At 67.4% G+C, this 56,101-nt stretch carries 53 protein-coding genes (2 of these 53 running past the window's edge); 30 read left to right on the top strand and 23 right to left on the bottom strand.

Features of this window, described 5'->3' with window-relative positions:
• The 4 genes from LE197_RS06860 to LE197_RS06845 all read right to left on the bottom strand — a co-directional run.
• Positions 1-38 carry the 5' end (the start) of a type II secretion system F family protein gene (locus tag LE197_RS06860; RefSeq protein ID WP_023132666.1) on the bottom strand. 1,150 nt of this gene lie to the left of the window's left edge, so the window shows 38 of its 1,188 coding nt (coding positions 1-38); the start codon lies at positions 36-38; its stop codon lies off the left edge, out of view.
• Between the two features lie 4 nt (positions 39-42).
• The gene (locus tag LE197_RS06855; RefSeq protein ID WP_023132665.1) at positions 43-1,770 is read right to left on the bottom strand and encodes a GspE/PulE family protein; all 1,728 of its coding nucleotides are present in this window, start codon (positions 1,768-1,770) and stop codon (positions 43-45) included.
• Complete coding sequence (locus tag LE197_RS06850; protein ID WP_003097732.1) at positions 1,760-2,563, bottom strand: ABC transporter permease; 804 nt, start codon at positions 2,561-2,563, stop codon at positions 1,760-1,762. The genes LE197_RS06855 and LE197_RS06850 overlap by 11 nt, the downstream gene beginning before the upstream one ends.
• A 588-nt stretch (positions 2,564-3,151) precedes the next feature.
• Positions 3,152-3,904, bottom strand: coding sequence for a class I SAM-dependent methyltransferase (locus tag LE197_RS06845; protein ID WP_023132664.1), 753 nt, complete (start codon positions 3,902-3,904; stop codon positions 3,152-3,154).
• Between the two features lie 225 nt (positions 3,905-4,129).
• Here LE197_RS06845 and LE197_RS06840 point away from each other — a divergent pair, with 225 nt between their 5' ends.
• The 3 genes from LE197_RS06840 (at position 4,130) to LE197_RS06830 (ending at position 7,480) form a co-directional block, all read left to right on the top strand.
• Entirely contained in the window at positions 4,130-5,104 is a 975-nt protein-coding gene (locus tag LE197_RS06840; protein ID WP_023132663.1) for a quinone oxidoreductase family protein, read from the top strand.
• A gap of 22 nt (positions 5,105-5,126) precedes the next feature.
• A complete protein-coding gene (locus LE197_RS06835; RefSeq protein WP_003116706.1) occupies positions 5,127-6,056 on the top strand; it encodes a LysR family transcriptional regulator in 930 nt (309 codons plus the stop codon).
• 182 nt (positions 6,057-6,238) lie between these two features.
• Positions 6,239-7,480: a dienelactone hydrolase family protein gene (locus LE197_RS06830; RefSeq protein WP_003113399.1), complete on the top strand. Its 1,242-nt coding sequence runs from the start codon at positions 6,239-6,241 to the stop codon at positions 7,478-7,480.
• A 7-nt stretch (positions 7,481-7,487) separates the two neighbouring features.
• Here LE197_RS06830 and LE197_RS06825 read toward each other — a convergent pair whose 3' ends face one another.
• The 4 genes from LE197_RS06825 to tssI all read right to left on the bottom strand — a co-directional run bounded on the left by LE197_RS06825 (position 7,488) and on the right by tssI (position 14,873).
• On the bottom strand, positions 7,488-8,450 hold the full coding sequence (locus tag LE197_RS06825; RefSeq protein ID WP_003090528.1) for a threo-3-hydroxy-L-aspartate ammonia-lyase: 963 nt from the start codon (positions 8,448-8,450) through the stop codon (positions 7,488-7,490).
• 162 nt (positions 8,451-8,612) lie between these two features.
• The gene (locus tag LE197_RS06820) at positions 8,613-8,804 is read right to left on the bottom strand and encodes a hypothetical protein (RefSeq protein ID WP_003090543.1); all 192 of its coding nucleotides are present in this window, start codon (positions 8,802-8,804) and stop codon (positions 8,613-8,615) included.
• Positions 8,801-12,754: a type VI secretion system effector Tse5 gene (gene tse5 / locus LE197_RS06815; RefSeq protein WP_047689237.1), complete on the bottom strand. Its 3,954-nt coding sequence runs from the start codon at positions 12,752-12,754 to the stop codon at positions 8,801-8,803. Before tse5 ends, LE197_RS06820 begins: the two co-directional genes overlap by 4 nt.
• Positions 12,755-12,803: 49 nt before the next feature.
• Positions 12,804-14,873, bottom strand: coding sequence for a type VI secretion system tip protein TssI/VgrG (gene tssI / locus LE197_RS06810; RefSeq protein WP_003158481.1), 2,070 nt, complete (start codon positions 14,871-14,873; stop codon positions 12,804-12,806).
• A gap of 265 nt (positions 14,874-15,138) precedes the next feature.
• Here tssI and LE197_RS06805 point away from each other — a divergent pair, with 265 nt between their 5' ends.
• The 4 genes from LE197_RS06805 (at position 15,139) to pfeE (ending at position 20,468) form a co-directional block, all read left to right on the top strand.
• The gene (locus LE197_RS06805) at positions 15,139-15,855 is read left to right on the top strand and encodes a response regulator transcription factor (protein ID WP_003101494.1); all 717 of its coding nucleotides are present in this window, start codon (positions 15,139-15,141) and stop codon (positions 15,853-15,855) included.
• The gene (pfeS, locus tag LE197_RS06800; protein ID WP_023089233.1) at positions 15,855-17,195 is read left to right on the top strand and encodes a two-component system sensor histidine kinase PfeS; all 1,341 of its coding nucleotides are present in this window, start codon (positions 15,855-15,857) and stop codon (positions 17,193-17,195) included. The genes LE197_RS06805 and pfeS overlap by 1 nt, the downstream gene beginning before the upstream one ends.
• 98 nt (positions 17,196-17,293) lie before the next feature.
• Positions 17,294-19,534 carry a siderophore enterobactin receptor PfeA gene (pfeA, locus tag LE197_RS06795; RefSeq protein WP_003090548.1) on the top strand — a complete coding sequence of 747 codons (2,241 nt, stop codon included), beginning with the start codon at positions 17,294-17,296 and terminating at the stop codon, positions 19,532-19,534.
• 19 nt (positions 19,535-19,553) lie between these two features.
• On the top strand, positions 19,554-20,468 hold the full coding sequence (gene pfeE, locus LE197_RS06790; RefSeq protein ID WP_003090549.1) for a ferric enterobactin esterase PfeE: 915 nt from the start codon (positions 19,554-19,556) through the stop codon (positions 20,466-20,468).
• A 158-nt stretch (positions 20,469-20,626) separates the two neighbouring features.
• Here the strand turns inward: pfeE and LE197_RS06785 are convergent, their stop codons facing one another.
• Positions 20,627-21,832: an NAD(P)/FAD-dependent oxidoreductase gene (locus LE197_RS06785; protein WP_023089234.1), complete on the bottom strand. Its 1,206-nt coding sequence runs from the start codon at positions 21,830-21,832 to the stop codon at positions 20,627-20,629.
• A 268-nt stretch (positions 21,833-22,100) separates the two neighbouring features.
• On the opposite strand from LE197_RS06785, the gene LE197_RS06780 reads away from it, so the two are divergent.
• Positions 22,101-22,625 carry an RrF2 family transcriptional regulator gene (locus LE197_RS06780; protein ID WP_003090553.1) on the top strand — a complete coding sequence of 175 codons (525 nt, stop codon included), beginning with the start codon at positions 22,101-22,103 and terminating at the stop codon, positions 22,623-22,625.
• Between the two features lie 170 nt (positions 22,626-22,795).
• Positions 22,796-23,296, top strand: coding sequence for an acyl-CoA thioesterase (locus tag LE197_RS06775; protein WP_003090555.1), 501 nt, complete (start codon positions 22,796-22,798; stop codon positions 23,294-23,296).
• A gap of 27 nt (positions 23,297-23,323) precedes the next feature.
• On the opposite strand, the gene LE197_RS06770 is transcribed toward LE197_RS06775, so the two are convergent.
• The 5 genes from LE197_RS06770 to LE197_RS06750 all read right to left on the bottom strand — a co-directional run bounded on the left by LE197_RS06770 (position 23,324) and on the right by LE197_RS06750 (position 27,029).
• Entirely contained in the window at positions 23,324-23,650 is a 327-nt protein-coding gene (locus LE197_RS06770; RefSeq protein WP_003101499.1) for a thioredoxin family protein, read from the bottom strand.
• 80 nt (positions 23,651-23,730) lie between these two features.
• Positions 23,731-24,834, bottom strand: coding sequence for a DUF1615 domain-containing protein (locus tag LE197_RS06765; protein ID WP_003119474.1), 1,104 nt, complete (start codon positions 24,832-24,834; stop codon positions 23,731-23,733).
• 113 nt (positions 24,835-24,947) lie between these two features.
• Positions 24,948-25,841 (bottom strand): helix-turn-helix domain-containing protein, encoded by an 894-nt coding sequence (locus LE197_RS06760; protein ID WP_003119473.1) that lies wholly within the window; start codon positions 25,839-25,841, stop codon positions 24,948-24,950.
• Positions 25,842-26,010: 169 nt separating this feature from the next.
• Complete coding sequence (locus tag LE197_RS06755; protein WP_003101509.1) at positions 26,011-26,292, bottom strand: XapX domain-containing protein; 282 nt, start codon at positions 26,290-26,292, stop codon at positions 26,011-26,013.
• A gap of 56 nt (positions 26,293-26,348) precedes the next feature.
• The gene (locus LE197_RS06750; RefSeq protein WP_003090561.1) at positions 26,349-27,029 is read right to left on the bottom strand and encodes a hydrolase; all 681 of its coding nucleotides are present in this window, start codon (positions 27,027-27,029) and stop codon (positions 26,349-26,351) included.
• Positions 27,030-27,636: 607 nt separating this feature from the next.
• On the opposite strand from LE197_RS06750, the gene LE197_RS06745 reads away from it, so the two are divergent.
• The 6 genes from LE197_RS06745 (at position 27,637) to LE197_RS37060 (ending at position 33,573) form a co-directional block, all read left to right on the top strand.
• Complete coding sequence (locus tag LE197_RS06745; protein WP_073666705.1) at positions 27,637-29,475, top strand: amidohydrolase; 1,839 nt, start codon at positions 27,637-27,639, stop codon at positions 29,473-29,475.
• A gap of 48 nt (positions 29,476-29,523) precedes the next feature.
• On the top strand, positions 29,524-30,831 hold the full coding sequence (locus LE197_RS06740) for an OprD family porin (protein ID WP_003160477.1): 1,308 nt from the start codon (positions 29,524-29,526) through the stop codon (positions 30,829-30,831).
• Between the two features lie 2 nt (positions 30,832-30,833).
• Positions 30,834-32,423, top strand: a complete 1,590-nt coding sequence (locus LE197_RS06735; RefSeq protein WP_003101515.1) for an MFS transporter — start codon at positions 30,834-30,836, stop codon at positions 32,421-32,423.
• A 146-nt stretch (positions 32,424-32,569) separates the two neighbouring features.
• Positions 32,570-33,046, top strand: coding sequence for a type VI secretion system effector Tse2 (gene tse2 / locus LE197_RS06730; RefSeq protein ID WP_003101516.1), 477 nt, complete (start codon positions 32,570-32,572; stop codon positions 33,044-33,046).
• Positions 33,047-33,055: 9 nt separating this feature from the next.
• Positions 33,056-33,289, top strand: coding sequence for a type IV secretion system immunity protein Tsi2 (gene tsi2, locus LE197_RS06725; RefSeq protein ID WP_003114383.1), 234 nt, complete (start codon positions 33,056-33,058; stop codon positions 33,287-33,289).
• 155 nt (positions 33,290-33,444) lie between these two features.
• Complete coding sequence (locus LE197_RS37060) at positions 33,445-33,573, top strand: DUF6434 domain-containing protein (protein WP_307736771.1); 129 nt, start codon at positions 33,445-33,447, stop codon at positions 33,571-33,573.
• 8 nt (positions 33,574-33,581) lie between these two features.
• Here the strand turns inward: LE197_RS37060 and LE197_RS06715 are convergent, their stop codons facing one another.
• From LE197_RS06715 to LE197_RS06695, 5 genes are all read right to left on the bottom strand, one after another.
• Positions 33,582-34,601 (bottom strand): AraC family transcriptional regulator, encoded by a 1,020-nt coding sequence (locus tag LE197_RS06715; protein ID WP_003101519.1) that lies wholly within the window; start codon positions 34,599-34,601, stop codon positions 33,582-33,584.
• 113 nt (positions 34,602-34,714) lie between these two features.
• The gene (locus tag LE197_RS06710) at positions 34,715-35,896 is read right to left on the bottom strand and encodes a vWA domain-containing protein (RefSeq protein WP_003101527.1); all 1,182 of its coding nucleotides are present in this window, start codon (positions 35,894-35,896) and stop codon (positions 34,715-34,717) included.
• 48 nt (positions 35,897-35,944) lie between these two features.
• Positions 35,945-36,340 (bottom strand): GFA family protein, encoded by a 396-nt coding sequence (locus LE197_RS06705; RefSeq protein ID WP_003101529.1) that lies wholly within the window; start codon positions 36,338-36,340, stop codon positions 35,945-35,947.
• Between the two features lie 64 nt (positions 36,341-36,404).
• Complete coding sequence (locus LE197_RS06700; RefSeq protein WP_003101531.1) at positions 36,405-37,250, bottom strand: AAA family ATPase; 846 nt, start codon at positions 37,248-37,250, stop codon at positions 36,405-36,407.
• Between the two features lie 162 nt (positions 37,251-37,412).
• Complete coding sequence (locus LE197_RS06695; RefSeq protein ID WP_003090572.1) at positions 37,413-38,498, bottom strand: DUF748 domain-containing protein; 1,086 nt, start codon at positions 38,496-38,498, stop codon at positions 37,413-37,415.
• A 120-nt stretch (positions 38,499-38,618) separates the two neighbouring features.
• Here LE197_RS06695 and cysK point away from each other — a divergent pair, with 120 nt between their 5' ends.
• From cysK to LE197_RS06675, 4 genes are all read left to right on the top strand, one after another.
• Positions 38,619-39,593, top strand: coding sequence for a cysteine synthase A (gene cysK / locus LE197_RS06690; protein ID WP_003090573.1), 975 nt, complete (start codon positions 38,619-38,621; stop codon positions 39,591-39,593).
• A gap of 58 nt (positions 39,594-39,651) precedes the next feature.
• Positions 39,652-40,266: a LysE family translocator gene (locus LE197_RS06685; protein WP_003143795.1), complete on the top strand. Its 615-nt coding sequence runs from the start codon at positions 39,652-39,654 to the stop codon at positions 40,264-40,266.
• 198 nt (positions 40,267-40,464) lie between these two features.
• On the top strand, positions 40,465-41,556 hold the full coding sequence (locus LE197_RS06680; protein ID WP_003090575.1) for a polyamine ABC transporter substrate-binding protein: 1,092 nt from the start codon (positions 40,465-40,467) through the stop codon (positions 41,554-41,556).
• A gap of 419 nt (positions 41,557-41,975) precedes the next feature.
• A complete protein-coding gene (locus LE197_RS06675; RefSeq protein WP_003119465.1) occupies positions 41,976-42,839 on the top strand; it encodes a DMT family transporter in 864 nt (287 codons plus the stop codon).
• Between the two features lie 47 nt (positions 42,840-42,886).
• Here the strand turns inward: LE197_RS06675 and LE197_RS06670 are convergent, their stop codons facing one another.
• Complete coding sequence (locus tag LE197_RS06670) at positions 42,887-43,366, bottom strand: winged helix-turn-helix transcriptional regulator (protein ID WP_003090577.1); 480 nt, start codon at positions 43,364-43,366, stop codon at positions 42,887-42,889.
• Between the two features lie 353 nt (positions 43,367-43,719).
• On the opposite strand from LE197_RS06670, the gene LE197_RS06665 reads away from it, so the two are divergent.
• Entirely contained in the window at positions 43,720-46,029 is a 2,310-nt protein-coding gene (locus LE197_RS06665; RefSeq protein WP_003116694.1) for a molybdopterin oxidoreductase family protein, read from the top strand.
• 16 nt (positions 46,030-46,045) lie between these two features.
• On the top strand, positions 46,046-46,384 hold the full coding sequence (fdxA, locus tag LE197_RS06660; RefSeq protein WP_003090580.1) for a ferredoxin FdxA: 339 nt from the start codon (positions 46,046-46,048) through the stop codon (positions 46,382-46,384).
• 14 nt (positions 46,385-46,398) lie between these two features.
• On the opposite strand, the gene LE197_RS06655 is transcribed toward fdxA, so the two are convergent.
• Together LE197_RS06655 and LE197_RS06650 are read right to left on the bottom strand one after the other, a co-directional pair.
• Positions 46,399-47,634 carry an NADH:flavin oxidoreductase/NADH oxidase family protein gene (locus tag LE197_RS06655; protein WP_003101540.1) on the bottom strand — a complete coding sequence of 412 codons (1,236 nt, stop codon included), beginning with the start codon at positions 47,632-47,634 and terminating at the stop codon, positions 46,399-46,401.
• A gap of 127 nt (positions 47,635-47,761) precedes the next feature.
• Entirely contained in the window at positions 47,762-48,592 is an 831-nt protein-coding gene (locus LE197_RS06650) for an alpha/beta fold hydrolase (protein WP_003101542.1), read from the bottom strand.
• A 232-nt stretch (positions 48,593-48,824) separates the two neighbouring features.
• On the opposite strand from LE197_RS06650, the gene LE197_RS06645 reads away from it, so the two are divergent.
• Together LE197_RS06645 and LE197_RS06640 are read left to right on the top strand one after the other, a co-directional pair.
• The gene (locus LE197_RS06645) at positions 48,825-49,313 is read left to right on the top strand and encodes a MerR family transcriptional regulator (protein ID WP_003090587.1); all 489 of its coding nucleotides are present in this window, start codon (positions 48,825-48,827) and stop codon (positions 49,311-49,313) included.
• A 99-nt stretch (positions 49,314-49,412) separates the two neighbouring features.
• Positions 49,413-50,099, top strand: coding sequence for a type 1 glutamine amidotransferase domain-containing protein (locus LE197_RS06640; RefSeq protein ID WP_070654168.1), 687 nt, complete (start codon positions 49,413-49,415; stop codon positions 50,097-50,099).
• Between the two features lie 212 nt (positions 50,100-50,311).
• Here LE197_RS06640 and LE197_RS06635 read toward each other — a convergent pair whose 3' ends face one another.
• Positions 50,312-50,950, bottom strand: coding sequence for a DUF6348 family protein (locus LE197_RS06635; protein ID WP_019486046.1), 639 nt, complete (start codon positions 50,948-50,950; stop codon positions 50,312-50,314).
• 192 nt (positions 50,951-51,142) lie between these two features.
• Here LE197_RS06635 and LE197_RS06630 point away from each other — a divergent pair, with 192 nt between their 5' ends.
• The 7 genes from LE197_RS06630 to LE197_RS06600 form a co-directional block, all read left to right on the top strand.
• Entirely contained in the window at positions 51,143-51,622 is a 480-nt protein-coding gene (locus tag LE197_RS06630; RefSeq protein WP_003090600.1) for a VOC family protein, read from the top strand.
• A 31-nt stretch (positions 51,623-51,653) separates the two neighbouring features.
• Positions 51,654-52,046 (top strand): GFA family protein, encoded by a 393-nt coding sequence (locus tag LE197_RS06625; RefSeq protein WP_196752256.1) that lies wholly within the window; start codon positions 51,654-51,656, stop codon positions 52,044-52,046.
• 29 nt (positions 52,047-52,075) lie between these two features.
• Positions 52,076-52,354: a hypothetical protein gene (locus LE197_RS06620; RefSeq protein WP_004344335.1), complete on the top strand. Its 279-nt coding sequence runs from the start codon at positions 52,076-52,078 to the stop codon at positions 52,352-52,354.
• A 74-nt stretch (positions 52,355-52,428) separates the two neighbouring features.
• On the top strand, positions 52,429-52,968 hold the full coding sequence (locus LE197_RS06615) for a hypothetical protein (RefSeq protein WP_016253328.1): 540 nt from the start codon (positions 52,429-52,431) through the stop codon (positions 52,966-52,968).
• A gap of 76 nt (positions 52,969-53,044) precedes the next feature.
• The gene (locus tag LE197_RS06610) at positions 53,045-54,928 is read left to right on the top strand and encodes an AAA family ATPase (RefSeq protein ID WP_030046111.1); all 1,884 of its coding nucleotides are present in this window, start codon (positions 53,045-53,047) and stop codon (positions 54,926-54,928) included.
• Position 54,929: 1 nt separating this feature from the next.
• Positions 54,930-55,568 (top strand): 4Fe-4S single cluster domain-containing protein, encoded by a 639-nt coding sequence (locus LE197_RS06605; protein ID WP_003090610.1) that lies wholly within the window; start codon positions 54,930-54,932, stop codon positions 55,566-55,568.
• Between the two features lie 14 nt (positions 55,569-55,582).
• On the top strand, positions 55,583-56,101 hold the start of the coding sequence (locus LE197_RS06600; protein ID WP_196752258.1) for an AAA domain-containing protein. It continues 5,778 nt past the right edge of the window; 519 of the gene's 6,297 nt are visible here — the first part of the coding sequence; it begins with the start codon at positions 55,583-55,585; its stop codon lies off the right edge, out of view.

Here is a 56,101-nt window from a genome sequence, read left to right as displayed (position 1 = left end):
CTGCCCTTGCGATCGACGGCTTGGTAGATGAAATTCATGGGCTTAGCCGCTGGTCACGCGATGCACCTCGTCAAGACTGGTCATACCCAACCAGGCCTTGATCAAGCCATCTTCACGCAGATTGCGCTGTCCCTGGCTGGCGGCAAGCCGATGCATCTGTTCGAGGGAAGCTCTCTGCACGATCAGGTCGCGCATCTCGGAAGACAGATCGACGAGTTCGTAGATGCCCACACGGCCGCTGTAGCCGGTACCTTCGCAGCGGCCGCAGCCTCGCGCCACGCGCCATTGCGCTGCCTGCCCCGGGAACAGCCGCGCGGTGGCCGCCTCGGTCGCTGCCAGATCGGCCGCAGCAAGGGTTGGCTCGCAAGGTTCCGCGCAGTGGGCGCACAACCTGCGCACCAGTCGCTGGGCCTGGACACCGCGCACCGGCGAAGCCACCAGGAAGGGTTCCACGCCCATGTCGATCAAGCGCGTGAAGGCGCTCACCGCATCGTTGGTATGCAGGGTCGAAAGCACCAGGTGACCGGTGAGCGAGGACTGTACGGCGATCTCCGCCGTCTCCAGGTCGCGTATCTCCCCGATCATGATCACATCGGGATCCTGCCGCAGGATCGAGCGCAAGGCGGCAGCGAAGGTCAGGCCGATGTCGGCATGGACCTGGACCTGGGTGATATTGGGCACCTGGTATTCCACGGGATCTTCCACGCTGATGAGCTTGCGCACGCCATCATTGATTTCCTCCAGCGCGCCATAGAGCGTGGTGGACTTGCCCGATCCGGTGGGGCCGGTCACCAGGATGATGCCGTGGGGTTCCGCTACCCATGCACGCATCCTCCGCAAGTGGTCCGGGAGCATCCCGAGCCGGTCCAGGCGCAACCCCTCGCGCTCCTTCGGCAACAGGCGCATGACCACCGATTCGCCATGCACCCCTGGCAAGGTGGAGACCCGCACGTCGAGCTCCGTACCGCTGACCCGGATGCTCATGCGTCCATCCTGCGGCAACCGTCGCTCCGCGATGTCGATGGCGGAGATCAGCTTGATCCGCGAGACAACCGCCGCGAATCGCTCGCGGGGAAGGCTCAGTTGGTCGTGCAGGACGCCGTCGACGCGGAAGCGGATACGGAAGTCGAACTCCCGGGGTTCGATGTGAATATCCGAAGAGCGCTTTTCCATGGCCTGGCTCATCACGTTGTTGACGAGTTCGACTACCGGCGCCTCCTCCGCCAACTCCCGCAGGTAGCGGATGTCTTCGCTGCCGTAGGCGTGCCGATCCGCACCTTGCCGGGCCAGGTCCAGGGAGTGCTCCAACCAGCCGTCCAGATCCTGGGAGCGGCACAGCACTGCTTGAATCGAGCGCTCCGGATAGAAATAGCCCAGGGTTTCGCGTATCGAAGGAGATAACGGATCACGCGCCGCGAACAGCAGTTGCTCGCCCTCCTCCCAGACCACCAGTTGCTCTTCGACGAACCAGTCGGTATTGATCGGGGTACTGAGCAGGAATGCGGCGATGGACTCTTCGCTCGGCTTCCGCAGGTCGTCCCCCAGCAGCGGCAACCGCAGTTGCTCCGCCAGCACCTGCATGAGGGTATTTTCCGAGATGGCTCCGGAACGCACGAGAATGCCTCCCAGACGGCCGCCAAGCCGGCGTTGCAGGTCGAGCGCCCGCTCGAGTTCCTGGCCGCTCACCAACCCGCGTTCGAGCAAACGCTGCCCCAGCGGTATCCACTCGGCCGTCATCTGCGGGCCCGGGGAAACGGCCTCAGAGGACATCTGCAAAACCTTCCTGAACCCGACGGAACCAGAGGAAGCCCGATGAACAGACCAGCAGAGACGCAACGCAATAAACGCTGAAGACCCCAAGGGTCGGATAGGGAGCATCGAAAAGGATCGCCCTGACCATTTCCACCGGGATCGTCAGCGGATTGAGGTACAGGTAGGGCTGCATTACCGGTGGCAAGGAAGACAGCGGATAGAACACCGGGCTGATGAATAGCAGAAGCACCAGGAGAAACTGGACGAACTGCCCTATGTCGCGAACATAGACCCCGAGCCCCGCGAGGAACCACGCCAGCCCCGTCACGCAGAGCAGGAAGGGGAGCAGGGCAAGCGGTAGCAGAACCAGTTGCCAGCCCGGCTCGACGCCGCTGAAGAGAAGAAAGATACAGAGCACCAGGTAGCCGAGCATGGCGTTGAAGAAAGCGGCCAGCAGCGGTGTGAGGGGAAGTATCTCCAGGGGAAAAACCAGCTTCTTCACGTAGTTGGCGTTGGCCTGGATGATAGTCGGGGCCCTGGACAGGCTTTCAGCGAGGATCCCGTTCAGCAGGAGTCCGGAAAACAGGGTCAAGGCGAAGGAGAGCGTGCTCTGGCTTCCGCCCCAGCGCGACTTCAGCACGAAGCCGAAGACAAACGTATAGATCAGCAAGAGCAGGAACGGCGAGACGATGATCCAGATGCGGCCCAACATGGCGTCGCGATAACGCAGTTCGACCTCGCGCCGGGTCATGACCAGCAGGAGCCTGATGCGACTGGCGAGACTGGCCGGTACCAAGAGGGAACCACTCACAGAAAACTCTCCACGGCGAAGAAGAACAGAACCCGCTAACCATGAAGGATCGAAACGAGCGGGGCCATCAGCCCCCACTACTTCTGGCGTAAGGTTTTTCTGATTCAAGAAGAGTCTTCAGAAGGCCGGAGCAAGCCGGCACTCTCGCCAACTCGATCTCCCATCGGCTCCGTACCTGCTGGAAAGCACGTGGGTAACCCCGACAATGGCAACGGCTCTCAAGGTGAGGGGCCGGACTGCGCGGAGTGCACCCTCGATTCAGCAGCCAGCGGCAGTGAAACCGGGACGAAAGCAAGACTCATCCTGCAATCGGGGCGATTTCTTCATAGCGCTGGAAAACCTGGCTCAGTGAAACGAAAGCACGCACTGAGCGGCCCGTACGCCAGGGACTGGCAACCTGCACGCCGATCCGGCCTGGGGCGGCATGGCGAGTTCGACGAATACGACTCGGCGCACCACCTGCCCCCTGCCCGCGCTCAAGCGACGCCGCGGCTGCCAGGGGGTTGCAGCGACCTGCGTAGACGGCAGGCGGACGCGATCGGCGCTCTCCCCGCCGTCATGGTTGAGTTTCGGATTGCGTCCGATGGCTCAGCGGATCACCCCGGCGCGCACCGTCAGCGGCCAACTGACCCGATAGCGCGTCTGCGGGTCGCCCCAGGCTTCGCGCAGCTCATCGACGAACGCGGCGCCCGGATCCTGGCCAAGGGCCTTGCCGGCCTCCTTCACCGCCGACCAGGTACCGACATAGCCCAGCAGTTCGTCCAGGGTCCAGGCCACCTCGATGGCCAGGTCCGGCAGGCGGCGCTCCTCGAAGGGGAACGGCAGATTGCGGTAGCCCTCCTCCACGTGGCGCCGCTCGGCAGGCCAGTAGGGGCCGACGACCTGGTGGTAGAAGTGCTGGACCAGCGGTTCCATGGGTCCGTCGACATGCAATACGCCATAGGTAACCAGAGCCAGGATGGCGTCCGCGCGGGCCACACGCCGGACTTCCTCGTAGAAGCGCGGCAGGTCCAGCCAGTGGGCGGCCTGGGCGACCGTCACCAGGTCGGCGCTGGCCGCCGCCAGTCCGCTGTCCTCGGCCAGGGCCACGCGATACTCGACCCGCCCGCGAGCCTGCGCCTTGTCGATCTGCGCGGCGCTGGCGTCGGTACCGACCACCCGTTCGAAACGCTCGGCCAACAGCACCGTGAGCTGTCCGGTGCCGCAGCCGCAGTCCAGGGCCAGGCGGGTGCCGGGGCAGAGCGCGGCCAGCTCGTCGACCAACTGCGCCGGGTAGGTCGGACGATGTGCGGCGTAGTTCGCCGAACCCGTGGAGAAATGATCCTTGAAAGGTGCCGTCATGGGACTCTCCCGAAATGATCCCGGCGACCACAGGGACCATGGCCGTCCAGGCTGCCGCCTTACACTAGGCGAATCCTGTCGATACGGAAACACGACTTTCGGTCACCTTGGAGCACCGTCTCACTACTGCATGCGGTGCAGCAATCAACTGCAAAGAACCTACCTGGTCATCCCCGGATGCTTCATTAGACTGCCGGAACGACGAACGCAGCCAAGGAGACCGCCATGCCCAGTCGCATCACCCTCAACGCAAACGGAGGCCCCGAGGTCCTGCGCCTGGAGCAAGTCCAGGCGCAGCAACCGGGCCCCGGCGAGGTCTGGCTGGAGCAGGCCGCCATCGGCGTCAATCCGCTGGACCTCGGCCAGCGCTCGGGAGCGGTACCGATTCCGCTGCCGTCCGGCCTCGGCCTGGAAGGCGCCGGAGTGGTCGCCGCGCTGGGTCCGGGAGTCTCCGGACTGGCGCCGGGCGACCGCGTCGCCTATGCCACCGGCCCGCTGGGCGCCTATGCCAGCGCCCGGCTCTACCCCGCCGAGCGCTTGCTGAAGCTGCCCGACACACTCGCTTTCGAGGACGCGGCGGCGCTGCTGTTCAAGGGCATCACCGCGCACTACCTGCTGCACGCCACCTACCCCGTCGGGCCCGGCACACGCATCCTGCTGTACGGCGCGGCGGGCGCCGTCGGCCAGTTGATGGCGGCCTGGACCCGGCACCTGGGCGCCTGGGTGATCGGCGTGGTGTCGAAGGCGGAAAGCGTCGAGCGGGCCAGGGCTGCCGGCTGCGACGAGGTGCTGGTGTTCGACGCGGCCAGTCTCGCCGCCCAGGTCGCCGAGCTGACCGCCGGGCGCAAGGTCGATGTGGTCTACGACCCCATCGGTCGCGCTACCTTCGAGGCATCCCTGAACAGCTTGCGTCCGCGCGGCCTGCTGGTGTCCTTCGGCGCTACCTCCGGCGTGCCGCCAGCCGTCGAAGTCGCCACCCTCAACGCCAAGGGTTCGCTGTTCCTCACCCGTCCCTCGCTCGCCGCCCACACCGCCAACCCGGAGGAATACCGGCTACGCGCGCAGGCTGTGCTGCGCGCCCATGCAGACGGTGTCATCCAGCCCCGGGTCTGGCGGCGCTACCCGCTGGCCGAGGCGGCCGTGGCGCATACCGATCTGCTGGAGGGACGCTCGCAAGGCGCGCTGGTACTCTTGCCCTGACCCACCCGCAAGAGGCGCATGCATGCAACCGTTCGACAGCCGGCAGGCCGATGAAGTCGCCACGCTCCTGGCCCTGGCCGAGCACGGTTCGTTCGCCGCCGCCGGCCGCGCCCTGCAACGCCATCCCTCGGTGCTCTCGAAGCGGCTCGGCGCACTGGAGCGTCGCCTCGGCATCCGCCTGGTCGAACGCACCACCCGGCAACTGCGCTTCACCGATGAAGGCGAGCGCCTGGCGAGCCGCTTCCGCCAGGCCGTCGACCTGCTCGACGAGGCCGAGCACGAAGCCAGCCTGGGCGCCGCGCAACTGCGCGGACGCCTGCGCATCGCCCTGCCGTCGGCGATGGGCCGGCTCTGGCTCGGTCCGCTGCTGGCGGAGTTCGCCCTGGCGCATCCGCAGGTGGTGCTGGAAACCGACTATTCGGAGCGCTTCGTCGACATCATCGCGGAAGGCTTCGACCTCGCGATCCGGGTCGGCGAACTGGCCGACAGCCGCCTGGTGGCCAGGCGGCTGTGCGCCCATCGGCGCATCCTCGGCGCCGCTCCCGACTACCTGAAGCGGCATGGGGTACCGCGTATCCCGGCCGACCTGGCGGCACATAATTGCCTCGGCTTCAGCGGACTGCACTCGTACCCGGAGTGGAAGCTGACCCGCCAGGACGAACAGCAGCCCGTGCGGGTACGCGGCTCGATGGTTAGCAACGACAACGAGGCCCTGCTCTGCGCCGCACGCCAGGGCCTGGGCATCTTCGCCGCCGGCGAGTGGCTGATGAGCCGCGACCTCGAAGCCGGCAGGCTGGTACGGGTGCTGCCGGAGTGGCAACTGGACGCCGACGCCGGCGTCTACCTGGTGCGCCCCTCGGCGCGCTACGCCACGGCGGCGGCCAGCGCGTTCCGCCAATGGGTGGAAGCGCGGTTCGCCGCTGGCCCGCCCTGGCAGCGCCAGCGGGCCTGAGCGGTATCCGCGAGCGGCTCGCCGAGGATCGCGCCGCCTCCCGCCCCTCGCTCCCGGACAATCCGGATACCCTCCCGCCAGCATGCGGATAGCCAATGACCCGCCGGCCGGTTCCTACTAGGCTGGTTCGCTTCGCTTTCCCGTTTTCCCACTCCAACAACAACCCGATGAGGAATCCAGGCATGGGACAGTACGTCAGCATCGCCGCGTCCGACGGCAGCGGCCGGTTCGACGCGTATCTCGCGCTCCCCGCCAGCGGCAAGGGGCCGGGCGTGGTGATCGGTCAGGAAATCTTCGGCGTCAACGCGAACATGCGCGCGGTGGCCGACCTGTACGCCGAAGAGGGCTACGTGGCCCTGGTCCCCGACCTGTTCTGGCGGCTGCAGCCGGGGGTCGACCTGGGCTACGACGAAGCGGCCTTCGCCAAGGCCATCGAGCTGTTCCAGCGCATCGACCTGGACGCCGCGGTGGACGACATCGCCGCCTGTATCGAGCACCTGCGCCAACGCGAGGAGGTGGTCCACGCCGGGATCGGCTTCGTCGGCTTCTGCATGGGCGGCAAGCTGGCCTACCTCGCCGCGACGCGCACCGACGTCTCCTGCTCGGTGGGCTACTACGGCATGGGCATCGAGGCGCTGCTCGACGAGGCGAAACAGATCAAGGGCCGGCTGGTGCTGCATTTCGCCGAACAGGACGCCTACTGCCCGCAGCAGGCCCGCGACGCGATCCTGCCCTGCCTGCGCAACCTGCCCAAGACCGAGTTGTACCTCTACCCCGGCGTCGATCACGCCTTCGCCCGCGTCGGCGGCATGCACTTCGACAAACCGGCCTACCTGATGGCTCACGAACGCAGCATCGCCGCCCTGAAGCGGGAGATCGGGCCGAACTTCGACCTCTCCGCGCTGTGGGACGAGCATGTGCGCCACGAGTTCGATACCCGCGACGTCGCCGCGACCATGGCGACCATGGTCGCCGAGCCCTACGTCAACCATGTCCCGACCCTCACCGGCGGCGTCGGCCAGCGCGAACTGAGCCGCTTCTACCGCCATCACTTCATCCACGGCAACCCGCCGGACATGACCCTCACGCCGATTTCGCGGACGGTGGGGGCGCTGCAGGTGGTCGACGAGTTCGTCATGCGCTTCACCCACAGCTGCGAGATCGACTGGCTGCTGCCCGGCGTCCCACCCACCGGGCGCTTCGTGGAAATCCCCATGCTCGGCGTGGTGCGCTTTCGCGGCGACCGCCTTTACCACGAGCACATCTATTGGGACCAGGCCGGCGTGCTGGTGCAGATCGGCCTGCTCGACCCGCAGGGCCTGCCGGTCGCGGGGGTGGAAAGCGCGCGCAAGCTGCTCGACGAAAGCCTGCCGTCGAACCGCCTGATGGCGCGCTGGGCAGCCAGCGAAGGACTCGGCCTCTAGCGGCCGGCTAGCCGCCGAGCAAGGCGCAGAAACGCGCCAGGTCGACGTTACCGCCGCTGAGCAGGATCCCGACCCGCTTGCCGCGCAATTCGTCCTTGCGCTGGCGGGCGGCGGCCAGGCCGAGGCAACCGGTGGGCTCGACCAGCAGCTTCATCCGCGCGGCGAGGAAGCGCATGCCATCCACCAGTTCGGCGTCGCTGGCGGTGAGGATGTCATCGACGTTGCGCTGGATCAGCGGGAAGGTGAGATTGCCCAAATGCTGGGTCTGGGCGCCATCGGCGAGGGTCTGCGGCGTATCGATATGCACGATGGCGCCGCTGCGCAGCGAACGCTGGCCATCGTTGCCGGCCTCCGGCTCCACCCCGTAGATCCGGCAGGCCGGCGCCAGCGCGCGGATCGCCAGGGCGCAGCCGGAGAGCAAGCCGCCGCCGCCGAGGGGCGCGAAGAAGGCGTCCAGCGGACCGACTTCTTCGAACAGTTCCTTGGCCGCGGTGCCCTGCCCGGCCAGCACGTCGGGGTGATCGTAGGGCGGGATCAGGGTCAGGCCATGGCGCTGCGCCAGGTCGCGGCCGATCTGCTCGCGATCTTCCGTATAGCGGTCATAGAGCACTACCTGCCCGCCGTAGCCACGGGTCGCCTCGATCTTCACCGCCGGCGCGTCGGCCGGCATCACGATGGTCGCCGGGATCCCCAGCAAGCGCGCCGAGAGGGCGATGGCCTGGGCGTGGTTGCCGGAGGAGAACGCCACCACCCCGGCGGCACGCTGCTCAGCGGAAAACCGCGACAGCGCGTTGAAGGCGCCGCGGAACTTGAACGCTCCCATGCGCTGCAGGTTTTCACATTTGAAGAAGACTTCCGCGCCGAGTTCTTCGTCGAGGGTACGCGAGGACATCACCGGCGTGCGGTTGGCATGCCCGGCGATCCGCGCGGCGGCGGCGATCACATCGTCGTAGGTAGGCAGGTCGTGCATGGTCGGCTCCTCGGACCTTGGCAAAGAAGACAGGCAGTTCGCCAGGTTACCAGGCGAACGCCGCCAGCAGCGCCTGCGCGACAGCATCGGCGGCGGAAGACTGGCGGAGCCATTGACGAAGAGGCCCTGCATGGGTCGATGCTCCGCGATGCCGGGTCGGCCTCACTCGTCCAGGTAGCCGTCCCTGATGCCCTTCGAGCGGCGGTAGAGGTAGAGCCCGAGGCGCAGCACGACGAGCACGCCGAAGAACACCCCGACGGTCACCCAGGTGTTGCCGAAGAACCATTCCAGGCAGACGTAGAGCAACGCCAGCGGTATGCAGACGAGGGTCATCAGCAGGTAATGCTTGATCATTGCGGCGGGCACTCCTCTTCTTCGTCCTTCAGTGGGCATTTGACGATCTGCTTGCCCGTCTGCCAGGCGGCCTGGGTGGCCACGGCCTTCTTGATGGTATCGGCATGGGCGGCCTTGCGCGCGGCCAGCTTGGCCGCGCGGTTGGCGGTGTTGGCCGCCTGTCCGGAAAGGGTCCTGATCGCCTTGGCGGACTGCACCACGGTCTTGCCGGTGCTGAGCATGCCCGGCGCCACGGTGCCGATGGCCGCCGAGGCGCCGACGTGTTTCCAGTTGATGTCGATGCACTTCCACTTGATATCGGTGAGGTCGCGATCGCTGTCCCAGTTGTCCTTCATCTGCCCCAGCACCTGCTTGCCGGTCTGCATCCCCAGCTCGATGCCGGCGCCCAGCGCCGCTCCGATCGCGGCGCGGGCGGCGAAGGCGCCGATCACCACCAGCGGGATGATCAGGCCGGTGGGATCGTAGGCCAGCGTGGGCGCGTTCAGCGCGTAGGCATAGGGGTTGGGGCCACCGCCCAGGCCGAGCGGGTCCTGGCTGGCATAGCGCCCGGCTTCCGGCAGGTAGTAACGGTAGCGGTTGTAGTAGAAGCCGCTTTCCTCATCGTGGTACTGCCCCTGGAAGCGGATCGGCTGCGCACCCGGCTGTCGTTCCGGCGCTACCGCCCGCCAGTCGTCCGGAACGCCCTGCCAACGCAGTTGGCCACGTTCGTCGCTCAGCTGCAGGGGGGTACCGAGGTGATCGGTGTGGAAGAAAGCGATCCGCGCCTCGCCCAGCGCCGGCACGCATTGCGCCGGCAGCGGCTGGCCTTCGGCGGCGAACGCCTGGCGCAGTTGCAGCAGCTCCGGGGGATCGGGCTCGCAGGCCTGCTCCAGGCGCAGCAACGGGACGAAACCGCCCGGTTCGTGAACGGTGGTGCGCAGTTCCCGCGCAAAGGCTTCGGCGCATTGGCGATCGCCGTCCCAGCCGAAGCGCACCTGCTGCTCGACACCGTCGCGCAGCACCACCTTGGCGATCCGTCGCGACAGCGCGTCGTAGCGGTAGCGCGCCTCCAGCCGCGTGCCGTCGGCGTAATCGCGCGTCAGATGGACCAGGCGCTGCGCGCCGTCGTAGGCCAGGCGCAGGCGCTCGCCGTCGGCGCCGATACGCTCGACCAGGTTGCCCAGCGCATCGAAGCGATAGCGGTTGCCGGCGATCCTCTCCACGCGGTTGCCGGCCCAGCGCGCCGGGCCTTCGCCGGCCTGGCTCGCGCGCGTCTCGGAGCGACTGAAACCGGAGCGGTACAGTTCGTTCTCGGCGAATGCCTGGCGAGCGTCCTCGCGCGCGTACTCGCCGACGCCCTCCAGGCGGTTGCCGGCGGCATCGTAGCGGTAGGTGCTGGCCGCCGCGCCAGCGCGCCGGCTGGCCAGCAGGCGACCGCCGAGGTCGTATTCGTAGCGCACCGACGGATACTGGTTGTCGTCGATGCCGACCAGTTGTCCAAGTCCGTCGTAGCGATAGCCGCGCTGCCAGTCGAAACCGCCGGCCAGACGCAGGCGGCTGCGCTGCAGGCGTCCCAGCGGCGCGTGCTGGCGCTCCTGGGTGAACAACGCGTCATCCTGCCCGTCGCGGCGGGCGTCGCGACGCACCTCACGGTGCAGGGCATCGCGCTCGAAGGCCAGCTCGACCGCACCGACCAGCGCGCCGTGCAGATGACCCGGGCCATAGGTCAGCCAGGCGACCGGCGGCGCGTCGCCGTAGCGGCTGGTCTGGCGCACGCCTAGCGCGTCGTGGCTGTGCTCGACGCTGTAGACCCAACCGTCGGCATGTACCTGGCTTTCCAGGCGCAGGTTACCGACCTCGTCGTACGTGTAGCGCACCTCGCAATCCGCCCCGCCGGCGCTGGCCAGGCGGCCGTCGGCCAACCAGCGGTAACGCTCGACCAGGGCCGGTGCGTGCTCGGTGGCGGGAACCCGGATGCTCGCCAGGCGGCCGTCGCGGTCGTAGGTATAGGTGGTCTCGCGACCGTCGGCATCCTCGCGGGCGATCAGTTCGTCAGCGGCGTTGTAGCGATAGCGTTGGCGACGACCGTCGAAGCCGGTCTCTTCCACCAGACGGTCCAGCAGGTCGTAGCGGAACTGCGCCTGGACGCCGTTCTCGTTGGTCAGGGCAACCAGCCTGCCGGCTTCGTCGTGCAGGTAGGACAATTCGCCGCCGCCGGCGTCGGAAACCCGCGCCAGCAGATCGCCGTGCCCCCAGGAAAACAGCGTGGCGTGCCCCTCGGCATCGGCGATACGGGTCTGCCGCCCAAGGGCGTCGTATTCATAGCTCAGGGCGCTGCCGTCGGCCAATTCCAGGCCGATCAGTTGCCCCAGCGGGTCGTAGCGGCGCCGGGTCAGTTGTCCCAGCGGGTCGCTGCTGGCGACCAAACGTCCTTCGTTGTCGTAGTCGTAACGCCAGACCTGGCCGGAACAATCGGTCAACGCGGCCAACAGGCCGAAGCGGTTCCACTCCAGGCGCCGCTCGCCGCCGCGCGGGTCGACGATTCGCGTCGGCCGGTCGGGCAGGCGCGGGTCTTCGTAGGCGTAGCGGGTGCTGCCGGCCGGGCCGCGCACCGTCGTCGCATTGCCCCGTTCGTCGCGCTCGAAGGTCCAGCGGCGCTGCATCGCGTCCTCCAGCTCGACCAGCAGCCCGGTCTCTTCGTCGACGCGCTTGCGATAGCGCGCCTTGCCCGGCGACTCCTCCTCGAGCATCCGCCCCTGGCCATCGCGCCGGCGCCGCGTCTCCCGTCCCAGCGGATCGCGCATGGCGACCAGGCGGCCGAACAGGTCGTAGTCGAACTCGCTACGGCTGCCGTCGGCCCTGACCAGCGCGGTCCAGCGCCGCTGCCCGCCCTCGCCGGCGAACTCGTAGCGTTCGACGCGGCCGAGGCTGTCGCTGACCTCGGTGGCATCGCGCAGGTAGCGGAAGGTACGGGTCAGGCCGCCCGCCTCGATCTGCTTCACGACCCGCCCGTGCGGAGCATGGACATCCCACTCGTAGCGAACCTCCAGCCCGCCCGGTTCGCCGTGGGCGACCAGCATGTGCTCGCGCCAGGCGAATACCCGGACCACCTGGCCAAGACGGTCGCGCACGGCGATCAGATCGCCGCTGTCGCTGAACTGGTAGCGCACCAGCCAGTCGAGCCCCGGGCTCTGCGGATCGATGTAGTCCGGAGGCGGTCCGTCGTGGCTGGCCAGGATCACGCCGAACAGACGCAGGCCGTCGTCGCCCTCGCTCGGCTCGCAGGCTTGCTGGTAGACCAGCGCATAGCTGCGCCCGGCGCTGTCGCGCACGCCGGTGAGCAGGCCACGTCCGCTCCAGCGGAACTCGGTGCGGTAGCCGGCGCGGCCGAAGCTGGCCTGCAGGCGCCAGATACCGTCGGGGCAACGCTGGAAATGCAGGTAGCTGTGGCCGGACAGCACCAGCACGGAGCCCTCCTGCGTCTGCAGTTCGGCCGGCACCGCCGCCCAGCGCCCGCGCCAGGCCTGCGCTTCGCCGCCGCTCGAACCGCCGCGGCGCAGCCACAGCTCCTCGCTGCCGGAATAATGCTGGGCACCGGGAGCCAGCGCAGGAAAGCCGATCCGGCGGCCCTGGGCGTCGACCAGCACGCAGGCGTCTTCGCTCAGTTCCAGGTGCATGCTCTCGCCCGGCAGCCACCAGCCCCGGCCGAGCCGGCCGATACGGGGGTTGCTCGACAGGTAGCCACGGGCGAAGGTGAAGGTGTCCGGCGCCGCCAGGGCGAAATCGACCTCTTCCGGCAGCAGCTTGCTGCCGAGCATCGGGTTGACCGGCTTGCCCACCAACGGCACGCAGGCGGACACCCGGTCGGCCAGGCCGACCGCGCTGCTGCCGACGTGCACGGTGGGCGAGCCGGTGGAGATAACCCCTCCCGAGACTTTCTCGCCGACATGGGAAACCGGTAGGCCGCTCATCTATCCATCCTTCCTTGGGAAAAGCCGCGACAGGACATCCGCCCGCCGCTCAACAGTTGATATCGACATTGGGCGAGAGAATCTCGATCTCCCCCGGCGTCAGGCGGATCGTGCTCTGGCCGCAGCGCAAGAGGATCTCGCGGTCGGCGGTCAGCTCGATGCGCTGGCTGCCGAGGGTGATGCTCTGACCGTCCAGGGTGATCTTAGAGCCATCGTCGCTGCCGCCCACGCTCACTTCGTAGCTATCGCCCACCGACAAGGTCTTCTTCTTCATCACCTGGGTGCTCTGGTTCAGCCCGACCACGGTGTTCATCATCATGCCGACGTTCAGGCTGTAGCCGAGCCCGACGTTTTCCATGCGCCCCATGCCGACGTTCTGCAACGAGGCCATGAGGATGGTTTCCGTCTTGTTCATGCCGATCCTGACCGTCTCGTTGCGGTCGACCGTCTTGCTGCGGTTGGCATGCACGGTGATGGTCTCGTTGTTGTCCACGGTCTCGGTGCGATCGTGCTTCACATGCACGGTCTCGTCGTGGTCGATGGTCTTGGTCCGGTCGTGGCCGACCCAGTGGGTCTCGTCGTTCTCGACCTCGATGTCCTGGTTCCTCTCGGCATGGATGAACAACTGCTCGGCGCCCTTCTTGTCCTCCATGCGGATCTCGTTGAAGTTGGCCGGCGTGCCGCCCTTGCTCGAACGGCTCTTGGTGCCGCTCTGGGTAGCGTTCGCCGGCAGCTCGTAGGGCACCGTCTGCTCGGCGTTGTAGACCCGCCCGGTGATGATCGGCCGGTCCGGGTCTCCTTCGAGGAAGCTGACGATCACTTCCTGGCCGATCCGCGGGATCTGGATCGAGCCCCAGTTCTTCCCGGCCCAGGCCTGCGAGACGCGCATCCAGCAGGAGCTGTTCTCGTTGGACTGGTCGTGGCGGTCCCAGTGGAAATGCACCTTGACCCGGCCATACTGGTCGGTCCAGATCTCCTCGCCCTTGGGCCCGACCACCACCGCGGTCTGCGGGCCGCGCACCACCGGCACCGGGGTCGACGGCAAGGGGCGGAAAGCCTGGCCGGCGTCGATACAGTCCAGCTCGCTCTCGAACTGCGCGCCGCCCCCGCCATTACCGGTCTCGTAGAGTTCCTGGACTACCCGGTACTCGGCGCCAACCACCAGGTATTCGCGGTTCTGGTCCAGGCGCGGGTAGTTGCTCAGGTGGAACAGATGGCCCGCCCCGATACCCCTGGCGCATCCCCGCAGGCGAACTCGCTCGTACTGGGTCTGGATCGCCTCGATGCGGGTCCGTGCATAGTGTTCGCCGTCCTGGCTCTGCACATACTCGCCAGGGTAGTCGTAGAGCGGGTAGTCGGCCGCGGCATGGGCGCGCCCGACATTGGAGCGCACTTCCAGGCGGGTGCCGGGACGCTGGAAGTCGTAGTCGTTGAGGCTCAGCGAGCCGGGCTGGACCTCGCGCGCCATGTGCCAGTCGAAGAAGTGGTCGCGCTCGCGGTGGCCAAGGCTCGGCGGGTAATAGGGCACGCTGGTGTAGCCGGCCGGGCTGTGGTGCGCGCCGTAGGCATCGGAGAGCACCAGGATGTGGCGCTTCTTTTCGTGGCGGAACCAGTAGTAGATGCCTTCCTGCTCCATCAGCCGGCTGACGAAATCGAAGCTGGTCTCGCGGTATTGCACACAGTATTCCCACTCGCGGTAGGAGCGGCTCAGGGCGTCCTCGAAGTCGGAGAAGCCAAGGTCGCGGAACACCTGCTTGATGATGTCCGGGACCTTCTGGTTCTGGAAGATGCGGCAGTCGGAGGTGCGCGTCAGCAGCCACAGCCAGGGCCGCAGGGTGACCTGGTAGCTGGCGAACTGGCCGGCGCCGGCGCCCTGGCTACAGCGCGCGACGATGCCGTGGAAATACCGCCGGCTGCCGCCGGGAAGTTCCAGCGCGAGGCTCATCGGCTTGCCCAACAGGGCATCCAGAGGCAAGGCGGGATTGCTCGAGACCAGTTCGAGCTCGTGGCTGAACAGCCGGCCCAGCTCTTCGCGACCCTCCAGCCGTTGCAGTTGCAGGACCTCGGGTCCCAGCGGGGAGTCCACGTGTACCAGGCGGGTGTGTTGGGAGAACAGCATGGGGAATCTTCCTTGATAGTCACCTGCAGCGGGCGGCCCGAACAACGCGCCAGCAGCGCGCCAGATGATCGTACAACCCAGTGCCGTCGCGAAAGGCTGGCCAATAGCCACGACACTCCTGCCCGCCTCCTGCGGACCCGCCGACCCTAAGCCAGAACCAAAGCCGAAGCAACGACGGCTTTGTCGAAAAGTATTTCCGCTCCGAGCACGCTGCGGCGCATTGGCCCATTGCCCGATACCCGGCAAAAATGAGATATTCACGAACGTGAATCATTCTCATATCTCAATCCCATCTCCCCGCCTGCTGCTGGTCGAAGACGACCCGCGCCTACGCGAGGATCTCGACGCGCATTTCCGCCGGCGCGGCTTCCGCGTAACCGTCTGCGGCGATGGCTCGCACGGACTGGAAGCCGCCGGGCGCGAAGCGTTCGACCTGGTGTTGCTGGACATCATGCTACCCGGCCTCGACGGCCTGGCCCTGCTGGAGTCGCTGCGCCGCGAGCAGGCCACGCCGGTGATGCTGATGTCGGCCCTGGGCGCCGAACAGGATCGCATCAGCGGCTTCACCCGCGGCGCCGACGACTACCTGCCGAAGCCGTTCAGCCTGGCCGAGCTGGATGCCCGCACCGACGCCCTGCTGCGCCGCGTACGACTGGACCGCCTGCCGTCGGCGCAGCGGCGGGATACCCGGCTGGTGTTCGACGACCAGGCCCAGGATGTGCTCCACCAGGGCCTTCCGGCGGGGCTGACGCCATCCGAGTACCGCCTCCTGGCGACGCTCCGCGAACACGCTGGCGAGGCGCTGAGCAAGCCGTTCCTCTACCGGAGCGTGCTGCACCGCAGCTACACGCGCCTCGACCGCGGTCTCGACGTGCACGTCTGCAACCTGCGGCGCAAACTCGCCGCGGTCGCCGTCCGTCACCTGCAGATCCAGGCGGTACGCGGCCAGGGCTACCTACTGGTGGAGACGGAACACCCCTAATGCGCAGGCACCCGCTGTTATGGAAACTGGCGCTGCTGCAGGTCGGCTTCTGCCTGCTGCTGACCTGGCTGATCTACACCTGGGGCCTGTCGGTGGAGCGCAGCACCTACTTCCTCGCCCCGGCCGACCGCAGCTACCTGGCGGACTACGCGCGGCAGGCGGAGGATGCCTGGCACAGCGAGGGTGCCGCGGGCGCCGAACGCTTCCGCAAGGAACTGTCGGCGAAGGAAGATACCTGGGTGGCGCTGGTCGGACCGCACCTGGAAAGCCTCGGCAGCACGCCGCTAAGCGCCGAGGAGTCGAGCCACCTGACCTTCATGCGCAAGCTCGACTGGCCGATGAGCCGGCGCCTGCAGGACGAACTGCCGTACGTCAGCATCGAGTTCCCCGGACATCCCGAGCAGGGCCGGCTGGTAATCCAGTTACCGGAGCGCCTGCTGCCCGGCGGGCTGACCCCCCGGACCCACCTGGTCACCCACGGCATAGTCCCGACCCTGCTGGCCGCCCTGCTCGGCCTGCTGCTCTATCGCCACCTGGTGGTGCCGCTGAACCGCTTGCGCGATCGCGCCGACGCCCTGCGCGCCGACGAACTGGAAAGCACTCCCCTCGCCGCACCGCTGGCGGCCCGCCGCGACGAACTGGGCGAGCTGGCCCAGGCCCTGGAGCACATGGCCGAGCGCCTGCGCCTGAGTCTCGCCCAGCAGCGCCTGCTGCTGCGCACCCTGTCCCACGAACTGCGCACGCCGCTGGCGCGCCTGCGCATCGCCCACGACAGTGAGCTACCGCCGGAACAGTTGCGCCAGCGCCTGGATCGCGAAATCGGCGACATGCAACGACTGCTGGAAGACACCCTCGACCTCGCCTGGATGGACACCGAGCGCCCGCAACTGCCCACCGAGCCGGTGCTGGCGCTGTCGGTGTGGGAAGCGCTGCGCGATGACGCCTGTTTCGAAAGCGGCTGGGACCCGGCGCGGCTACCCTGCCGCTTGGGCGTCGACTGTCGCGTCGAGGTACACCTGGACAGCCTGGCCCAGGCCATGGAAAACCTCCTGCGCAACGCCATCCGTCACTCGCCCGAGGACGGCACGGTCAGCCTCGACGGCGAGCGCGAGGGCGACTTCTGGCACCTGCGCCTGCAGGACCAGGGCCCTGGCGTGGCGGAAGACCAGTTGGAACGCATCTTCCTCCCCTACCAGCGCCTGGACGATAGCGCCGGCGAAGGTTTCGGCCTCGGCCTGGCGATCGCCCGGCGCGCCATCGAGCTACAGGGCGGCCGGCTCTGGGCCAGCAACGGCAAGCCCGGATTGTGCCTGCACCTGTGGCTGCCGGCGGCCGCCTGAGGGCGAAGTGTTTAGAAAGTTAATGCGCTTTACTCTCAAATAACAATCAATATCATTCGTGATCTCTTGCATTTCGCTGCATTGCCCGGAGATCACCGATGTCCTCACGCGCCCTTCCCGCCGTTCCCTTCCTGCTGCTGTCCAGTTGCCTGCTCGCCAACGCCGTACACGCCGCCGGCCAGGGCGACGGCTCCGTCATCGAGCTGGGCGAGCAGACCGTGGTCGCCACCGCCCAGGAGGAAACCAAGCAGGCGCCGGGGGTTTCCATCATCACCGCCGAGGACATCGCCAAGCGACCGCCGAGCAACGACCTGTCGCAGATCATCCGGACCATGCCGGGGGTCAACCTGACCGGCAACAGCTCCAGCGGCCAGCGTGGCAACAACCGGCAGATCGACATCCGCGGCATGGGCCCGGAGAACACCCTGATCCTGGTCGACGGCAAGCCGGTCAGCTCGCGCAACTCGGTGCGCTACGGCTGGCGCGGCGAGCGCGACAGCCGCGGCGATACCAACTGGGTGCCGGCCGACCAGGTCGAGCGCATCGAAGTGATCCGCGGCCCGGCGGCGGCGCGCTACGGCAACGGCGCGGCGGGCGGCGTGGTGAACATCATCACCAAGCAGGCCGGCGCGGAAACCCACGGTAATCTCAGCGTCTACAGCAATTTCCCGCAACACAAGGCCGAAGGCGCCAGCGAACGGATGAGCTTCGGTCTCAACGGGCCGCTCACGGAAAACCTCAGCTACCGCGTCTACGGCAACATCGCCAAGACCGACTCGGACGACTGGGACATCAACGCCGGCCACGAATCCAACCGCACCGGCAAGCAGGCCGGCACCCTCCCCGCCGGTCGCGAAGGCGTGCGCAACAAGGACATCGACGGGCTGCTCAGCTGGCGCCTGACGCCCGAGCAGACCCTCGAGTTCGAGGCCGGCTTCAGCCGCCAGGGCAACATCTACACCGGCGACACGCAGAACACCAACAGCAACAACTACGTGAAGCAGATGCTCGGCCACGAGACCAACCGCATGTACCGCGAGACCTACTCGGTCACCCATCGCGGCGAATGGGACTTCGGCAGCTCGCTGGCCTACCTGCAGTACGAGAAGACCCGCAACAGCCGGATCAACGAAGGCCTGGCCGGCGGCACCGAAGGCATCTTCGACCCCAACAACGCCGGCTTCTACACCGCCACCCTGCGCGACCTGACCGCCCACGGCGAGGTCAACCTGCCGCTGCACCTGGGCTACGAGCAGACCCTGACCCTCGGCAGCGAGTGGACCGAGCAGAAGCTCGACGACCCCAGCTCCAACACCCAGAACACCGAAGAAGGCGGCTCGATCCCCGGTCTCGCCGGAAAGAACCGCAGCAGCAGTTCCTCGGCGCGGATTTTCTCGCTGTTCGCCGAGGACAACATCGAGCTGATGCCCGGCACCATGCTCACCCCAGGCCTGCGCTGGGACCACCACGACATCGTCGGCGACAACTGGAGCCCATCGCTGAACCTGTCCCACGCGCTCACCGAGCGGGTCACCCTGAAGGCCGGTATCGCCCGCGCCTACAAGGCCCCCAACCTGTACCAGCTGAACCCCGACTACCTGCTCTACAGCCGTGGCCAGGGTTGCTACGGGCAAAGCACCAGTTGCTACCTGCGCGGCAACGACGGCCTCAAGGCCGAGACCAGCGTGAACAAGGAACTGGGCATCGAGTACAGCCACGACGGCCTGGTAGCGGGGCTGACCTACTTCCGCAACGACTACAAGAACAAGATCGAATCCGGCCTGTCACCGGTCGACCACGCCAGCGGCGGCAAGGGCGACTACGCCAACGCGGCGATCTACCAGTGGGAGAACGTGCCCAAGGCGGTGGTCGAGGGCCTCGAAGGTACCCTGACCCTGCCCCTGGCCGACGGCCTGAAGTGGAGCAACAACTTCACCTACATGCTGCAATCGAAGAACAAGGAAACCGGCGACGTGCTCTCGGTGACGCCGCGCTACACCCTCAACTCGATGCTCGACTGGCAGGCCACCGACGACCTCTCGCTGCAAGCCACGGTCACCTGGTACGGCAAGCAGAAGCCGAAGAAATACGACTATCACGGCGACCGTGTCACCGGCAGCGCCAACGACCAGCTCTCGCCCTACGCCATCGCCGGCCTTGGCGGCACCTATCGGTTGAGCAAGAACCTGAGCCTCGGCGCCGGCGTCGACAACCTGTTCGACAAGCGCCTGTTCCGCGCCGGCAATGCCCAGGGCGTGGTCGGCATCGACGGGGCCGGCGCGGCGACCTACAACGAGCCCGGACGGACCTTCTATACCAGCCTGACCGCGTCGTTCTGAGCCATAACGAGAAAGCCTGATGAGAACCTCCCTGCTCGTCGCCGCCCTGGGCCTCGCCCTGGCGGCGGCCCTGCCCGGCGGCGCGCCGCTGGCGCAACCGGACCCCGAGGCGACCATGGACCGCAGCCTGCTGCAACGCCAGGACCTGCCCTATCGCTTCAGCGCCGTGGACCTGGATTCCGTCGATGGCCAGCGGCATTACCGGCTGTGGCTCGGCCGACCGCTGCAGGCACCGCCCGCCGCCGGCTACCCGGTGGTCTGGATGCTCGACGGCAACGCCGCCGTCGGCGCCCTCGACGAGTCAACCCTGAGACGCCTGGCCGACGGCGACGCACCGCTGCTGGTCGCCATCGGCTACCGCACGCCGCTGCGCATCGACCGCGCCGGGCGTACCTTCGACTACACCCCCGCGAGTCCCGGCCAGGCCGATCAGCGCGACCCGCTCAACGGCCTGCCCAGCGGTGGCGCCGACGCCTTCCTCGACCTGCTGCGCGACGGCATGCGCCCGGCCGTGGCGGCGCAGGCGCCCCTGGACACTGCGCGACAAACCCTCTGGGGACACTCCTACGGCGGCTTGCTGGTGCTCCACGCACTGTTCACCCGTCCCGGCGAGTTCGCCCGCTACGCCGCGGCCAGCCCGTCGCTGTGGTGGCGCGACGGGGCGATCCTCGGCGAACGAGCGGGGCTCGAACAGCGCCTGCGCGGAAAGCGCGCGGAACTCCTGCTCTGGCGCGGCAGCGCCGAACCGGCCAGCCCGCGCGGCTCGCTGAAAGCCGAGCCGGGCCAGGCGATGGCGCGGCTGGTAGATGACCTGCGCCGGGTTGCCGGGCTCACGCTGGACTTCCAGCCGCTCGACGGCCTGGGTCATGGCGAAACGCTGGGGGCCTCGTTGCGCCTTCTGCTCGCCCGTCCGGCGGTGGAACGCCAGCGCTGAAGACGCACGCTCCCAAGAGAACCGAGGCAACGGCGGATAACCGCTTCGCGGTTATTCGCCCTACCGGAAGCCAGGCATCCGCGCGCCGCTGCATCCCTCTACGCTGCACGGCATCCTCTCCCGCCTGCGGGAGAGGGTTGGGGTGAGGGAAAATCGCCCTACGCTACCACCGGAATCAGCGGGTCGGCCGCCGCCAGCGCCACGGCGCGGTCCGCCGCCGGCGGGTAGATCCACACGCCATTGATCTCGGTCTTGATCTTCTTGCCCTCCTCGCGCACGAACCGTACCTGGCGGTCCCAGCCCTCGGTGAACACCGCGCCCCAGCCGCCGAGATCGAGACAGGTCACGTATTTCACCTGGCTGTAGGGAATCGGCTCGACGCCGAGCAGGTCGGCGGCCACGTTATTGCCGGCCGAGCGACCCAGGGCGATGGCGTGCTGGCAGGTCATCAGGGCATGGTTGCCGAGCTCGTCGGTAGCCGCGCGGGCCACGTCGCCGGTGGCGTAGACATCGTCGAGACCGAGCACCTTGAGGTTGCGGTCGACATGCAGGCGACCCTGGGCATCGCGCTCGCCCGGAATCTGCCCGGTCAGGGTGCTGGCCCGCACGCCCACGGTCCAGACCACGGTCTTCGCCTCGATCCGCTGGCCGTCGTCGAGCGTCACGCCCTCGGCATCCACCGCCGCCACCGAACGCCCCAGGCACCACTCCACGCCCAGTTCCGCCGAGGCCTCGGCGATCAAGCCGCTCAGGTCCGCGCCCATCGATGCGCCGATGGCGGCGCCGCGGTCGACCACGATCACTCGCAGCGCCGCTTTCTCGCCGAGGATCGCCCGCAGGCGCGCCGGCATCTCGGTGGCGGTCTCGATGCCGGTGAAGCCGCCGCCGGCGACCACCACGGTGTTGCGTGCCGGCGAATCCGGCAAGTCGCGCAGGGCATGCAGGTGTGCCTCCAGGCGCAGGGCGTCTTCCAACTGGTCGACATCGAAGGCCGCGTCGATGCCGGCGACACTCGCCGGACGCCACACGCCGCTGCCGGCCGCCAGTACCAGGCGGTCGTAGTCCAGCTGCGCCGGCGTGCCCTCGGCATCGCGGTACTCCACCCGCTTGCCGGCCACGTCGATGCGCTGCGCGCTGCCCTGCACGAAACGCACGCCGACCGCGGCGAACAATTCGCCCAGCGGCGCCGCCATGCGCTGCACGTCAGGCTCGTAGAAACGCGGGCGGATGCGCAGCTCGGGCTGCGGCGCGAGCACCGCGACCTCGACGTCGTCGCGGCCCTGGCGGTCGAGCTGGCGCACTGCGCTCAGCGCGCTCCACATGCCGGCGAATCCGGCACCGACGATCAGGATACGTTGTTTCATTGGGGGCTCCTGGAGGGAAAGGACGGGATATCCGGAGAAAAGCCTCTCCGTAACTACGACTATATTTGTCGTAGTTACGAAGATCAATCCCCGAAAAGCGTTCCGAGAGGCAATCGCCCCTCGCCGTGAAAGAGAGGAAAAGACGTCGAAAACATACGAAAAGGATCGGAGATAGAGCGCTTCGAGGCGGAAGACAGCGAACGACCTGTCCTTGTGAGCGACCTGAAAACCGCGCAGAATATTGCGAATATTTCTGTCGGAGTTAGTGATGGCTCTCTATAGCGCCGGCGTCGAATACGGCATCCACTGCCTGTTGTTCCTCGCCGACGAGAAAGGCGACAGCCGCGAGTCCAGCGTACGCACCCTCGCCGAGTTGCAGGGCGTGCCGCCGGAACTGCTGGCCAAGGTCTTCACCCGCCTGGCCAAGGCCGGCCTGGTGGCTGCCACCGAAGGCGTGCGCGGTGGCTTCCGCCTGGCACGGCCGGCCAACGAAATCAGCGTGCTCGACGTGGTCCGCGCCATCGACGGCGACAAATCGATCTTCGAATGCCGCGAGGTCCGCGAGCGCTGCGCGATCTTCGAAGGCAACCCGCCTTCCTGGGCGACCCGCAACACCTGCTCGATCCACGCGGTGATGCTCACCGCGCAGAAGCGCATGGAAGAAGCGCTGGCCCAGCAGACCATCCTCGACCTGGTACGCCGGGTGGGGCGTATCGCGCCACCGGAGTTCGGCGAAGAAGTGCTGCGCTGGATGGATGCCAGCCGGGAAGGACGCGGCGGCTCCCGCGACTAGCCCTTGGCGCATACGGAGCGGCGCCGCAAGCCCGTTTCGCGGAAAACACCATTGTCGACTGCGGTGCTAATCGCGCCGGCGTTTCTCCCTACCCTATCGCCAGAGGCCGCCGCAGAGCGGCCGCCGGCCCACTGCAATGGCCCGTGACCAACTTGCGTGATAGGTGAACGATGGAACCTGGCAGCTACCAACTGACCATGAGCGTGCTCATGACCCCCGACAAGGCGAACTTCTCCGGCAACGTCCACGGCGGCGCGCTGCTCAAGCTCCTCGACGAAGTGGCCTTTGCCTGCGCCAAGCGCTACGCCGGACGCTACGTGGTGACCCTGTCGGTGGATCAGGTGATCTTCCGCGAGCCGATCCATGTCGGCGAACTGGTGACCTTCCTCGCCTCGGTGAACTACACCGGGCGCACTTCGATGGAGGTCGGGGTGAAGGTGATGACCGAGAACATCCACGAGCGCACCGTGCGCCACACCAACAGTTGCTTCTTCACCATGGTGGCGATGGACGACCAGCGCCGGCCGGTGGCGGTGCGTCCGCTGGAACCGGAGACCGCGATCGAGAAACGCCGCTACGCCCAGGCCCTGGCCCGGCGCGAGCAGCGCAAGCTGATGGAACTGCGCTACCAGGAGATCCGCGAACAGGTGGATCACGCGATGCCGGCCTGAACACCGCCCGGCCCGCAGGCCGGGTCCTCAGCCCTCGCCGACCAGGCTCTCGAACGCCTCTTCCAGCACGCTGGCGCTGCCGGGGCGGACCACCCGCGCCACCTCCCGGCCGTCGCGAAGAAAGACGAAGGTCGGCCACAGCTTGACCTGGAACGAGCGCCCCAGGCGGCGCCCGGGACCGTCCTCGACCTTCAGGTGGCCGACCTCCGGATAGTCGCTGAATACTTCCGCCAGCAGCGGCTGGGCGGCCTGGCAATGGCCGCACCAGTCGGTACCGAACTCCACCAGCGTCGGACCGGCGAGCCGGTCCAGTTCGTCGCGCGCCGGTGCCTCGGCGCTGTATCGGGTCTTCATACGCTGCTTCTCCATGAGCTTGGCTGACAGGACGGCAGACTCCCGCGGCGGCGCCAGGTTCGACCCGCGCGACGATGGACTCAGCGTTTCCGCACGCGCGCCATGCAACGCTGGTAGCGTTCGTCGACGCGCTTGGCGAACCAGGCGGTGGTCAGCTTGCGGGTGATCTTCGGGCTCTCCAGGGCGATCCCCGGTAGCACGGCGCGGGGCAGCGTCTTGCCGGTGGCGCTTTCGGCCAGGGCGAAGACCTTGCGGTACAGCGCGCTGTCGGCGAACTCCGGGCTGTCGCCCTGCTCCAGCGCCCGGCGGATCGCCGCGTCGCTCATGTCCAGGCGCTTGCCGAGGCTGCGCACGGCCAGTTCGGTGGAGCCCGGCGTGCGCGTGCCGTAGCGGATCAGATCGCCATCCAGCGCCAGCGGAATCCCCGAGACGCGACTCACCGCGCTCTGGAACGCGGCGTTGCGACTGGCATACCAGCCGGCGTTGAAGTCGGCGAAGCGGTACAGCGGCGCCGGGTAGTCCGCCGGATAGCCAAGCAGGTGGGCGATGCCGAAATACATGCCGCCGCGCCGGCTGAACACCTCGCGGCGGATGCTGCCGTCCAGCGGATAGGGATAGCCGTCCGCGTGCTGCTCGGCGAAAGCGATGCTGACCTGCATCGGCCCGCCGGTGTGTACCGGGTTGAAGCCGCCGAACAGCTTGCCGCCCATGGGCACGATGGCGATGAAATCGTCGAATGTCTCGCTCAGTTCCTTCTCCGTGCGCGCCGCGGCCAGGCGCTGGCTGTAGGTGCGGCCATCGGGCGACTTGATATTCAGCGCCGAGCTGACCAGGAACGCCGGCACGTGCAGCTTGCCGGCACGACGCTCGACCTCGCGGGTGGCGATCCTGCCCAGGCCGGCCACCGGCGGGTCGACCTGGTAGGTGGACTCCTGCTCGGTCACCGCCAGCACCGCACAGAGATTCTCGTCGCTGGGGTAGATCTGCTGGGCGGAAAAGGCCGCGTAGATATCGCTGGCCCACCCTTGGCGATCGCGCACCGTGGCCGGCATCAGGCGGACGATCTTCGCCCGTACTTCGTCGGGGTTGGGCGGCGGCGGCTCCGCCGACCGCGAACTGCACCCGGCCAGCGCCAGGAGCATGAGCAACCCCGTTACGCCGCGACCCTGGCGTACTGCTTTCATCTGCGATTCCCTGTTCCGTTGCGAAGTGGGCGGCCGGTGGCGACCGCCGAAGCCAGGGCATTCTAGCCGAGCATCCGGCGGCTTCCGTACCGTCCGTCACGCACGGTCGCGGTTCAGAGCGCTGCGTCGGTGCGCTGCCGCTTGACCCGACGCCAGGTCGAGGGCGAGGCGCCGGCCAGCCGGAGAAAGATCCGCGAGAAATGCGGCTGGTCGGAAAAGCCGCAGGCGACGCCGATCTGCGAAAGCGGTTCGTCGCTGCCCAGCATCAGCTCCTTGGCCCGGTCGACGCGCATGCGCATCAGCCATTCGTGGGGCGAAACACCGGTGCTGCACTTGAAGGCCTTGGTGAAATAGCTGCGCGAGAGCCCGCACTCCTCGGCCAGGCGCGCCACCGATACGCCCTCGGCCAGATGCCCGGCGATCAGCTCCTTGGCCCTGCGCAATTGCCAGGGCGCCAGGCCCTTGCCGGTGCAGACCGGGACCTGGGTCGAAGCGAAGCGATCCTGAACGTGGGTCAACAGCGCCAGCATGACCTGCTCGATGAACAGTTCGTTGCGCTCGCCCGCCCTGGCGAAGCTGGGCAGCAGCGCCAGCGCCAGGTGATAGACCACCGGATCGTCGACACCGATGATCCGCTCCGGCTCGGCGGACGCGCGTTGCCCTTCTTCGTAGAGAAACTCCTTTATCGAAGCGCGCGGCAACATGAAGCGGACATTGTCGTAAGTTGTCCGGTGCTGGCACTTTATTTCATCACCAAGATAGGCGATGGAGATACTTTTCCGTGGATGTCCGCCATCGAAAACCAGTTTGTTTCCATTCCAGAGACGATGGGAATTGAAATCGCGCAACTGCACGATGACGGAAAACGAATCGGCACAAGGAATATGGATCACCTTGTCCGGATCGGGAGTCGCCTCACTATTGCGAATCAAGGCGTACCCTTCTCCCCTTATGATGTTCCCTGGCGTGGATTGGTCGCCCTTTGTTCTGTCTATGGCAACAGTCATGACTCCCCCTGATTCCATGCGCCTGATGATCTCGCGACACTTTTCTCTCGACGCGAAAAACGACGCACGAAAGCTCCCCCAGAGATTAATCCGAGGGAGCCGTTCCGGGGAAATCTAACCGACGAAGATAACTACCAGATTACTGCGCTGTTACTCGATGATATAACGCTCAACCCTTTTCCTTTTCCGACGGGCCAGCGGCCTGGTCGAGGCGATGCCGACCCGGTAGTTGCCCCAGCACATGGCCGACCGAACCCGCCTTGTCGCAGGCCGAGGCGAACGCGCAACCGCCGAGCAATTGCTTGCCGACCGGGATGACCTGCTCGCCGAGCAGGATGCCGAGCAACCCCACCAGCGCCACCAGCGGCGGAGCCGGCGAACGCACCTGCAGCAGGCTGTAGACGATCCCCACCAACAGTCCGGCGCCCAGCGACAATACGTAGAGCTTCATCTTCGTTCTCCTTCGCGGCCGTGCCGCCCGGCGGACCGGAGCGGCACGGCCGGCATTCACTTGGCCGGATTCGGGCCGATGCGTTCGCCGTGGGTCACCCGCTCGGGCGCCTTGTGCACCATGGTGTAGGCGTAGTCCACGCCCATGCCGTAGGCCCCGGAATGCTCCTTGGCGATGGCCATCACGGCGTCGTAGGTATCCCGGCGGGCCCAGTCGCGCTGCCACTCCAGCAGGACCTGCTGCCAGGTCACCGGTACCACGCCGGCCTGGACCATGCGGTCCATGGCGTACTTGTGGGCGTCGCTGGAGGTGCCGCCCGAGGCATCGGCCACCATGTAGATCTCGTAGCCGCCCTCAAGCATGGCGCAGAGGGCGAAGGTGGTGTTGCAGACCTCGGTCCACAGCCCGGCGACCACGACCTTCTTGCGGCCCGCGGCGGCCAGCGAGTCGCGCACGTTCTGGTCGTCCCAGGAGTTCATCGAGGTGCGTTCGAGGATCTTCTGCTCGGGGAACACCGCCAGCAGCTCCGGATAGGTCGGGCCGGAGAAGCTGTCGGTTTCCACCGTGGTGATGGTGACCGGGATGTCGAATACCTTCGCCGCCTTGGCCAGGCCCACTACGTTGTTCTTCAGCGTCTGGCGATCGATGGACTGTACGCCGAATGCCATCTGTGGCTGCTGGTCGATGAAGATGATCTGGCTGTTCTGCGGAGTTAGAACTTCGAGATAGTGGCTCATGATTGTTTCCTGACAACGAACGATGAATTCCAGCTGTTGCGCACAACAGCACGCGGGCCAACAGATAATTTCCCGTGGCCGGCCAGACTATGAAGCATGAATATTGGAAAAAACAAACTTTTCGAGAAAATAAATCACTGAACTGCGGCCCTGGATAAAGTTGAACGGCGATATTCAAAATATTCGACACATCCATACAAAAAGCGCACACAGAGACAATAAAAGAAGGATTACCAGCTAGCAGAATCGACAGTCCGCCCTATAAGAAAAAGCCCCCATGAAGTTCAGGACATGTCTCGCGCCTTACTTGCTATCGACCACCAGCAAGTTGCGCTTGCAGGAGGATGCGTCATTCGGGAAAACCGCTCTTTCGTCCCGTACGTTTCCCGCCGCACCTATCCTGTCCGGTGGCCTCTCTCGCCGCCGCCCTCGCTGACCGATTCCGCCCCGCTGCCAGGAGCACGCCATGAGCCACGATCCGCCGAGCAAGGACCGCCGCCATTTCCTCACTACCAGTTCGGTGCTGGGCGCCGCCGGAGTCCTGTGGTCCGCCCTGCCCTTCGCCAACGCCGCCAGCCTTTCTCCCGCAAGCAACCCAGGAGGTTCCATGACCGCCGACCTGATCCTGCACAACGGCCGTTTCCACACCGTGGACCGCGACAACCCCACCGCCACCGCCGTGGCGATCAAGGACGGCAAGTTCCTTGCCGTCGGCAACGACGCCGAGACGATGCTCCATCGCGGCAGCGCCACCCAGGTGATCGACCTGCAGAAGCGCACCGTGATCCCCGGTCTCAACGACTCGCACCTGCACCTGATCCGCGGTGGCCTCAACTACAACCTGGAGCTGCGCTGGGAAGGCGTGCCCTCCCTGGCCGACGCCTTGCGCATGCTCAAGAACCAGGCCGAACGCACGCCCAGCCCCCAGTGGGTGCGGGTGGTCGGCGGCTGGAACGAGTTCCAGTTCGCCGAGAAGCGCATGCCGACCCTGGAGGAATTGAACAAGGCCGCGCCGGACACCCCGGTGTTCGTCCTCCACCTGTACGATCGCGCCCTGCTCAACCGCGCCGCCCTGCGCGTGGTCGGCTACACCAAGGACACGCCCAACCCGCCCGGCGGCGAGATCGTCCGCGACAGCAGCGGCGAACCCACCGGCATGCTGATCGCCCGGCCCAACGCGATGATTCTCTACGCCACCCTGGCCAAGGGACCGAAGCTGCCGCTGGAATACCAGGTCAACTCCACCCGCCAGTTCATGCGCGAACTCAACCGCCTCGGCCTGACCAGCGCGATCGACGCCGGCGGCGGCTTCCAGAACTACCCGGACGACTACCAGGTGATTCGCGAACTGGCCGACCAGGGCCAGCTCACCGTACGCATCGCCTACAACCTGTTCACCCAGAAACCCAAGGAAGAACTCGCCGACTTCAAGAACTGGACCGGCAGCGTCAAGTACGGCCAGGGCAGCGATTTCTTCCGCCACAACGGCGCCGGCGAGATGCTGGTGTTCTCCGCCGCCGACTTCGAGGACTTCCTCGAACCGCGCCCGGACCTGCCGCAGACCATGGAGCAGGAGCTGGAGCCGGTGGTCCGCCACCTGGTGGAGCAGCGCTGGCCGTTCCGCCTGCACGCCACCTACGACGAATCGATCTCGCGGATGCTCGACGTGTTCGAGAAGGTCGACCGCGACATTCCGTTCAACGGCCTGCCCTGGTTCTTCGACCACGCCGAGACCATCACCCCGCGCAACATCGAGCGGGTGCGGGCACTCGGCGGCGGCATCGCGATCCAGGACCGCATGGCCTTCCAGGGCGAGTACTTCGTCGACCGCTACGGTGCCAAGGCCGCCGAGGCAACGCCGCCGATCCAGCGCATGCTCGCCGAGGGCGTGCCGGTGGGTGCCGGCACCGACGCCACCCGGGTCTCCAGCTACAACCCCTGGACCTCGCTGTACTGGCTGGTCAGCGGCCGCACCGTCGGCGGCATGGCCCTGTATCCGCAGGGCCTGCCGCGGGAAACCGCGTTGCAGCTGTTCACCCACGGCAGCGCCTGGTTCTCCAGCGAGCAGGGCAAGAAAGGACAGATCAAGGTTGGCCAGCTCGCCGACCTGGCGGCGCTGTCGGCGGACTTCTTCGGCGTCGAGGAAGAGGCCATCAAGTGGATCGAGTCGGTGCTCACGGTGGTCGACGGCAAGATCGTCTATGCCGCCGCCGAGTTCGACAAGCTCGGTCCGCCGCCGCCGCCGGTGCTGCCGGACTGGTCGCCGGTGGCCAAGGTACCCGGCCACTGGCGGCAAGGCGCGCCGCTGACCGCCCAGGTCCACCAGTGCGTCGGTGCCTGCGCGGTACACGCCCACGAGCACAACCGCGCGCGCCACTCCAACGTACCGGTGAGCGACTTCCAGGGTTTCTGGGGCGCATTCGGCTGTTCCTGCTTCGCTTTCTGACGTACCCGGGCGGGCCCTTCGCGGCCCGCCTCGCCCGGAGTTTTCCCGATGATCCGCGTTCGACCGGTCGGCCGCCTGGCCCTTTTCCTGGCGCTGGGCGGCACCTCGCCGTGCCACGCCGCGACAGAGGAAGCCAAGGCACCCGACTACCTGGAGTGGCGCCTGCTCAACCGCAACTACTTCCTCTACAACGACTATCGCCGCGCGGACGCCGGGCGCGGCTACCGCAAGGAATGGGCACACGGCCTGATCGCCGACCTGGAGTCGGCCTATACTCCCGGCCGCGTCGGTTTCGGCCTCGATCTCCACGGCTTCGCCGGCTTCAAGCTCGACGGCGGACGTGGCCATGCCGGCACCGGCCTGTTGCCGCTGGACTCATCCGGCGATAACGCCAGCGAGTATTCCGACGCCGGCGCCGCACTCAAGCTGCGGCTCGGCGAGAGCCTGCTCAAGGTCGGCGAGATGACCGTCGAGACCCCGGTCTTCGATACCAGCGACAAGCGCCTGCAACCCCAGTACGCCAGGGGCTTCTTCCTGCAGAGCGACGACCTCGACCGCGTGCGGATCCAGGCCGGGCGCTTCACCGCCTTCAAGGAACAGGCCTCCAGCTCCGGCCATGGCGACTTCGACGGCTACGGCGCGAGCACCGCCGGCAGCGCCATCGGCTTCGCCGGCGCCAGCCTGGCGGCCAGCGACAACCTGAGCGGCTCGCTGTTCGCCGCGCAACTGGACAACGTCTGGCGCCAGGTCTATCTCAACATGAACCTGCAACGTGCCGCGTTCAGCCTGGATGGCAACCTCTATCGCACGCGCGACCAGGGCCGCAGCCGGGCCGGCGCGATCGACACCCTGGCCTACAGCCTGCAACTGAAGTACCGCGTCGGCGCGCAGGGTTTCTCCCTGGCCTACCAGCGTGTCCATGGGGATACGCCGTTCGACTTCGTCGGAGGTGACTCCATCTACCTCGCCAACTCGATCAAGTACGCCGATTTCAACGGTCCCGGCGAACGCTCCTGGCAGGCCCGCTACGACCTCGACCTGGCCCCGTTCGGCCTGCCGGGGCTGAGCTTCATGGCGCGTTACGTCAGCGGCCGCGCCATCGACGGCAGCCATGCGCCGGCCGGCGGCGCCTACAACCCGCTGGGCGCCGATGGCCGCTACCGGCCCTTGCAGGGCAGCGGCGGCAAGCACTGGGAGCGCGACCTCGACCTGCGCTACCTGTTCGCCTCGGGCCCGTTCAAGGACCTCTCGCTGAACGTCTCGCACCTCAGCCACCGGGCCAACGCGGCCCAGGCCGGCGATGACATCGACCGCCTCTACCTGATCGTCGAATACCCACTCAAAGGCTCGCTCTGACCATGACCGCACCCGCCGCCTCACCCTGGAGTCCCCTGCGCCAAGCCACCTTCCGCTGGCTATGGCTGGCCAGCATCGCCTCGAACATCGGCACCTGGATGCACGAGGTGGGCGCCGGCTGGCTGATGACCTCGCTCTCCGCCAGCCCGCTGAACGTGGCCCTGGTGCAGGTCGCCGGATCGCTGCCGATGTTCTTCCTGGCCCTGCCGGCCGGCGCCCTCGCCGATATCGTCGACAAGCGCCGCTACCTGCTCGGCGTGCAATTGTGGATGGCCTTGGTGGCCACCCTGCTGGCCAGCCTCACCCTGCTCCAGTTGACCAGCGTCTGGCTGCTGCTCGGCCTGACCCTGTGCATGGGCATCGGCACCGCGCTGATGATGCCGGCCTGGAGCGCCACCACTCCGGAACTGGTGGGCAAGGACGAACTGCCGGCGGCGGTGGCGCTGTCCAGTGTCGGGGTCAACCTGGCGCGGGCGGTCGGACCGGCCATCGCCGGGGTGCTGGTGAGCCTGGTCGGCCCCTGGCTGACCTTCGCCCTCAACGCCCTCTCCTTCTTCGCGGTGATCGCCGTGCTGCTGGCCTGGAAACGCGAGGCCGTGCCCTCGGTGCTGCCGGCGGAACGCCTGTTCGGCGCCCTGCGCGCCGGCTGGCGCTACAGCCGCAGCTCGAGGCCACTGCAATCGGTGCTGGTGCGCGCGGTGGCGTTCTTCCTCGGCGCCAGCGCCGGCATGTCGCTGCTGCCGCTGATCGTGCGCGGCGAACTGCATGGCAACGCCATGGACTTCGGCCTGCTGCTGGGCAGCGTCGGCGTCGGCGCGGTGCTCGGCGCCGCGTTCCTGCCGCGCCTGCGCGAACGCCTCGGCAGCGACCGCCTGGTGCTGCTCTCCAGCGTGCTCTACGCACTGGTGCTGGTGGCCCTGGCGCTGCTGCGCAACCTCTATTTGCTGGTGCCGGTGATGCTGCTCAGCGGCGCGGCATGGATCGCCGTGCTCTCCAGCCTGCAGGTCGCCGCGCAGACCTCCGTACCGGCCTGGGTCCGCGCCCGCGCGCTGGCGGTCTATATCCTGGTGTTCTTCGGCAGCATGGCCGCCGGCGGCGCCCTGTGGGGTCTGGTCGCCAGCCACCTGTCGATCACCTTCGCCCTGCTCTGCGCCAGCGCCGCGCTGCTGCTCGGCCTGTTCGCGTCGCTGCGCTGTCGGCTGCCGGTCACCGAGGCCGAGGACCTCGCGCCGTCGCTGCACTGGCCGGCACCACTGGTCGACGAAGAGGTGGACCAGGAACGCGGCCCGGTGATGGTCACCCTCGAGTACGACATCGACCCGCAGGACGCCGCGGCATTCCAGGCGGCGATGGTGGAGGTGCGCGCCATGCGTCGGCGCAACGGCGCGGTGTCCTGGGGGCTGGTCCAGGACAGCGGCAACCGTCGCCTGTGGCTGGAGTTCTTCATCGACGAATCCTGGCTGGAGCACCTGCGCCACCACCAGCGGGTGACCCGCGGCGAGTTGCGGGTCGAGGCCGCCGCCCGGCGCTTCCAGAGCGCCGGCGTGGAGGTGCGCATCCGCCATTACCTGCACGGCGCGGCCAGGCCTTGAGCCTCCCGGGCGACGGTCGTCGCCTGCCCCTGGCGGATCCGCCCACGGCTGTTATCCTGCTCGCCGATGGCGCCACAAGGACGGTGGCCGGTAGCGATGCCGCGCACCCGCGGCGCCGCGAACGCAACCCACAGGGAAGTCCACGCATGTCCTACGACTACGAGAAAACCAGCCTCACCCTCTACCGGGCGGTATTCAAGGCCAACTACGACGGCGACGTCGGTCGCTACCTGCATCCCGACAAGGAACTCGCCGAGGCTGCGGAAGTCGCCCCGCTGCTGCATCCGACCTTCGACAGCCCCAACACCCCTGGCGTCCCCGCCCGCGCGCCGGACATCGTCGCCGGCCGCGACGGCCTCTACGCCCCGGACACCGGCGGCACCTCGGTGTTCGACCGCGCCGGCGTGCTGCGCCGCGCCGACGGCGACTTCGTGATACCCGACGGCACCGACATCCCGCCGGACCTTAAGGTGAAGCAGGACAGCTACAACAAGCGCCTGCAAGCCACCCACTACACCATCATGCCGGCCAAGCCGATGTACCGGGAGGTCCTCATGGGCCAACTGGACAACTTCGTGCGCAACGCCATCCGCCGCCAATGGGAAAAAGCCCGCGGGCTCTAGGAGTGAACCATGAACCTGAAACCCCAGACCCTGATGGTGGCGATCCAGTGCGTCGCCGCGCGCACCCGCGAACTCGACGCGCAGTTGCAGAACGACGACCCGCAGAACGCCGCTGAACTCGAACAGTTGCTGGTCGGCTACGACCTCGCCGCCGACGACCTGAAGAACGCCTACGAGCAAGCCCTGGGCCAATACAGCGGCCTGCCGCCCTATGACCGGCTGATCGAAGAGCCGGCATCCTGACGGCCCGTGGGCAGGCCATCGTTGGCCTGCCCGCTCCAGCGCGCGCAGAGAAACGACAGATGGTCTTCGGCTGGCACGGCGACACCATCACCCGCGACACCGCAGTGTGCCGCGACTAGCGCAACGCCCAGGACGTACGGCGCTTCCTCGTCGGGCTGTGCGGCGCCGACTTCCGCTTCGATCGTGCCTTCATGGCCTGGATTGGCGACGGCGCGGCAAAATCCCTGAGTGAGGTGGCGGACGAACGGCGACGGCGCCACGCCGACACCAGCCCCTCCGCCTGAGCGAGCGCTCAGGCGCGGAAATGGCTCGGCGGCTGGCCGCTCCAGCGCTGGAAGGCATGGCGCAGGCTGGCGGTCTCGCTGAAGCCGAGTTCCTCGGCGATCCGGTAGATCGGCATGTCGCCGCTCTGCAACAACTCCTTGGCGCGGGCGAAGCGCAACTCGTCGAGCAATTGCTGGTAGCTGGTGCGCTGCTGCTGAAGGTGCCGGCGCAGGCTGCGCGACGAACAGTTCAGGCGCCTGGCCAGTTCCTCCAGGCCGGGCGGGTCCTGCAAGCGCTCGGCGAGGATCGCCCGGACCTTGTCCAGCCAGGCACGACGCGCGGCCAGGTCGATGTTCTGCCGCCGGCACTGTTCCAGCATCTCCCGGTGGGTCACCGGGTCGGCCAGCGGCAACGGGCGCTCCAGCCATTCGGCGGCGAAGCCGATGGCGCTGCGCTCGCGTTCGAAGTGCAACTCGCAGGCGAAACCCTCGGCGTAGGCCCGCGCCATCGCCTCGTCGCCGGCATAGTCGAAGGCCGCTTCCAGCAAGGGCAGCGGCTGGCCGAGCAGGTCGGCGCAGGTGACCTTCAGCGAGCCCAGGCAAAGCTCGGTGTTGAATGGCCGCAGCGCCTCGTCCTCGCCGTAGCCGGTGGCCACCAGCCAGGCGCGGCCGTCGGCGACTTCCAGCGACAGGTGGAAGTAGGTGCCGAGCAAGACCGGATAGCTGAGGCCGATGCGCAGCGCCTCGCCGAGGGTCGGCGCGGAGAGCAGCGCGTAGCCGAGCAGGCCGTAGGCGGAAATCCGCGTGCGCAGCCCCAGGCGCAGGCCGAGGGCAGGCTCGTCGCTGAGCCGGCACGCGTTGGCGAACACCTGCTGCTCCTGCCAGGGGCTGATCAGGCGCCGCAGGTCGAGCAGGTCGGCGGGGGTGATGCCACTGCCTTCGAGCAGTTGCTCGCGGGCGAACCCTTCCTTCTCCAGCAGCGAGAGAGTGAGGGTCGACATGTGCAGCGAGTTGAGCCAGGTGGCGCGGGAGAAGGTCGAGTCGATCATGGCGTGCCCATCGTTACCGGTGGCCGCGCCGCGCTGTTACCGCGCGGACGGGATACACAGGGTAGGCAAGTTGCGTGCCGCCGCGCCTGTCGCCGGTCCCGCAGGCAGTTGGCTCAACCGCGCGAGAGGAAGCGCATGCCCTCCTCCAGGCCGCTCAGGGTCAACGGATACATCTGTTCCTTGACCAGTTCGCGGACCAGGCCGGTGGACGCCGTGTAGTTCCAGGTGTCCTTCGGATAGGGGTTGATCCAGATGAGCTTCTTGTACTTCTCCATGAAGCGCTGCATCCAGACGTAACCGGCTTCCTCGTTCCAGTGCTCGACGCTGCCGCCGGCCTGGGTGATTTCGTAGGGCGCCATCGCCGCGTCGCCGACGAACACCACCTTGTAGTCCGGACCGTACTTGTGCAGCAGGTCGAAGGTGGCGGTGCGTTCGCTGCTGCGGCGCAGGTTGTTCTTCCACACCGACTCGTAGATGAAGTTGTGGAAGTAGAAATACTCCAGGTGCTTGAACTCGGTCTTGCAGGCCGAGAACAGCTCCTCGCAGACCTTGACGTGGGCGTCCATCGAGCCGCCGATGTCCAGCAGCAGCAACAGCTTCACCGTGTTGCGCCGCTCCGGGCGCATCTGGATGTTGAGCAGCCCGGCGTCCTTCGCGGTGTGGTCGATGGTGCCGTCGATGTCCAGCTCCTCCGCCGCACCCTCACGGGCGAACTTGCGCAGGCGCCGCAGGGCGATCTTGATGTTGCGCGTACCCAGTTCGACCTGGTCGTCGAGGTTCTTGTATTCGCGCTGGTCCCAGACCTTGGCCGCCTTGCCCTGGCGCTTGCCGGCGTCGCCGACGCGGATGCCCTCCGGGTTGAAACCGCCGGAGCCGAACGGACTGGTACCGCCGGTACCGATCCACTTGTTACCGCCGGCATGGCGCTCCTTCTGTTCCTCGAGGCGTTTCTTGAACTCCTCGATCAGCTTGTCCAGGCCGCCGAGGGACTGGATCTGCGCCTTTTCCTCGTCGGTCAGCAGGCGCTCGAACTCCTTGCGCAGCCATTCCTCGGGGATCAGCGCCTTGAGGTGGTCGTCGAGCTTCTCCAGGCCCTTGAAGTAGGCGCCGAAGGCCCGGTCGAACTTGTCGAAGTGGCGCTCGTCCTTGACCATGATGGTGCGCGCCAGGTAGTAGAACTCGTCCATGTCGGCGAACACCACGCGGTGCTTCAGGGCATCGATCAGGTCGAGCAGCTCGCGCACCGACACCGGCACCTTGGCTGCGCGCATTTCGTTGAACAGGTTGAGCAGCATGGCTGCGACCTCGTCTGTTGTCCGTTGATCCCGGCGCGCGAGCGCCGGTCAGTATTGGTGTTCCTGCGGCAGGTCGTCGGCGATGACGTACCAGTCGGCTTTCGAACCCACGTAGATGTGCCGCTGCGCTACCGATGGCAGCGGCGAGTCGAGGGTGCCGAGGGCGATAGAGGTGTACGTCGGGTCCTCGTTGCCGCCAAGCCACTGCAGGTTCGATCCGCAGTGGCGGCAGAAGGTACGGGTGACGCCTGGCGACGAGTGGTATTCGGCCACCGCGTCCGCTCCGGCGACATAGCGGAACGCCTCGCGGCGCACCTTGCCGTAGGTGGCGAACGCCGCGCCGTGGGCCTTGCGGCACTGGCTGCAATGACAATGACTGGCCGACTCGATGGGCGCGTCGATTTCATAGCTTACCGCGCCGCACAGGCAACTTCCGCTGAGCATGGGATGTTCCTCCGCTGTCTGGCGTGCCGCCCCGCAGCCCTTTCCCCGGAAAGGGCCGACGCACTCAGCGGCTGGCGCGGCGGCTCATGAACGCCAGGCGCTCGAGAAGCTGCACGTCCTGCTCGTTCTTCACCAGGGCGCCGGCCAGCGGCGGGATCGCCTTGGTCGGGTCGCGTTCGCGCAGCACCGCTTCGCCGATCTCGTCGGCCATCAGCAGCTTCAGCCAGTCGACCAGCTCGGAAGTCGAAGGTTTCTTTTTCAGGCCGGGCACCTTGCGCACGTCGAAGAAGATGTCCAGCGCCTCGCTGACCAGCGACTGCTTGATGTTCGGGTAGTGCACGTCGACGATCTTCTGCAACGTCTCGCGGTCGGGGAAGGCGATGTAATGGAAGAAGCAGCGGCGCAGGAAGGCGTCGGGCAGTTCCTTCTCGTTGTTCGAGGTGATGATGATGATCGGGCGCTGCTTCGCCTTGATGGTTTCGTTGGTCTCGTAGACGTAGAACTCCATCTTGTCGAGTTCCTGCAGCAGGTCGTTGGGGAACTCGATGTCGGCCTTGTCGATCTCGTCGATCAGCAGGATCACCCTCTCCTGGGCCTCGAAGGCCTCCCAGAGCTTGCCCTTCTTGATGTAGTTGCGCACGTCGTGAACCTTGTCCACGCCCAGCTGCGAATCGCGCAGGCGGCTTACCGCATCGTACTCGTAGAGGCCCTGGTGGGCCTTGGTGGTGGACTTGATGTGCCAGGTGATCAGCTTGGCGCCGAAGGACTCGGCCAACTGCTCGGCGAGCATGGTCTTGCCGGTGCCCGGTTCGCCCTTCACCAGCAGCGGCCGCTGCAGGGTGATGGCGGCGTTGACCGCGAGCTTGAGGTCGTCGGTGGCGACGTAGGACTGGGTGCCTTCGAACTTCATCAGGAAATCCTCGAACGGTAACGCCCTGGCTGGAAAACCGGGCAGTTCAGTATTGTTTGAAAACCCGACTATAACGCGGGGACAAGCGCACTGTGAACGCAGACGGGTCATTCAGTCACTGAATGCCCGGCCACCTCGCGACCCGCCGTTCCGCCCGCGTCTTCAGCCGTCGTCGTCGCGCGTCGCCGGGGAACGCTCGAAACGAGCGTTGAACGCCTCGACGAACGCGTTGCGGAGAATCCCGAGGAACGCCTGGAACGCGCTGACGTCCCGCTGGTGGATATTACCGCTCAGGCTCACACGGGTTGCGAACTGGTCTTTGCGCTGGTTCTTCAGCACCGTCTCGCCACCGCCGACCAGCGCCTCCCACACCGAGCGGAACAGGTTCTTGTCGCCATCCTCCACGTCCTGCCGCCAGTTGAATACGTCCACGTCGCGCAGCAGCGGCTTGATGTAGCCATCCAGCTGGCCGCGCTTAGCCTGGGCCTCCAGCACCAGGTCGCCGGTGCCGGCATTGAAGTCGAACTTGCCATAGGCGCTGGCGAAGTCGTTGAGCCGCTTCAACTCGACGCGGGTGACCCGCAGGCGCAGGTCGAAGTCCTCGAAGTCGCTCAGCGGGTCGAAATGCGCCGCCACTTCCAGCGGCGCCTGGCCGAGTATCCGCGCCGTGCCTTCGAGACGCGCCGGCCGCTCGCCCCGGGCGTCGGCCACGTTGGTCAGGTTATAGATGCTGGCGTTGAGCGCCGAGGCGTGCAGGTTCACCGGCGGCTTCGAAGTGAAGTTGCGGAAACGCAGGGTGCCGTCCACCACCCGCACCTCGTTGAGGGTGATCGGCAACAGCTTGTCCAGTTGCTCGCGCCAGTCGGTGCCGGCACCGGTCTGCGAGGCGTCGCGGTCGCCGCCGGCATCGACGAAGTTGAGCTGCGGACGCTCGAAGACCACCCGCGCCACTACTGCGTGATCATCCCAGAGCGCCTGCCAGCTCACCGACAGGTCGATGCTCGGCGCGTCGAGGAACGGCACCGGCACCTTGCCGTTGTCCTTGACGATGCTCAGCCCGTCGATCCGATACGCGCCGCGCCAGAGCGCCAGGTCGACGTCGGCGATGTGCCCACGGTAGTCGCCCATGTCGGCCAGCTTGCCGTTCAGGTAGTCGCGCACCAGGTACGGCAGCGCCAGGTGCAGCGCCAGCAACAACAGAAGCAGCGCCGCCAGGCTGCCCAGGGGAATGGCATAGCGTTTCTTCATCGGTACGGCCCTCCTGGACAGTGGACACGCGCGGCGCGCCGCTGGTTCGAACGCGTCTGGACGCGCGGGCGGGGGCGGAATAGGCTGATTGATCTTTCTCCATGCGACAAGGACACCATCATGAGCCGCATCTTCGCAGACAACGCGCAGTCCATCGGCAACACGCCGCTGGTCCAGATCAACCGCATCGCCCCGCGCGGCGTCACCATCCTGGCCAAGATCGAAGGGCGCAACCCCGGCTATTCGGTGAAGTGCCGGATCGGCGCGAACATGATCTGGGATGCCGAAGCCAGCGGCAGACTGAAGTCCGGCATGACCCTGGTCGAGCCGACCTCCGGCAACACCGGCATCGGCCTCGCCTTCGTCGCCGCCGCACGCGGCTACAAACTGATCCTGACCATGCCGGCGTCGATGAGCCTGGAGCGACGCAAGGTGCTCAAGGCGCTGGGCGCGGAGCTGGTCCTGACCGAACCGGCGAAGGGCATGAAGGGTGCGATCCAGAAGGCCGAGGAACTGGTCGCGGGGGATCCCGGGAAGTACTTCATGCCGCAGCAGTTCGACAACCCGGCCAACCCGGCGATCCATGAGAAGACCACCGGCCCGGAGATCTGGAACGATACCGAGGGCGCGGTGGACGTGCTGGTCTCCGGGGTCGGCACCGGCGGCACCCTCACCGGCGTCTCGCGCTACATCAAGAACACCCGGGGCAAGCCGATCCTCGCCGTGGCGGTGGAGCCGGTGACCTCGCCGGTGATCAGCCAGACCCTCGCCGGCGAGGAGGTCAAGCCCGCCCCGCACAAGATCCAGGGCATCGGCGCCGGCTTCGTGCCGAAGAACCTCGACCTGTCGCTGGTCGACCGGGTCGAGAAGATCGGCGACGACGAAGCGAAGAACATGGCGCTGCGCCTGATGCAGGAAGAAGGCATCCTCTGCGGCATCTCCTCCGGCGCGGCGATGGCCGCCGCGGTGCGCCTGGCCGAGGAGCCGAACATGCAGGGCAAGACCATCGTGGTGATCCTCCCCGATTCCGGCGAGCGCTATCTTTCGAGCATGCTCTTCGACGGCCTGTTCAGCGAACAGGAACTGACCCAGTAACCACCGACCCGCGGCGCCGCAGCGAACCGGCGCCGCCTTGCGCCAGGCGTATCGAATCATGCTGGAAACCTCGCTCTTCGTAGCCACCCTCGCCACCCTGGGCATGCTCTCGCCCGGCCCGGACTTCTTCCTGATCATCCGCAACGCGGCGCGCTACCAGCGCTCGGCGGCGATGATGACCTCGCTGGGGGTGATCCTCGGCGTGGCCACCCACATGACCTACTGCGTCGCCGGCCTGGCGGTGCTGATCACCACCACGCCGTGGCTGTTCAACGCGCTGAAGTACACCGGCGCGGTCTACCTGATCTGGATCGGCATCCAGGCCCTGCGCTCGCGCGGCGGCGGCACGCTCGACCTGGCGGTCGGCGGCGTGCAGCGCGTCGGCCACTGGAGCGCGTTCCTCCAGGGCTACCTGTGCAACCTGCTCAACCCCAAGGCCACGCTGTTCTTCCTCGCCGTGTTCACCCAGGTGCTGAGCCTGGACTCCAGCTTCGCCGAGAAGCTCTGGTACGCCGGCATCATCGTCGGCCTCGCCGCACTCTGGTGGCCGCTGCTGGTGGTGCTGATCCAGAGCGCGGTGGTGCGCCGCGGCCTGGCCAGGGCCCAGGGGGTGGTGGACAAGCTGCTCGGCGGCCTGCTGATCGCCCTCGGGGTCAAGGTCGCCCTGAGTTGAGGCAGGCAGGCGGAGCGACGCCCCGTTGCGGTGCCGCCTACTGTCTGCGGGCCCGCAGGTAAAAGCCGCCCCTTTCCTCGCTTCCGGCAACGCGGGATAAAACCCGGGTGCCGGCCAGCGTTGCCGGCGCCCCCTGAGCGCCGGCGGCGAACCAGTCCGTCGCCGACGCTGTCGTCAGCCGACAGGACACCTACAACAATGAAGACCCGCATCGCTTCCCTCACCCTCCTCGCCCTCGCTTGCGGCAGCGGCGCAACCCTCGCCGCGGACAACCTGAAGATCTACAACTGGTCCGAATACATCGCTCCCGAAACCGTGGCGAACTTCGCCAAGGAAACCGGCATCCAGGCCACCTACGACGTCTACGACAGCAACGAGACCCTCGACGGCAAGCTGATGACCGGCCAATCCGGCTACGACGTGGTATTCCCGTCGAACCACTTCATGGCCAAGCAGATCCAGGCCGGCGCCCTGAAGAAGCTGGACAAGTCCCAGCTGCCCAACTGGAAGAACCTCAACCCGGTGCTGCTCAAGGCCCTGGAGGTCAACGATCCGGGCAACCAGTACGGCTTCCCCTACCTCTGGGGCACCACCGGCATCGGCTACAACCCGGCGAAGATCAAGGCGGTGCTCGGCGACGACGCGCCGCTGGACTCCTGGGATATATTCTTCAAGCCCGAATACATGCAGAAACTGAGCAAGTGCGGGGTGGCGGTGCTGGACAACGGCCCCGAGCTGCTGCCCATCACCCTCAACTACCTCGGCCTGCCACACCACAGCCAGAAGGCCGACGACTACAAGCAGGCCCAGGCGGCGCTGCTGAAGGTGCGCCCGTACATCCGCTACTTCCACTCCTCGAAGTACGTCAGCGACCTGGCCAACGGCGAGATCTGCATGGTGGTCGGTTTCTCCGGCGACATCCTGCAGGCCGCGACCCGCGCCAAGGAGGCCAACAACGGCGTGGAAGTGCGCTACTCGACGCCGAAGGAAGGCTCGCCGCTGTGGTTCGACATGGTCTCGATGCCGGTCGACGCGCCCGACGAGAAGGCCGGCTACGCCTTCATGAACTACCTGCTGCGTCCCGAGGTGATGGCCGCGATCAGCAACCATGTGCACTACGCCAACGGCAACCTGGCCGCCGACCCGCTGGTGGACGCCGAGATCAAGGCCGACCCGGCGATCTACCCGCCGCAGGAGAAGATGGCCAAGCTGTTCGCCCTCGAGTCCATGCCGCAGAAGATCGACCGCGTGCGCACGCGCACCTGGAACACGGTGAAGACCGGCAAGTGAAGCCCGGCGCCGGCCCGGTTTGTCGCCGGGCTGGCGTTTTAGCGCAAGGCTCGCCCACAGGCTCGTCAAATCCCGGACGGCCCGCTATAGTCCCTCTCGTTGTCTTCATCGACCGGATAGCCTCCATGAACCAGCGCTCGCACAGCTCGCTCCCCGCCCTTCCGGTAGCCACCGGCGAGGTCGGCGCGCTCCAGCCGTGCGCCAGCCTGAGCTGCGTTTCCCCTCCTGTAGTCGCCTCGCCTCCGCCTCCCCCTCCCGGTTCGGCCGCCTGCCCGCCGCCGGGCGTCAGTCCCTGACGAGCGCGGTAGCGCCCCAACTCTCTTCCACAGCCCGCCGCAAGCAGCGCCATCCGCTGCCGAGGCGTGCCGTCCGCCGCCGGCCCGAGCCCGCGGCATGCCCGACTACAAGGTGGCAGATCCATGTTTGCACTGAACAAATCCGCGCTAGCCGGCCTGGCCAGCACCAGCCTCTTCGTCCTGCTCTGGAGCAGCGGGGCCATCGCCTCGAAATGGGGCCTGGCGCACTCCTCGCCGTTCGCCTTCCTGGTGTTCCGCTTCGGCATCGCCCTGGCCTGCCTGCTGCCGCTCGCCCCGCTGCTCAGGCTGCGCGCGCCGCGCAGCGCGCGTGAGCGCGGCAAGGCCCTGCTCACCGGCCTGGTGATGCTGGGGATCTATCCGATCTTCTATATCTTCTCGCTGAAGCTGCAGGTCACTCCCGGCATGATGGCGACCATCCTCGGCGTGCAACCGATCCTCACCGCCGTCATCCTCGAACGCCGGCAGTCGCCGGCGCGCCTGTTCGGCCTGCTGCTGGGCCTGGCCGGCCTGGTGCTGGTGGTCTACCAGGGCATCGGCCTGGCCGGGATGTCCACGGCCGGCATCCTCTGCGCACTGCTGGCGCTGGCCGGCGTCACCGGCGGCTCGATCATGCAGAAGGGCATCCGCGAGAACCCGCTGGGCACCCTGCCCCTGCAGTACCTCGCCGGCCTCGGCCTGTGCCTGGCGTTCGTGCCCTTCCAGCCGTTCGAGTTCGAATGGAACGCCGGCTTCCTGGTCCCCGCGCTATGGATGGGCGTCGTGGTCTCGGTGGGCGCGACCCTGCTGCTCTACCGGCTGATCGCCCAGGGCAACCTGGTCAACGTCACCAGCCTGTTCTACCTGGTGCCGGCGGTGACCGCGATCATGGACTTCATGGTCTTCGGCAACCGCCTCGGCTGGCTCAGCCTGCTGGGCATGGGGCTGATCGTGGTGGGGCTGATGTTCGTCTTCCGCAAGGCCGGCTGAGCGAACCGAGCGGGTCGCGGCCCGCCCTTGGCAGAGCGCGCGCGGATTCAGTTCTGCGCGAGCTTGCCAGCCATCGCCGCGAACCCCGGCCCCGGCACCGCCGTCACATCGCGCGACCCCACCGGCTCGCCGCACTCCGGGCAGACCATGGTCGGCCGGAACTTGTGGCCACAGGCCTTGTGCACATACTCCACCGGAGCGCCGCGGCCCTCGTCGAGCCAGCGGTCGCCCCAATTGGCCAGGGCCAGCAGCACCGGATGCAGGTCGTGGCCCATCTCGGTGAGGCGGTATTCGTAGCGCGGCGGTCGCTCCTGGTAAGGCACCTTCTTCAGCGCGCCCGCCTCCACCAGCCGGCTCAGGCGGTCGGCCAGTACCTGGCGGGTGACCCCGAGGCTGGCCTGGAACTCATCGAAGCGGCGCATGCCGAGAAAGCAGTTGCGCAGGATCAGCAGCGTCCAGCGATCGCCGAGGATCGCCAGGCTGCGCGCCATCGAACAGGGCGTTTCGCCGACTTCTTGCCATTTCATGGGGTTCTCCCGGAAAAACCTCCGTCCATTCTAGGGGGCCGCTTCGGAGCTTGACCAGTTCCAAATTGGAACTTAGTATCCGGCCGAAAAGGTCATGGACCCGGCGCGCTCCTGGCAGGATCGGACAAACCAGCACTACGGACGGGTCCCATGTCAGCGCCCGCGTAATAAGTTCCGATTCGGAACTGTAGAAGCGTCGAGCATGAGAGGGAAAGGCCGATACGACGGGGTTCCGTGTGCCGCCCGCGCGTCGTCCTTGCAGCACAGCGTCAGGCAGTCCCGAAAGAACGAAGCCCGCACGGCTGGGGTGCGCCCCAGGTTGCGCCGGCAACGACAACAACGAGGAACACACCGTGACTACGCCGTCCCCGCAATGGAAGAAGACCGCCTGTATCCTCTGCAGCCTCAACTGCGGGCTGGAAGTGCAGACCGAGAATGGCCGCATCAGCAAGATCCGCGGCGATGACGACCACCCCGCCTCGCAGGGCTACGTCTGCGAGAAATCGCAGCGCATGGACTACTACCAGAACGGCGCCGACCGCCTGGACACGCCGATGCGCCGGCGCCCCGATGGCAGCTACGAAGCCATCGACTGGGACACGGCGATCCGCGAGGTGGCGGAGAAATTCCTCGCCATCAAGCGCAGGCATGGCGGCGAAAGCATCCTCTACTACGGCGGCGGCGCGCAGGGCAACCACCTCGGCGGCGCCTACGGCGACAGCACGCTGAAGGCCCTCGGGGTGAAGTACCGCTCCAACGCCCTGGCCCAGGAAAAGACCGGCGAGTTCTGGGTCCAGGGCAAGATGTTCGGTACCGGCGTGCACGGCGACTTCGAGCATTGCGAGGTGGCCATCCTGATCGGCAAGAATCCCTGGCAATCCCATGGTTTCGCCCGCGCCCGCGTGCTGCTCAACGCCATGGCCAAGGACCCCGCACGCTCGATCATCGTGATCGATCCGCGCCTGAGCGAAACCGCCGCCCTGGCCGACTTCCACCTGCAGATCCGTCCGGGCACCGACGCCTGGTGCCTGGCGGCGCTGGTCGGGATCATCGTCCAAGACGGGCTGCTGGCGCGCGACTGGCTGGCCGAACACACCAGCGGCTACGAGCACATCGTCGACGAACTGAACGCCATCCCGGTGGCCTACTGCGCCGAGACCTGCGGGGTGGCGGAAGACAAGCTGCGCGCCGCCGCCCGGCGGATCGCCAGCGCCAGCAGCGTATCGGCGCTGGAAGACCTGGGCATGCAGATGAACCTGCACTCGACCCTCGGCAGCTACCTGCAACGCCTGGTCTGGTTACTCACCGGCCATTACGGGCGCCCCGGCACCAGCAACGCCTTCGTGCCCTTCCTCTCGCTGTCCAAGGCGAGCAAGGGCGATACCTCGATGGGCAAGAGGGGCGCGCCACGCGTCGAGAAGCGCAGCCCGGTGGCCAATGCCAAGATCATCATCGGCCTGATTCCCTGCAACGTGATTCCAGAGGAAATCCTCACCGACCATCCCAAGCGCTATCGCGCCATGCTGGTGGAGACCGGCAACCCGCTGCATTCGCTGGCCGATAGCCAGCGCATGCGCGAAGCCATGCGCGCCCTGGAGTTGTCGGTGGTGATCGACGTGGCCATGACCGAGACCGCGCGCCACGCCGACTACGTGCTGCCGGCGGCGAGCCAGTTCGAAAAGGCCGAGGCGACCTTCTTCAACCTGGAATTCCCGCGCAACGCCTTCCACCTGCGCGCGCCGCTGTTCCCGGCGCGCCCCGGCACCCTGCCGGAAGCGGAGATCCACGCCCGCCTGCTGGAAGCCATGGGCGTGCTCGGCGAGAAAGACTACCGGCCGTTGCGCCTGGCCCTGAAGCTCGGGCGCAAGGCATTCTCGGCGGCTTTCCTCGCCGCCGCGGCGACCCGCCCCAAGGTCATGAAATACGCGCCGGTCCTGCTCTACCGTACCCTCGGCCCGACCCTGCCCGCCGGCATGGAAGCGGCCGCGGCGATCTGGGGCATCTGCCAACTGCACGTGCTGAACAACCGCAAGACCGCTGCCCGCGCCGGCTTCGACGGGTTGCCGCCGCTGGCCGCCGACCGCCTGTTCCAGGCCATGCTCGACAACCCGTCCGGGGTGGTCTTCGCCGAAACCACCTACGCCGAAAGCTGGCAGGCCGTCGCCCGTCCCGAACAGCGGATCAACCTGCACATCCCCGAACTGTTGCCGGAACTGGCCAAGCTCGCCCACAGCGCGCCACCCCACGATCCGGCCTACCCGTTCATCCTCGCCGCCGGCGAGCGGCGCAGCGACACCAGCAATACCGCCGTGCGCGACACCGGCTGGCACCGCCGCGGGCGCTACGGCACCCTGCGCATCAGCCCGCAGGACGCCGAGGCGCTGGGCTGCGCCGACGGCGAGGTGCTGCGCGTGGTGACCCGCCGCGGCGAGGTCGAGGCGGAAGTGGAGATCAGCGACATGATGCAGCCGGGCAATATCTCCCTGCCCAACGGCCAGGGCCTGGACTACCGCAACGCCGAGGGCGAGGTGGTGCGCCGGGGCGTGGCGCCCAACGAGGTGACCGACTGCACCCAGCGCGACTTCCTCGCCGGCACGCCCTGGCACAAGTACGTGCCGGCGCGCCTGGAACGGCTGGCGACGCCCGCCGCTACGAACGCCTGAGCCAGGGAGAACGATCATGACCTTCGTCGTGCTGGAAGAATGCATCCGCTGCAAACACACCGACTGCGTGGAAGTCTGTCCCGTGGACTGCTTCTACGAAGGCCCCAACTTCCTCGTCATCCACCCCGATGAATGCATCGACTGCGCGCTCTGCGAGCCGGAATGCCCGGTCGCCGCGATTCGCGCCGAGGACGAGGTGCCGCTCGGGCAACGGCAGTTCATCGCCCTCAACGGCGAACTCGCCGCGCATCCCAACTGGACGCAGATCACCCGCAAGAAGCCGGCGCCCGACGACCACGACGCCTGGTTCGGCCTGCCGGGCAAGCTGGCCGAACTCGACCGCAACGGCGCCTGAGGCGCTGACGGTGCTCAGGCTTCGGCGCGCGAACGCATGAGCCGCCGGTAACGGCGGGTCTGCAGGAGCGCGCCGGCCTGCTGCGCGAGCAACGCGCACAGCGGCGACACCCGTGGGTTGGTCGCCCTGCCCCGGCTCAGCTTGCGCAACTGGAACTTCACCGCGGCCATGTTCGCCAGCGAGGCCAGGGGTTTGTTCCTCCAGGTTATCGGCCGCAACTGCGGCGCCGAATCCTTGCCGGCGCGCCAGTCGCGCGGCAGGTTCGGCTCGATCGCCAGCGCCGTGCCGATGCCGACCATGTCCACCCCGCTGGCCAGCACCTGCTCGGCCACCGGCCGCCGACGGATGCCGCCCGTGACCATTACCGGCATCCGCGCCGCCGCGCGGATGTCGCGGGCGAACTCGACGAAGTAGGCCTCGCGGGCCAGGGTCCGCCCGTCGCGTGCTTCGCCCTGCATGGCCGGCGCCTCGTAGCTGCCGCCCGACAGCTCGACCAGGTCGACGCCCAGACCATCGAGCATCCGTACCACCTCGCGGGCATCGTCGGCGCTGAAGCCGCCGCGCTGGAAATCGGCGGAATTCAGCTTCACCGCCACCGCGAAGCCAGGGGCAACCTCGGCGCGCACCGCCCGGACGATCTCCAGCAGCAGGCGCGCGCGATTCTCCAGGGAGCCGCCCCAGGCGTCGCTGCGGCGGTTGCTCAGCGGCGAGAGGAACTGGCTGAGCAGGTAACCGTGGGCGGCATGGATCTCCACCCCGCTGAAGCCGGCCCGCTCGGCCAGGCCGGCGCTGCGGGCGAACCGCTGGATCACCTCGGCGATCATCGCCTCGTCCATCGCCTTCGGCGTAGCGAAGTGCCTGGACATCCCGCCCAGTTCCAGCGGCACCGCCGAGGGTGCCCAGGCCTGCTGGCCGAGATTGGCCTGCATCTGCCGGCCGGGATGGTTGATCTGCAACCAGAACTGCGCGCCGGCGGAACGCCCGATGCGCGCCCAGCGGCGGAATTTCTCCAGTTGCGCGTCGTTTTCCAGGACCACCCCGCCGGGGCCGGTCATGGCACGGCTGTCGACCATCACGTTACCGCTGATCAGCAGCCCGGCGCCGCCGTCGGCCCAGGCCTGGTAGAGGCGCATCAGGCGTTCGGAGGGGGCCTGCGCGGCATCGGCCATGTTCTCCTCCATGGCGGCCTTGGCGAGGCGATTGGGAATGGTCGAGCCGTTGGGAAGCGTCAGCGTGTCGAACAGGTTCATGGGCCTACCTCATGAGGACAGTGGCCCGACGATAAGATTGAAGTCGACTTCAAGGTCAACGCTTTTTTTGCCGCGCCGCCCGGGCCCTGACCGGGTGCCGGGAGCGCGCCCCCAGCACCCGGCGCGCTCAGCCGCGGATGAAGGCCAGCAGGTCGGCGTTGATCACCTCGGCCTGGGTGGTCGGCATGCCGTGCGGGAACCCCGGATAGGTCTTCAGCGTGCCGTTGCGCAGCAGCTTCGCCGAGAGTACGCCGGAATTCTCGTAGGGCACGATCTGGTCGTCGTCGCCATGCATCACCAGCACCGGGATGTCGATGCGCTTCAGGTCATCGCTGAAGTCGGTCTGGGAAAAGGCCACGATCCCATCGTAGTGGGCCTTGGCGCCGCCCATCATGCCCTGCCGCCACCAGTTGCGGACGATCCCTTCCGAGGGCTGCGCCCCGGGACGGTTGTAGCCATAGAACGGGCCGGCGGGAATGTCCTGGTAGAACTGCGCGCGATTGGCCGCGAGCTGCGCCTGGAGATCGTCGAAGACGCTCTTCGGCAGGCCGCCCGGATTGCCCTCGGTCTTCACCATCAGCGGCGGTACCGCGCTGATGATCGCCGCCTTCGGCACCGGGTCGTCGGGATAGCGGGCGATGTAGTGGACGACCTCGCCGCCGCCGGTGGAATGGCCGACATGGATCGCCCCGCGCACCCCGAGGCGCTCGACCACCGCCGCCACGTCGTCGGCGTAGTGGTCCATGTCATGGCCGTCCCAGACCTGGCTGGAGCGACCGTGGCCACGGCGATCGTGGGCCACTACGCGAAAGCCCTCGGCGAGGAAGAACAGCATCTGCGCATCCCAGTCGTCGGAACTCAGTGGCCAGCCATGATGGAAGTAGATCACCTGGGCGTCGCGCGGCCCCCAGTCCTTGTAGAAGAGTTCGACGCCATCCTTCGTTGTCACGTAACCCATGTCGCTTCTCCCGATCGGTGTGGATGCAGGCAACGGCGCCACCCTGCGGCCGCCGTCCCCTGTGTAGAGTAGAAAGCCGCCTGCGTTGCGCCGCCTGGACGAGGAAAACGCGACCGGCGGTAGCGCCCATGCGGCCTGGCGAACCCGTCGATGGAGGCGAGTTCGTCGCCCGGCCGTGAAACCACCCTAGGCTTGAAGTAGGCTTGAAGGTCAACGCGTTTCGAGGTGCGACATGAAAATCGGCGAACTGGCCAAGCTCACCGGCCTGGCGACATCGCGCATCCGCTTCTACGAGGCCAGCGGCCTGATCCGCTCGCAGCGCAAGGCCAACGGCTACCGCGACTATGCGGCAGACACCGTGTGGATCCTGGAGCTGGTCACCGGCGCCCAGGGCGCCGGCTTCTCCCTGGAGGAGATCGCTCGCCTGCTGCCGAGCGGCGACGGCGCCTGGCAGCACGGCGAGCTGCTCGAAGGCTTGCGCCGCAAGGTGGCCGAGATCGAGGCCCTGCAACGACGCCTGGAACAGAACAAGGCGCAATTGCTGGTGGCCATCGAAAGCATCGAGAACAAGCCGGACGGCCTGCAGTGCACGGAAAACACCCAGCGCGTGCTGGAACGCCTGCGCGAGGAAGGCCCTCCACAGACGGTCGGGCGTCCACGGCAAACCCGCTCGCGGGGGTCCTCTCCCACGCCGGCGGAGCAGCGGCTTTCCGACGCTTGACCTTGAAGTCGACTTGAATCTTAGAGTGACGCCAACCCACCCGGACAGCCTGCCGAAACCGGCTGCCGACGGGATCACTCACCGAGGAAGGTCAACGCAATGACCAAGCGCATCCTGCACGTCGTCACCAACGTCGCCCACTATGCCGATCCGACCCAGCCCACCGGGCTGTGGCTGTCGGAGTTGACCCATGCCTACGAGATCTTCGCCGCTCGGGGCTACCAGCAACGCCTGGTCAGCCCACGCGGCGGCGAGTCGCCGCTGGAGCCGCGCGCCCTCGGCTGGCCCCACGCCGACGCCAGCGCCAAGGCCTGGCTGGCCGACGAGGCGCGCCTGGCGCTGCTGGCCGACACCGCCGCTCCCGAGCAGGTCGACGCGGAGGCGTTCGACGCCATCTATTTCACCGGCGGCCACGGCGTGATGTGGGACGTCCCCGACGACGCCGGGCTGCAGCGCCTGACCCGCGAGATCTACCAGCGCGGCGGCATCGTCTCGTCGGTCTGCCATGGCTATTGCGGCCTGCTCAACACACGCCTGGACGATGGCCGCCTGCTGGTCGCCGGGCGCCGCCTGACCGGCTACTCCTGGATCGAGGAAGTGCTCGCCGGGGTCGCCCGCAAGGTGCCGTACAACGTCGAGGAAGAAATGAAACGACGCGGCGCGCTCTACGAAAGAAGCCTGCTGCCGTTCACCAGCAAGGTGGTGGTCGACGACCGCCTGGTCACCGGGCAGAACCCGCAGTCGGCCAAGGCCACGGCCGAGCAGGTGGCCGCCCTGCTCGGCTGAACGCGCGGCGCGTCAGTCCTGCGCGCGCCTCATCTGGAAGTCATGGCGCCGCTTGCCGATGAAGAACGATTCTGCATCGTCCCGTCGGCCAGGGGCCGCAGGATCGTCGCAGTGCTGGTCGTGTGGTAGGGGTCGAACTCGTCGAAGGGCGACCTGATATGGATGGAGCCGCCATCGACCGGTCCGCCTTGCGGGCTTCGCGACGCGGCGGCCTACGCCAGCGGCTTGAGCATGAGGAAGTTGCGCACGCTGTAGTAACCCTGCGAATCCTGCCAGTCGAGAGCGGCCAGGTTCTGCATGCCGGCCTCCCACGGCTGGTTGTCGAACAGCGCCTCCACCGTGCGCTGGTTGCCGAAGGCACAGAAGAAATGCCGGAACCAGTGCAGGCGCGCGTCCAGCGGCTCGGCGCGGATCGCCCGCTCGATGCTCGGGAACAGCCCGGCCGGCAGCGGTGGCGCCTTGCCCTCGGCGCCGCGCAGGCCGAGGTTGCCGATATGCACCTCGAAACGCCGCTCGCCGATCTCCCAGGTCTCCACCATCACCTGGTCCTCCTCGGCCTGGCCCCAGAGCGCGGAAAGCAGCACGTGGAAAGAGTTGGAGGCGAAGTTACGCAACGCGTCCTGCAAGCCATCCTCGCCGCTGCCGATGCCGGCGAAGGCTTCCTGCAACTGGCGCTCGTCCTCCAGCAGCACGTCGACATCCAGCCGTCCGGTCTTCTCCCCCGCATACCAGGTGGCGCGGATCGCCGGTAGCCGCCCGGCTGGCGCCACCCATTCGCCGTGCACGACGCAGTCGATCCGGTGGGATTCGAACAGAGCAGCCAGATGCTGCGAGACGGAGACCGCTTCCATGGGTTGTCCTTGCATGGTCGAGGGCGCGCCGCCGAGGCGCTGCCCGGAAAGCCCGGCGAGGCCGGGCGAAACGCGGCATAGGGTAGCGCAGATCGGCACTCGCGGCGCGACCTCCCGTTCGGCGCCTGCCCAGGTCGCCGCACGCCAGCCGACTAGACTGGCGGGGTCGACCCCGCCCGTGGAGACCTCGCCATGATCAGCAAGAACACCATCTGCCTCTGGTACGACAGTGCCGCCCTGGAGGCCGCGACCTTCTACGCCGAGACATTTCCTGACAGCGCCGTGCTGGCTGTCCATCGTGCGCCCGGCGACTATCCTTCCGGCAAGGAGGGTGACGTGCTGACGGTGGAGTTCCGGGTGATGGGCATTCCCTGCCTCGGCCTCAACGGCGGCCCGGCCTTCCGCCACAGCGAAGCGTTCTCCTTCCAGGTCGCCACCGACGACCAGGCCGAGACCGACCGCCTGTGGAACGCCATCGTCGACAATGGCGGCGAGGAAAGCGCCTGCGGCTGGTGCCGCGACAAATGGGGCATCTCCTGGCAGATCACCCCGCGTGTTCTCAGCGAAGCCATCGCCAGCCCCGACCGCGCGGCGGCCAGGCGCGCCTTCGAGGCGATGATGACGATGGGCAGGATCGATATCGCCACCATAGAGAAGGCCTTCAAGGGCTGAGCGCCCCAACGCCTTGCAAAGGAGTCACGAAATGGATCGATTCACCGGCGGCTGCCTCTGCGGCAAGGTCCGCCTGGTGGCGAGCGGCCGCCCCTACCGGGTCGGGCTCTGCCACTGCCTCGACTGCCGCAAGCACCACGGCGCGCTATTCCACGCTTCGGCGATCTTTCCCGAGGAGGCGGTGAGCATAGAAGGCGAGACCCGCGACTATGCCGGGCGTTTCTTCTGTCCGCAGTGCGGCTCCTCGGTGTTCTCGCGCAGCGCCGACGAGATCGAGGTCAGCCTCGGCGCCCTCGACGCTCCCGACCGGTTCCAGCCCACCTACGAACTCTGGACCGGCCGCCGCGAGGGCTGGTTGCCGGCGTTTCCGCTGGCACGGCACTATGAAAGAGATCGCGAAGGCGACGGACGCAGCGAAGAGTGACGTTGTTCCAGCAGGAGAAGGGAGGCAGCATGGACGAACTGTTCGAAGAGCACCTGGAGATCGCCAAGGCGCTCTTCGCGCAGCGCTTGCCGTACTGGTGCGATGTCTTTCTGCGCCCGGCCGACCAGGCTTTCAACGCCTACCTGAATGCCCGCGGCCAGGCCTCCACCTACCTGGTGCTCGAAGGCTTCGATCCGGTCTATATTCCTCTCTGCTGCGACCTAGACGCCGTGCGCGCGACCGCCAGGGCCAGGGCTCGATTGAGGGAAGCGGGGCTGGGCGAAGACGCGCTGCCCGTACTGCTCTGAGCGCAGGCCGCCAGTATCGCGGAAGCGTCTGCTGGCAATTTCTCCCACCGCACTGTCCGCCAACGGAAGGCTACATGACCCGCCCCTACCTGCTCCGTCTCGCCGCCGGCCTGGCGCTTCTCCTGCCGGCCGCCTGCACGTCCCCTGCCCCGCCAGCACCGAACCTGACCGCGCTGTTCGCCGACGCCCTGCACTGCCGCGTCGACTTCCCCGACGGCCGCGACCGCGCAACCGCCGAGCGCCTGCGCGCCGAGGGCGTCGAAGTGCTGGATCGCGCGCCCGGCGAGACCCTCGACCTGCTCTACCGCTTCGCCACCCCGCTGCGCATCGACGGTAGCCTGGTGAACGCGGTGCGGGTACGCGGCGACAGCGGCGTGCTGGTGATGGCCTACGCCGAGGGCGACCTCGAAGACTTCGCCCGGCGCCAGGGCGCGACGCCGCACCCGGCGGAACGCGCCGCGCTGGATGGTTTCGGCGAGCTGGAGGTGCTCTACAGCCGGCCGCTGTCGCCGCGTCCCGGCCTCGACGAAAGCCCGCCGCGCCTGGTGATCGGCCGCGGGATCGAGGCGGCGGCGCAGGCGTTCCGCTGGGGCTGCCGGAGCTACGACGGTTAAGCAGGCGCTCCGCCAAGTCTGGCACCCGGAACTCGTAGCGGTTTTCGTCGCCTCCGGCGAGGTCAGGGTTGGAGACATGGCCCTCGGGGCAATATGCTGTGGCCACGACACACGCTGTGAGCGACTATCGATGCCAGGGACTGCACTGTTCGAAAAGCCACGCTGGTTGCGCGACCTCCTGCGCTTCCTGCCCCTCAAGAGTCAATTCGTCCTCTCCGGGAACATCCGCGACCTGCAAGCCTGCGAAGTGGTGCCGGGTACGGTCACCGCGCAGAGCTTCAACCAGACCCTCTGCGACGCCCTGCTGGACGCCGGCTACGCCCAGGTGCTGGCCTGGGATCCGCTGGCCGGGTTCCGCGTGCTCGGCCGGCCGGGCAGCGAGGCGGGGGCCACTCCGCAGGTGCTTCTCGACCTCGGCCTGACCCCGGTGGACGGCGCCGCGCCGGCCGGCATCGACCTACTCGGCGCGACCCTGCAACGCCTGGTCAACCGTAGCGGCGAGCCGATCGCCCTGATCGTCGACTTCGCCTCGCGCCTGGCGGTGCGCAACGACGCCCTGAGCGCCGCCGAGCATCAGTTGTTCACCCAGGCCCTGGTGCTCTCCCACCAGGCCCGCAGCCGTCCCGCCGGGGAACAGCGCAAACCGTTCTTCAACAGCGTACTGTGGGTGGTGGAAAAGGAAGGCGACCTGCCCGACTGGCTGCTGGTGGACAACCCGCGCCTGCGCCATATCCCGGTGTCGAAGCCCGACCAGCCGGCGCGCCGGGCCCTGGCCCCGGCGCTGCTCCGCGGGCTCGGCGGCGCGGGCGTCGCCGAGGAGGCCCTGCAACAGGCCACCGCGACCTTCGTCGAGAACACCGAAGGCCTGCTGCTCCTCGATCTCAACGCCATCGTCCAGTTGGCGCGCGTGGAAGGCCTGGCCATGGAACGCATCGCCGACGCCGTGCGCCGCTACAAGGTCGGCGTCACCGAAGACCCCTGGCTGAAGATCGACCGCCAGCGCATCCGCCAGGCCGACGAGATCGTCCGCCGCCGGGTCAAGGGCCAGCAGCACGCGGTGACCCACATGCTGGACATCGTCAAGCGCGCGATGACCGGGGTCGGCGCCAGCCGCAAGGGCAACCGCCCGCGCGGCGTGGCATTCCTCGCCGGGCCCACCGGGGTCGGCAAGACCGAGCTGGCGAAGACCGTCACCAGCCTGCTGTTCGGCGACGAGAGCGCCTACATCCGCTTCGACATGTCCGAGTTCAGCGCCGAGCATGCCGACCAGCGCCTGATCGGCGCGCCGCCCGGCTACGTCGGCTACGACGTCGGCGGCGAACTGACCAACGCGATCCGCGAAAAACCCTTCAGCGTGGTGCTCTTCGACGAGATCGAGAAAGCCCACCCCCGGATCCTCGACAAGTTCCTGCAGATCCTCGACGACGGCGTGCTCACCTCCGGGCGCGGCGATCGCGTGTACTTCTCCGAGGCGCTGATCGTGTTCACCTCGAACCTGGGCATCTACCGCCAGGGGGAAAACGGCGAACGGGTCGCCAACGTGCTCCCCGGCGAGCCCTTCGAGGCGGTGCAGGGCAAGGTCCACGGCGAGATCGAGCGCTACTTCAAGCTGGTTCTCAACCGCCCGGAAATCCTCAACCGGATCGGCGAGAACATCATCGTCTTCGACTTCATCCGCGCCGACGTCGCCGAGCAGATCTTCACCCAGATGGTCGACGGCACCTTCGCCGACCTCCGCGAGCAGCGCCTCGTCATCGAACTGGCCGAGGCGCCGCGCCAGGCGCTGCACGACCTCTGCCTGGGCGACCTGTCCAACGGCGGCCGCGGCATCCGCAACCAGCTCGAAGCGCGCCTGCTCAACCCGTTGTCGCGGGCACTGTTCGACCAGGACGCGCAGCCGGGCGAGCGCTTCCTGATCAGCGCCCTGGACGCCGACGGCCTGACCCTGGAACGCCGCTGAGATGGAACTGAGCCTGTCGCGGGTGCATTTCCCGGTGACCACCCTGGGCCCGGGACGGCGCCTGGGCATCTGGTTCCAGGGCTGTAGCATCCGCTGCCCCGGCTGCATCTCCGCCGATACCTGGGGGCCGGGACGGCGGCGCATCGCCCTGGCACGCCTGCTCGCCGACATCCAGCCATGGCTGGAGCAGGCCGAGGGCATCACCGTCTCCGGCGGCGAACCCTTCGAGCAGTTCGCTGCCCTCCTCGCCCTGCTCGGCGAACTGCGCCAGCGCAGCCGCGCCGACATCCTGGTCTACAGCGGCTACCCGCTGGAGCATTTGCACGCGCAACTGGAACAGGCCGCCGGGCTGATCGACGCGCTGATCAGCGACCCCTACCAACAGCACGCCGAACAGAGCCTGGCCCTGCGCGGCAGCGACAACCAGCGCCTGAGCCTGCTCACCGAACTCGGCCGCGCGCGCCTCGGCGGCTACCAGCGGCCACTGCGCGAAGACGACAAGGCCCTCGACCTGATGTTCGACCATGACGGCAGCGTGTGGATGGCCGGCATCCCGCGCCGCGACGACCTGCTGCGGCTACAGGACCTGCTGCGCGAACAGGGCCACCAACTTAGCGTCAGCGCCCATCGGCCGCGCTGAATGGATCGATACCGATGATACGTTTCTGCCCCAACTGTCAGAGCGAACGCTCGCTTTCGGAAATCTTCTGCGAAGGCTCGATCCAGGGCCAGCCCTGCGGCTGGGACCTTTCCGCCGAAGCCATCCATCCCGCCGGCTGGCGACCACAGCCGGTGCTGACCCAGGAAGCCATCGCGCCGCCCGCCAGCGATCCGCCAGCGGCGTCCGCCCCGCTCTGCGCCAACGGCCACCCGCTGCAACCCGGCGACCTGATGTGCCTGGAGTGCGGCGCCGCGCCGGCCGAAGGCCCGCTGCCGATGCAGGCCGAGGCCACGCCGCAGCCCGCCGTCACGGAAACCCTGATCGACGGCTGGCGCCTGCTGCGGCAGATCGCCAGCAGCGACGGCGTGCGCGAGCGCTACCTGGCCGAACATGCGGAAAGCGCCCGCCAGGCGGTGCTCACCCTGTATCGCCCGGGCGCCGAGCCGGACCCGGCGATCTACGACGTGATCCGCCGCCTGCCGCGCGAACACGTACCGGAAATCCTCGCCACC

The organism is Pseudomonas sp. PS1(2021) (assembly GCF_020405165.1).
In the GTDB taxonomy this organism is placed as follows: domain Bacteria; phylum Pseudomonadota; class Gammaproteobacteria; order Pseudomonadales; family Pseudomonadaceae; genus Pseudomonas; species Pseudomonas aeruginosa.
The sequence above is the reverse complement of the archived record's forward strand: the minus strand, read 5'-3'. Positions and strand labels throughout refer to the sequence as shown.

Excerpts from the sequence above, each read along its gene's own strand:
- LE197_RS06675 (WP_003119465.1), top strand. The coding sequence starts at position 41,976 with ATGTTTGCACTGAACAAATCCGCGCTAGCCGGCCTGGCCAGCACCAGC.
- LE197_RS06830 (WP_003113399.1), top strand. The coding sequence starts at position 6,239 with ATGGGACAGTACGTCAGCATCGCCGCGTCCGACGGCAGCGGCCGGTTC.
- LE197_RS06715 (WP_003101519.1), bottom strand. The coding sequence starts at position 34,601 with ATGATCGACTCGACCTTCTCCCGCGCCACCTGGCTCAACTCGCTGCAC.
- LE197_RS06755 (WP_003101509.1), bottom strand. The coding sequence starts at position 26,292 with ATGAAGCTCTACGTATTGTCGCTGGGCGCCGGACTGTTGGTGGGGATC.
- LE197_RS06670 (WP_003090577.1), bottom strand. The coding sequence starts at position 43,366 with ATGAAATGGCAAGAAGTCGGCGAAACGCCCTGTTCGATGGCGCGCAGC.
- LE197_RS06740 (WP_003160477.1), top strand. The coding sequence starts at position 29,524 with ATGATCCGCGTTCGACCGGTCGGCCGCCTGGCCCTTTTCCTGGCGCTG.
- LE197_RS06835 (WP_003116706.1), top strand. The coding sequence starts at position 5,127 with ATGCAACCGTTCGACAGCCGGCAGGCCGATGAAGTCGCCACGCTCCTG.
- LE197_RS06750 (WP_003090561.1), bottom strand. The coding sequence starts at position 27,029 with ATGAGCCACTATCTCGAAGTTCTAACTCCGCAGAACAGCCAGATCATC.
- LE197_RS06700 (WP_003101531.1), bottom strand. The coding sequence starts at position 37,250 with ATGAAGTTCGAAGGCACCCAGTCCTACGTCGCCACCGACGACCTCAAG.
- pfeS (WP_023089233.1), top strand. The coding sequence starts at position 15,855 with ATGCGCAGGCACCCGCTGTTATGGAAACTGGCGCTGCTGCAGGTCGGC.
- LE197_RS06710 (WP_003101527.1), bottom strand. The coding sequence starts at position 35,896 with ATGCTGCTCAACCTGTTCAACGAAATGCGCGCAGCCAAGGTGCCGGTG.
- LE197_RS06855 (WP_023132665.1), bottom strand. The coding sequence starts at position 1,770 with ATGTCCTCTGAGGCCGTTTCCCCGGGCCCGCAGATGACGGCCGAGTGG.
- LE197_RS06780 (WP_003090553.1), top strand. The coding sequence starts at position 22,101 with ATGGCTCTCTATAGCGCCGGCGTCGAATACGGCATCCACTGCCTGTTG.
- tsi2 (WP_003114383.1), top strand. The coding sequence starts at position 33,056 with ATGAACCTGAAACCCCAGACCCTGATGGTGGCGATCCAGTGCGTCGCC.
- LE197_RS06630 (WP_003090600.1), top strand. The coding sequence starts at position 51,143 with ATGATCAGCAAGAACACCATCTGCCTCTGGTACGACAGTGCCGCCCTG.
- LE197_RS06620 (WP_004344335.1), top strand. The coding sequence starts at position 52,076 with ATGGACGAACTGTTCGAAGAGCACCTGGAGATCGCCAAGGCGCTCTTC.
- LE197_RS06735 (WP_003101515.1), top strand. The coding sequence starts at position 30,834 with ATGACCGCACCCGCCGCCTCACCCTGGAGTCCCCTGCGCCAAGCCACC.
- tse5 (WP_047689237.1), bottom strand. The coding sequence starts at position 12,754 with ATGAGCGGCCTACCGGTTTCCCATGTCGGCGAGAAAGTCTCGGGAGGG.
- LE197_RS06840 (WP_023132663.1), top strand. The coding sequence starts at position 4,130 with ATGCCCAGTCGCATCACCCTCAACGCAAACGGAGGCCCCGAGGTCCTG.
- LE197_RS06645 (WP_003090587.1), top strand. The coding sequence starts at position 48,825 with ATGAAAATCGGCGAACTGGCCAAGCTCACCGGCCTGGCGACATCGCGC.
- LE197_RS06765 (WP_003119474.1), bottom strand. The coding sequence starts at position 24,834 with ATGAAAGCAGTACGCCAGGGTCGCGGCGTAACGGGGTTGCTCATGCTC.
- tse2 (WP_003101516.1), top strand. The coding sequence starts at position 32,570 with ATGTCCTACGACTACGAGAAAACCAGCCTCACCCTCTACCGGGCGGTA.
- LE197_RS06635 (WP_019486046.1), bottom strand. The coding sequence starts at position 50,950 with ATGGAAGCGGTCTCCGTCTCGCAGCATCTGGCTGCTCTGTTCGAATCC.
- LE197_RS06615 (WP_016253328.1), top strand. The coding sequence starts at position 52,429 with ATGACCCGCCCCTACCTGCTCCGTCTCGCCGCCGGCCTGGCGCTTCTC.
- LE197_RS06785 (WP_023089234.1), bottom strand. The coding sequence starts at position 21,832 with ATGAAACAACGTATCCTGATCGTCGGTGCCGGATTCGCCGGCATGTGG.
- LE197_RS06705 (WP_003101529.1), bottom strand. The coding sequence starts at position 36,340 with ATGCTCAGCGGAAGTTGCCTGTGCGGCGCGGTAAGCTATGAAATCGAC.
- LE197_RS06610 (WP_030046111.1), top strand. The coding sequence starts at position 53,045 with ATGGCCCTCGGGGCAATATGCTGTGGCCACGACACACGCTGTGAGCGA.
- pfeA (WP_003090548.1), top strand. The coding sequence starts at position 17,294 with ATGTCCTCACGCGCCCTTCCCGCCGTTCCCTTCCTGCTGCTGTCCAGT.
- LE197_RS06770 (WP_003101499.1), bottom strand. The coding sequence starts at position 23,650 with ATGAAGACCCGATACAGCGCCGAGGCACCGGCGCGCGACGAACTGGAC.
- LE197_RS06680 (WP_003090575.1), top strand. The coding sequence starts at position 40,465 with ATGAAGACCCGCATCGCTTCCCTCACCCTCCTCGCCCTCGCTTGCGGC.
- LE197_RS06825 (WP_003090528.1), bottom strand. The coding sequence starts at position 8,450 with ATGCACGACCTGCCTACCTACGACGATGTGATCGCCGCCGCCGCGCGG.
- LE197_RS06695 (WP_003090572.1), bottom strand. The coding sequence starts at position 38,498 with ATGAAGAAACGCTATGCCATTCCCCTGGGCAGCCTGGCGGCGCTGCTT.
- LE197_RS06845 (WP_023132664.1), bottom strand. The coding sequence starts at position 3,904 with ATGACGGCACCTTTCAAGGATCATTTCTCCACGGGTTCGGCGAACTAC.
- fdxA (WP_003090580.1), top strand. The coding sequence starts at position 46,046 with ATGACCTTCGTCGTGCTGGAAGAATGCATCCGCTGCAAACACACCGAC.
- pfeE (WP_003090549.1), top strand. The coding sequence starts at position 19,554 with ATGAGAACCTCCCTGCTCGTCGCCGCCCTGGGCCTCGCCCTGGCGGCG.
- LE197_RS06685 (WP_003143795.1), top strand. The coding sequence starts at position 39,652 with ATGCTGGAAACCTCGCTCTTCGTAGCCACCCTCGCCACCCTGGGCATG.
- LE197_RS06640 (WP_070654168.1), top strand. The coding sequence starts at position 49,413 with ATGACCAAGCGCATCCTGCACGTCGTCACCAACGTCGCCCACTATGCC.
- LE197_RS06745 (WP_073666705.1), top strand. The coding sequence starts at position 27,637 with ATGACCGCCGACCTGATCCTGCACAACGGCCGTTTCCACACCGTGGAC.
- LE197_RS06655 (WP_003101540.1), bottom strand. The coding sequence starts at position 47,634 with ATGAACCTGTTCGACACGCTGACGCTTCCCAACGGCTCGACCATTCCC.
- LE197_RS06605 (WP_003090610.1), top strand. The coding sequence starts at position 54,930 with ATGGAACTGAGCCTGTCGCGGGTGCATTTCCCGGTGACCACCCTGGGC.
- LE197_RS06775 (WP_003090555.1), top strand. The coding sequence starts at position 22,796 with ATGGAACCTGGCAGCTACCAACTGACCATGAGCGTGCTCATGACCCCC.
- LE197_RS06820 (WP_003090543.1), bottom strand. The coding sequence starts at position 8,804 with ATGATCAAGCATTACCTGCTGATGACCCTCGTCTGCATACCGCTGGCG.
- LE197_RS06760 (WP_003119473.1), bottom strand. The coding sequence starts at position 25,841 with ATGACTGTTGCCATAGACAGAACAAAGGGCGACCAATCCACGCCAGGG.
- LE197_RS06650 (WP_003101542.1), bottom strand. The coding sequence starts at position 48,592 with ATGGGTTACGTGACAACGAAGGATGGCGTCGAACTCTTCTACAAGGAC.
- cysK (WP_003090573.1), top strand. The coding sequence starts at position 38,619 with ATGAGCCGCATCTTCGCAGACAACGCGCAGTCCATCGGCAACACGCCG.
- tssI (WP_003158481.1), bottom strand. The coding sequence starts at position 14,873 with ATGCTGTTCTCCCAACACACCCGCCTGGTACACGTGGACTCCCCGCTG.
- LE197_RS06625 (WP_196752256.1), top strand. The coding sequence starts at position 51,654 with ATGGATCGATTCACCGGCGGCTGCCTCTGCGGCAAGGTCCGCCTGGTG.